At 69.9% G+C, this 56704-nt stretch carries 53 protein-coding genes, 1 tRNA gene and 2 pseudogenes (1 of these 56 cut by a window edge); 5 read left to right on the top strand and 51 right to left on the bottom strand.

Annotated elements, in window-relative coordinates:
- From LHJ74_RS21335 to LHJ74_RS21280, 12 genes are all read right to left on the bottom strand, one after another.
- Nucleotides 1–383, bottom strand: the 5' portion of a protein-coding gene (locus tag LHJ74_RS21335; RefSeq protein WP_260219729.1) for a hypothetical protein. It extends 208 nt beyond the left edge of the window; the window shows 383 of its 591 coding nt (coding positions 1–383); it begins with the start codon at nucleotides 381–383; its stop codon lies off the left edge, out of view.
- Between the two features lie 16 nt (nucleotides 384–399).
- Entirely contained in the window at nucleotides 400–912 is a 513-nt protein-coding gene (locus tag LHJ74_RS21330) for an Rv1363c family protein (protein ID WP_260219728.1), read from the bottom strand.
- Nucleotide 913: 1 nt separating this feature from the next.
- Nucleotides 914–2122: an MlaD family protein gene (locus LHJ74_RS21325; protein ID WP_260219727.1), complete on the bottom strand. Its 1209-nt coding sequence runs from the start codon at nucleotides 2120–2122 to the stop codon at nucleotides 914–916.
- Nucleotides 2122–3255, bottom strand: coding sequence for an MCE family protein (locus tag LHJ74_RS21320; RefSeq protein WP_260219951.1), 1134 nt, complete (start codon nucleotides 3253–3255; stop codon nucleotides 2122–2124). Before LHJ74_RS21320 ends, LHJ74_RS21325 begins: the two co-directional genes overlap by 1 nt.
- Before the next feature lie 20 nt (nucleotides 3256–3275).
- Nucleotides 3276–4415 (bottom strand): MCE family protein, encoded by a 1140-nt coding sequence (locus tag LHJ74_RS21315; RefSeq protein ID WP_260219726.1) that lies wholly within the window; start codon nucleotides 4413–4415, stop codon nucleotides 3276–3278.
- Entirely contained in the window at nucleotides 4415–5425 is a 1011-nt protein-coding gene (locus LHJ74_RS21310) for an MCE family protein (RefSeq protein WP_260219950.1), read from the bottom strand. Before LHJ74_RS21310 ends, LHJ74_RS21315 begins: the two co-directional genes overlap by 1 nt.
- An 86-nt stretch (nucleotides 5426–5511) precedes the next feature.
- Nucleotides 5512–6543 carry an MCE family protein gene (locus tag LHJ74_RS21305; protein WP_260219725.1) on the bottom strand — a complete coding sequence of 344 codons (1032 nt, stop codon included), beginning with the start codon at nucleotides 6541–6543 and terminating at the stop codon, nucleotides 5512–5514.
- Complete coding sequence (locus LHJ74_RS21300) at nucleotides 6540–7838, bottom strand: MCE family protein (protein ID WP_260219724.1); 1299 nt, start codon at nucleotides 7836–7838, stop codon at nucleotides 6540–6542. The genes LHJ74_RS21305 and LHJ74_RS21300 overlap by 4 nt, the downstream gene beginning before the upstream one ends.
- A complete protein-coding gene (locus tag LHJ74_RS21295) occupies nucleotides 7835–8719 on the bottom strand; it encodes an MlaE family ABC transporter permease (RefSeq protein WP_260219723.1) in 885 nt (294 codons plus the stop codon). Before LHJ74_RS21295 ends, LHJ74_RS21300 begins: the two co-directional genes overlap by 4 nt.
- Nucleotides 8720–8722: 3 nt before the next feature.
- Nucleotides 8723–9538: an MlaE family ABC transporter permease gene (locus LHJ74_RS21290; protein WP_375546792.1), complete on the bottom strand. Its 816-nt coding sequence runs from the start codon at nucleotides 9536–9538 to the stop codon at nucleotides 8723–8725.
- Nucleotides 9535–10512, bottom strand: coding sequence for an ABC transporter ATP-binding protein (locus LHJ74_RS21285; protein WP_260219722.1), 978 nt, complete (start codon nucleotides 10510–10512; stop codon nucleotides 9535–9537). Before LHJ74_RS21285 ends, LHJ74_RS21290 begins: the two co-directional genes overlap by 4 nt.
- A 185-nt stretch (nucleotides 10513–10697) precedes the next feature.
- On the bottom strand, nucleotides 10698–12200 hold the full coding sequence (locus LHJ74_RS21280; RefSeq protein WP_260219721.1) for a DUF6801 domain-containing protein: 1503 nt from the start codon (nucleotides 12198–12200) through the stop codon (nucleotides 10698–10700).
- Between the two features lie 613 nt (nucleotides 12201–12813).
- On the opposite strand from LHJ74_RS21280, the gene LHJ74_RS21275 reads away from it, so the two are divergent.
- Complete coding sequence (locus LHJ74_RS21275; RefSeq protein ID WP_260219720.1) at nucleotides 12814–14064, top strand: PucR family transcriptional regulator; 1251 nt, start codon at nucleotides 12814–12816, stop codon at nucleotides 14062–14064.
- 27 nt (nucleotides 14065–14091) lie between these two features.
- On the opposite strand, the gene LHJ74_RS21270 is transcribed toward LHJ74_RS21275, so the two are convergent.
- The 26 genes from LHJ74_RS21270 to LHJ74_RS21145 form a co-directional block, all read right to left on the bottom strand.
- A complete protein-coding gene (locus tag LHJ74_RS21270; protein WP_260219719.1) occupies nucleotides 14092–15456 on the bottom strand; it encodes a lytic transglycosylase domain-containing protein in 1365 nt (454 codons plus the stop codon).
- Nucleotides 15457–15655: 199 nt separating this feature from the next.
- Nucleotides 15656–17596, bottom strand: coding sequence for an AMP-dependent synthetase/ligase (locus LHJ74_RS21265; RefSeq protein ID WP_260219718.1), 1941 nt, complete (start codon nucleotides 17594–17596; stop codon nucleotides 15656–15658).
- Between the two features lie 124 nt (nucleotides 17597–17720).
- Nucleotides 17721–18173, bottom strand: a complete 453-nt coding sequence (locus LHJ74_RS21260) for a DUF2550 domain-containing protein (RefSeq protein ID WP_260219948.1) — start codon at nucleotides 18171–18173, stop codon at nucleotides 17721–17723.
- 130 nt (nucleotides 18174–18303) lie between these two features.
- Nucleotides 18304–18687, bottom strand: a complete 384-nt coding sequence (locus tag LHJ74_RS21255; protein ID WP_260219717.1) for a F0F1 ATP synthase subunit epsilon — start codon at nucleotides 18685–18687, stop codon at nucleotides 18304–18306.
- An 89-nt stretch (nucleotides 18688–18776) separates the two neighbouring features.
- Nucleotides 18777–20231 (bottom strand): F0F1 ATP synthase subunit beta, encoded by a 1455-nt coding sequence (gene atpD, locus LHJ74_RS21250; protein WP_260219716.1) that lies wholly within the window; start codon nucleotides 20229–20231, stop codon nucleotides 18777–18779.
- Nucleotide 20232: 1 nt separating this feature from the next.
- Entirely contained in the window at nucleotides 20233–21162 is a 930-nt protein-coding gene (locus tag LHJ74_RS21245; RefSeq protein WP_260219715.1) for a F0F1 ATP synthase subunit gamma, read from the bottom strand.
- Between the two features lie 2 nt (nucleotides 21163–21164).
- Nucleotides 21165–22736: a F0F1 ATP synthase subunit alpha gene (gene atpA, locus LHJ74_RS21240; RefSeq protein ID WP_260219714.1), complete on the bottom strand. Its 1572-nt coding sequence runs from the start codon at nucleotides 22734–22736 to the stop codon at nucleotides 21165–21167.
- A gap of 156 nt (nucleotides 22737–22892) precedes the next feature.
- Entirely contained in the window at nucleotides 22893–23708 is an 816-nt protein-coding gene (locus tag LHJ74_RS21235) for a F0F1 ATP synthase subunit delta (protein WP_260219713.1), read from the bottom strand.
- Nucleotides 23705–24244: a F0F1 ATP synthase subunit B gene (locus tag LHJ74_RS21230; protein WP_260219712.1), complete on the bottom strand. Its 540-nt coding sequence runs from the start codon at nucleotides 24242–24244 to the stop codon at nucleotides 23705–23707. Before LHJ74_RS21230 ends, LHJ74_RS21235 begins: the two co-directional genes overlap by 4 nt.
- Nucleotides 24245–24297: 53 nt before the next feature.
- Nucleotides 24298–24528, bottom strand: coding sequence for an ATP synthase F0 subunit C (gene atpE / locus LHJ74_RS21225; RefSeq protein WP_260219711.1), 231 nt, complete (start codon nucleotides 24526–24528; stop codon nucleotides 24298–24300).
- Nucleotides 24529–24601: 73 nt separating this feature from the next.
- Complete coding sequence (gene atpB / locus LHJ74_RS21220) at nucleotides 24602–25411, bottom strand: F0F1 ATP synthase subunit A (protein WP_260219710.1); 810 nt, start codon at nucleotides 25409–25411, stop codon at nucleotides 24602–24604.
- A 237-nt stretch (nucleotides 25412–25648) separates the two neighbouring features.
- Nucleotides 25649–26122 (bottom strand): Cg1360 family ATP-synthase-associated protein, encoded by a 474-nt coding sequence (locus tag LHJ74_RS21215; protein WP_260219709.1) that lies wholly within the window; start codon nucleotides 26120–26122, stop codon nucleotides 25649–25651.
- A 301-nt stretch (nucleotides 26123–26423) separates the two neighbouring features.
- Nucleotides 26424–27842 carry an MraY family glycosyltransferase gene (locus LHJ74_RS21210; RefSeq protein WP_260219708.1) on the bottom strand — a complete coding sequence of 473 codons (1419 nt, stop codon included), beginning with the start codon at nucleotides 27840–27842 and terminating at the stop codon, nucleotides 26424–26426.
- Nucleotides 27843–27923: 81 nt separating this feature from the next.
- Nucleotides 27924–28583: an arsenate reductase/protein-tyrosine-phosphatase family protein gene (locus tag LHJ74_RS21205; protein ID WP_260219707.1), complete on the bottom strand. Its 660-nt coding sequence runs from the start codon at nucleotides 28581–28583 to the stop codon at nucleotides 27924–27926.
- On the bottom strand, nucleotides 28580–29227 hold the full coding sequence (locus LHJ74_RS21200; RefSeq protein WP_260219706.1) for an L-threonylcarbamoyladenylate synthase: 648 nt from the start codon (nucleotides 29225–29227) through the stop codon (nucleotides 28580–28582). The genes LHJ74_RS21205 and LHJ74_RS21200 overlap by 4 nt, the downstream gene beginning before the upstream one ends.
- Nucleotides 29228–29393: 166 nt before the next feature.
- Nucleotides 29394–30233 carry a peptide chain release factor N(5)-glutamine methyltransferase gene (prmC, locus tag LHJ74_RS21195; protein WP_260219947.1) on the bottom strand — a complete coding sequence of 280 codons (840 nt, stop codon included), beginning with the start codon at nucleotides 30231–30233 and terminating at the stop codon, nucleotides 29394–29396.
- Between the two features lie 99 nt (nucleotides 30234–30332).
- A complete protein-coding gene (gene prfA, locus LHJ74_RS21190) occupies nucleotides 30333–31430 on the bottom strand; it encodes a peptide chain release factor 1 (protein ID WP_260219705.1) in 1098 nt (365 codons plus the stop codon).
- A gap of 159 nt (nucleotides 31431–31589) precedes the next feature.
- Nucleotides 31590–31814, bottom strand: a complete 225-nt coding sequence (rpmE, locus tag LHJ74_RS21185) for a 50S ribosomal protein L31 (RefSeq protein ID WP_260219704.1) — start codon at nucleotides 31812–31814, stop codon at nucleotides 31590–31592.
- 188 nt (nucleotides 31815–32002) lie between these two features.
- Entirely contained in the window at nucleotides 32003–33130 is a 1128-nt protein-coding gene (locus tag LHJ74_RS21180) for an LCP family protein (RefSeq protein ID WP_260219703.1), read from the bottom strand.
- Nucleotides 33131–33464: 334 nt separating this feature from the next.
- The gene (gene rho, locus LHJ74_RS21175) at nucleotides 33465–35552 is read right to left on the bottom strand and encodes a transcription termination factor Rho (RefSeq protein WP_260219702.1); all 2088 of its coding nucleotides are present in this window, start codon (nucleotides 35550–35552) and stop codon (nucleotides 33465–33467) included.
- 395 nt (nucleotides 35553–35947) lie between these two features.
- Nucleotides 35948–36907: a homoserine kinase gene (thrB, locus tag LHJ74_RS21170; RefSeq protein ID WP_260219701.1), complete on the bottom strand. Its 960-nt coding sequence runs from the start codon at nucleotides 36905–36907 to the stop codon at nucleotides 35948–35950.
- A gap of 347 nt (nucleotides 36908–37254) precedes the next feature.
- Nucleotides 37255–38409, bottom strand: coding sequence for a threonine synthase (gene thrC, locus LHJ74_RS21165; protein ID WP_260219700.1), 1155 nt, complete (start codon nucleotides 38407–38409; stop codon nucleotides 37255–37257).
- Nucleotides 38410–38426: 17 nt separating this feature from the next.
- A complete protein-coding gene (locus LHJ74_RS21160) occupies nucleotides 38427–39719 on the bottom strand; it encodes a homoserine dehydrogenase (protein ID WP_260219699.1) in 1293 nt (430 codons plus the stop codon).
- A 134-nt stretch (nucleotides 39720–39853) separates the two neighbouring features.
- Entirely contained in the window at nucleotides 39854–41245 is a 1392-nt protein-coding gene (gene lysA / locus LHJ74_RS21155; RefSeq protein ID WP_260219698.1) for a diaminopimelate decarboxylase, read from the bottom strand.
- 18 nt (nucleotides 41246–41263) lie between these two features.
- Nucleotides 41264–42157, bottom strand: a complete 894-nt coding sequence (locus tag LHJ74_RS21150; RefSeq protein ID WP_260219697.1) for a DALR anticodon-binding domain-containing protein — start codon at nucleotides 42155–42157, stop codon at nucleotides 41264–41266.
- A 63-nt stretch (nucleotides 42158–42220) separates the two neighbouring features.
- Nucleotides 42221–42733 (bottom strand): response regulator, encoded by a 513-nt coding sequence (locus LHJ74_RS21145; protein WP_375546791.1) that lies wholly within the window; start codon nucleotides 42731–42733, stop codon nucleotides 42221–42223.
- A gap of 240 nt (nucleotides 42734–42973) precedes the next feature.
- Here LHJ74_RS21145 and LHJ74_RS21140 point away from each other — a divergent pair.
- Nucleotides 42974–43045 (top strand) — tRNA-Arg (locus tag LHJ74_RS21140).
- Nucleotides 43046–43176: 131 nt separating this feature from the next.
- Here LHJ74_RS21140 and LHJ74_RS21135 read toward each other — a convergent pair.
- From LHJ74_RS21135 to LHJ74_RS21120, 4 genes are all read right to left on the bottom strand, one after another.
- A complete protein-coding gene (locus LHJ74_RS21135; protein WP_260219695.1) occupies nucleotides 43177–44439 on the bottom strand; it encodes a tyrosine-type recombinase/integrase in 1263 nt (420 codons plus the stop codon).
- Nucleotides 44440–44642: 203 nt separating this feature from the next.
- On the bottom strand, nucleotides 44643–44837 hold the full coding sequence (locus tag LHJ74_RS21130) for a helix-turn-helix transcriptional regulator (RefSeq protein WP_260219694.1): 195 nt from the start codon (nucleotides 44835–44837) through the stop codon (nucleotides 44643–44645).
- Nucleotides 44834–45154, bottom strand: a complete 321-nt coding sequence (locus LHJ74_RS21125) for a hypothetical protein (protein ID WP_260219693.1) — start codon at nucleotides 45152–45154, stop codon at nucleotides 44834–44836. Before LHJ74_RS21125 ends, LHJ74_RS21130 begins: the two co-directional genes overlap by 4 nt.
- Nucleotides 45151–45912 carry a hypothetical protein gene (locus LHJ74_RS21120; protein ID WP_260219692.1) on the bottom strand — a complete coding sequence of 254 codons (762 nt, stop codon included), beginning with the start codon at nucleotides 45910–45912 and terminating at the stop codon, nucleotides 45151–45153. Before LHJ74_RS21120 ends, LHJ74_RS21125 begins: the two co-directional genes overlap by 4 nt.
- Nucleotides 45913–46104: 192 nt before the next feature.
- On the opposite strand from LHJ74_RS21120, the gene LHJ74_RS21115 reads away from it, so the two are divergent.
- Entirely contained in the window at nucleotides 46105–46839 is a 735-nt protein-coding gene (locus LHJ74_RS21115; protein ID WP_260219691.1) for a GntR family transcriptional regulator, read from the top strand.
- A 1632-nt stretch (nucleotides 46840–48471) separates the two neighbouring features.
- On the opposite strand, the pseudogene LHJ74_RS21110 reads toward LHJ74_RS21115, so the two are convergent.
- Nucleotides 48472–48834 (bottom strand): annotated as a pseudogene (locus LHJ74_RS21110) (tyrosine-type recombinase/integrase); the annotation flags it as partial.
- Between the two features lie 20 nt (nucleotides 48835–48854).
- Here LHJ74_RS21110 and LHJ74_RS21105 point away from each other — a divergent pair.
- On the top strand, nucleotides 48855–49082 hold the full coding sequence (locus LHJ74_RS21105) for a hypothetical protein (protein ID WP_260219690.1): 228 nt from the start codon (nucleotides 48855–48857) through the stop codon (nucleotides 49080–49082).
- A gap of 112 nt (nucleotides 49083–49194) precedes the next feature.
- On the opposite strand, the gene LHJ74_RS21100 is transcribed toward LHJ74_RS21105, so the two are convergent.
- The 3 genes from LHJ74_RS21100 to LHJ74_RS21090 are packed head-to-tail and all read right to left on the bottom strand — an operon-like array spanning nucleotide 49195 to nucleotide 51628.
- Nucleotides 49195–49485, bottom strand: a complete 291-nt coding sequence (locus LHJ74_RS21100) for a hypothetical protein (protein WP_260219689.1) — start codon at nucleotides 49483–49485, stop codon at nucleotides 49195–49197.
- The gene (locus LHJ74_RS21095) at nucleotides 49482–50036 is read right to left on the bottom strand and encodes a sigma-70 family RNA polymerase sigma factor (protein ID WP_375546801.1); all 555 of its coding nucleotides are present in this window, start codon (nucleotides 50034–50036) and stop codon (nucleotides 49482–49484) included. Before LHJ74_RS21095 ends, LHJ74_RS21100 begins: the two co-directional genes overlap by 4 nt.
- A gap of 20 nt (nucleotides 50037–50056) precedes the next feature.
- Nucleotides 50057–51628 carry a sodium:solute symporter family protein gene (locus tag LHJ74_RS21090; RefSeq protein WP_260219687.1) on the bottom strand — a complete coding sequence of 524 codons (1572 nt, stop codon included), beginning with the start codon at nucleotides 51626–51628 and terminating at the stop codon, nucleotides 50057–50059.
- A gap of 167 nt (nucleotides 51629–51795) precedes the next feature.
- Between LHJ74_RS21090 and LHJ74_RS21085 the strand changes: the two genes are divergently transcribed.
- Nucleotides 51796–52014: a DUF3311 domain-containing protein gene (locus LHJ74_RS21085; RefSeq protein WP_260219686.1), complete on the top strand. Its 219-nt coding sequence runs from the start codon at nucleotides 51796–51798 to the stop codon at nucleotides 52012–52014.
- Between the two features lie 405 nt (nucleotides 52015–52419).
- Here the strand turns inward: LHJ74_RS21085 and LHJ74_RS21080 are convergent, their stop codons facing one another.
- The 5 genes and pseudogenes from LHJ74_RS21080 to LHJ74_RS21060 form a co-directional block, all read right to left on the bottom strand.
- Nucleotides 52420–53418, bottom strand: a complete 999-nt coding sequence (locus LHJ74_RS21080; protein WP_260219685.1) for an ArsA family ATPase — start codon at nucleotides 53416–53418, stop codon at nucleotides 52420–52422.
- Nucleotides 53409–53666 carry a cory-CC-star protein gene (locus tag LHJ74_RS21075; protein WP_260219684.1) on the bottom strand — a complete coding sequence of 86 codons (258 nt, stop codon included), beginning with the start codon at nucleotides 53664–53666 and terminating at the stop codon, nucleotides 53409–53411. The genes LHJ74_RS21080 and LHJ74_RS21075 overlap by 10 nt, the downstream gene beginning before the upstream one ends.
- The gene (locus LHJ74_RS21070) at nucleotides 53663–55363 is read right to left on the bottom strand and encodes a carbon starvation CstA family protein (protein ID WP_260219683.1); all 1701 of its coding nucleotides are present in this window, start codon (nucleotides 55361–55363) and stop codon (nucleotides 53663–53665) included. Before LHJ74_RS21070 ends, LHJ74_RS21075 begins: the two co-directional genes overlap by 4 nt.
- A 714-nt stretch (nucleotides 55364–56077) precedes the next feature.
- Complete coding sequence (locus tag LHJ74_RS21065; protein WP_260219682.1) at nucleotides 56078–56392, bottom strand: hypothetical protein; 315 nt, start codon at nucleotides 56390–56392, stop codon at nucleotides 56078–56080.
- Between the two features lie 107 nt (nucleotides 56393–56499).
- Nucleotides 56500–56704, bottom strand: a pseudogene (locus LHJ74_RS21060) (hypothetical protein); the annotation flags it as partial.

The following is a 56704-nucleotide window of genomic DNA, read 5'->3' as shown; positions in this document are numbered from 1 at the left end:
CGCTGCCGCACGCTCGCGAGCAGCGCGTCGTACTCCTTGGCCGCCTGTCCGCGCAACAGCGTCTTCGCGTCCCGTTCCGTGGCCGCCAGGCTGTCGGGCGAGTAGCTGAGGATCCTGCCCAGGGCGCTGCGGATCTCGCCGGTCACCCGGTCGGTGGCCGCCGTGTCGGTGAGGGCCTTGTTCCCGGCGGCCGGCGAGTCGTGCAGCCCCGCCGTGAGCACGGTGAGGAGGGTGCTCGCCAGCAGCAGCACGGCCGAGAGCAGCGAGGGAGCGAGCGTGGACCAGCGGCGCCACCGCCGGGCGGGTGCGGGGGCGGCCTCCGGCTCGGGCTCCCCTGGGTGCTGCTCGGGCAGCCGGGCTTCGGCCTCGTCCGTCACTGACATTCCCCTCCCCTTCCGGTCAGTTCGCCTTGGCAGGTACGGCCTGGAGCGAGGTGAGTCTCCAGCCGTCGGCCGTCCTGGCGAGTCCCGCCTCGAACCGCTTGCGGTCCGTGGTGGCCTCGCCGCGGCGCGGTTCCACCGCGACCCGCACCATCGCGATGACCTTCGCGGTGCCCGCCCGCTCGTCGAGCTGGGTGACCGCCGCATCGGTCACGGTGCCGCGCGTGGTGGTGCCCTCCTCCTTGAGCACCTCGGCGCTCTTGCCCCTCGTGCGTTCCAGCTCGTCCCGCAGTGGCCCGGTAGCGGACTCGCGCCACTTCCGGAGGCCCTCGGCGACATGTGTGCCGTCCATGCTGCTGAGCCGGGCGACGTGGGTGCGGGCGGCGCCGAGCGCGTCGTCGCGCGCCCGCGCGTACGAGAGGTCGCCGTCGCCGTCTGCCCGTACGTACGCCCAGAGGGAGAACGCGCAGAACAGCGTGGAGACCACCAGTACCAGGACAAGCCCTGGGGCCGAAGCGATCCGGGTGCGCATCTCAGTCCTCCACCCCGAGCAGGCCGCTCAGGTCTCTGGGGCCGTCGTCCACACCGGCGTTCCCGGTGTCCAGGGAGCCGGCCCGTGCCGGTTCGGGTACGCCGCCGCTCGGTGCGTTTCTGCTGCCCCGGACGTTCTGGCCGCTTGCCGGCGACGCGTCGCAGCGGGCGTCGGTGTTGACGGAAGGCGGGGGCGAGGTGTCGAGCCCGTTGCGGTAGGTGGTGCCGCCGTATCCCGAGGTGCAGGGCAGCGGCTCGAAGAAGGTGGTGACCATGCCGAAGCGGATGCCGTCCGGTGTGGTGGCGGTGGATCCGGCGGCGATGACCTGGGGCAGCCGCACCATCAGTTCCTCGGTGCCGCGCTGGCGGGTGACCAGCAGCTCGGAGGTGGTGGTGAGGTTCGCCAGCAGGACGCTGAACGCCGGGTCGTTCTCCCGGACCAGGGCCGTCACCTGGTCGGCGGCCTGCGGGGCCTGCGTGATCAGCCTGCGCAGGTCGGAGTCGGAGTCCTTCAGCTGCGCGGCCAGTTCCGCGGCCCCGGAGGCGAACGAACGGATCGCCTCCGCCTCCTCGTTCTGGGTGCGCAGCACCGTCTCGCCGTCCGTCAGCAGCAGGGTGGTGGCGGGCAGGGCCTCGTCGGCGGCGGCGATGAACTCGCTGCCGGTGTCGAGCAGCACCTGGAGGTTCTGCCCCTGTCCGTGGAACGCCTTGCCCATCTCGTCGACGGCGACGCGCAGTGAATCCAGCGGCACCGAGGCGGCCAGGTCGTTGACGCTGGTGAGCACGTCGGTGACGGGGGCCGGGGTGGCGGTGTCCTGCTGCTGGACGACGGAGCCGTCCTCCAGATACGGTCCCTCGTCGGTACGGGGTGCGAGGTCGAGATACTGCTCGCCGACCGCGGAGAGGCTGGCGACCTCGGCACTCAGATCGGCGGGGATGGGCGGCGCGGAGTCGTCGATCCGGATCTCTGCTTCGACCCCGCCGTCCGTCAGCTCGACGGAACCGACGCGGCCGATGTCGACCCCTCGGTAGGTGACGTTGGCGTTGCCGAACAGGCCGCCGGTCCGCGGCAGTTCCACCCGGACTGTGTAGTAGCCGCGCATGCCGATGTACCGCCCCAGGTCGGCGTACTGGACGGCGATGTAGGCGAGGACCACCGCACCGAGCACCAGGAAGGTGAGGTTGCGGATGTGGGTGCTGAGGGTGACCATCAGCTCTCGCCTCCTCGGGCGTCCCGGGTGCCGCCGACGGAGGGCAGCGGCAGCGGCGCGGCACCGGCTGCGGTGCCCTGCTTCGTGCCGTCGCGCTCGGTGGCGGGCGGGATGATCTCCGTCCCCGGCGCCGCGGCCACCTTGAGGTAGACGTTGAGGTAGTCGCCCTTCACCCCGGTGAGCACCTCGTCGGTGAACGGGTAGGTGAACATCACCTGGAGGGAGTCGGGCAGATCCTGTCCGGCGTCGGCCAGGTTGCGCAGGGTGGGTGCCAGGGCCCGCAGGTCGGCGACGAGGTCCTTCTTGCTCCTGTCGACCGTGCGGACGGCGACGCTCGACAGGGTGTCGAGGGAGCGCAGCATGGTCACCAGCGAGCCGCGCTGCTCCTCCAGTACGTCGAGCCCGGGGCCGAGGTCCTCCAGGACGGTGCCGATCTTCCGGTGCCGGGTGGAGAGGGTCGAGGACAGCTCGTTGACACCGTCGAGGGCGTCGGTGATGTCGCCCTTGTGCGTGTCGAGGTTCTTCGCCAGCGTGTTGACCCGTCTGAGCATCGAACGGGCCTCGGGCTCATTGCCGTTCAGCGCCTTGTTCAGCTCGGTGGTGATGGTGCGCAGCTGCTGCACGCCGCCGCCGTTGAGGAGCAGCGACAGCGCGCCGAAGACCTCCTCGACCTCCGAGTTGCGGTTGGTGCGGCTCAGCGGGATTTTCGCGCCGTCGCGCAGCCGCCCCTTGTCGGCGGCGGCGGCTTCGACGGCGGCTTCGGCAGGGGCTTCGGCAGGGGCGACGAGCTGGACGTACTTCTCGCCGAGCAGGCTGGACTGCTCGAGGTTGGCGTACGCGTCGGCGGGCACTTTCACCTTGCCGTGGACGCGCATGGTGACCTTCGCGGTCCAGTTCCTCTCGTTCAGCGAGATCTTGGTGACCCGGCCCACGGCCACGTCGTTGACCTTGACCGAAGCGTGCGGGAAGAGGCTGACCACATCGCGGAACTCCGCCGTGATCTCGTATGGATCGCTGCCCAGGTCGGCCCCGCCCGGCAGCGGCAGATCCTCGATGCCGCCGATCTCCGGCGCGCCGCATCCGCCCGGCAGGAGGGCCAGGCCCAGGGCGGTCACCCCGGCGCAGACGGTCATGCCCGCCTTCGCGGCCCGGCTCACCGGTCCTCCCCCGGCCCGTGCTCCGACCCGCCTGCCGGGCTGCCGTAGACGCTGCCGACCGGTGGCAGGGGCAGGGCGGGGAGCGACTGGGGGCGGGCGCCGCCGTCCGGCTGCTCGCCGCGCCCCATGCTCAGCTCGTTGAGGTCCGCGCGGCCGTCGATGGTGCGGGTGCCGGGGTTGTAGGCGTTGCCGAGGTTGGACGCCGCGAGCGGCAGGGCGTCGAGCCCTTCGGCGAGCGAGCCGCGCTGGTCGACCATGGACTGGGTGAGGTCGGCCAGCCGGTCCACATTGGTCTTGATCTTGCCGCGGTTGCTCTTCACGAAACCCTTGACCTTGCCGAGAGCGGTGCCGAGCTGTCTCAGTGCGGCGGCGAGTGCCTCCTTGTCCTGGGCGAGGAAGGTGCTGACGTCCGAGAGTTGGCGGCTGACGGTACGGACCTTCCCGTCGTTCTTCTTCAGCATCGTCGTGAACTTCTGCAACTGCTTGATGCTGGCGACGAGATCGGCGCTGCTGCCGTTCAGCACCCTGGAGGCGCCGCCGAGTTGCTGGATCGTGTTTCCGATCTCCCTCCCGTTGCCCTTGAGGTTCTCGGCGCCGGTGTCGACGAGTCCTTCGAGCGCTCCGTCCTTGTTGGCGCCGTCCGGACCGAGGGCCTCGGCCAGGTCGCTGATGCTCTTGAGGAGCTCGTCGACCTCCATGGGGGTGGCGGTGCGGGCCTGGGGGATGACGCCGCCGTCCCGCAACTGGGGGCCGCCTCCGTAGGCGGGGCTGAGCTGGATGAAGCGCCCGGAGACCACGCTCGGCGCGACCACGACGGCCTGCACCTTGTCGGGCACCCGCACCCCTTCGTCCAGGGAGAAGGTGACCTTCACGCGCTCGCCCTCGGGGTGGATGCCGTCGACGTTGCCGACGCGTATGCCCAGCACCCGCAGGTCCGAGCCCTCGTGCACGCTGATCGTCTTGTCGAAGTAGGCGGTGAGGCGGATGCCGTCCCCGCCGCCGAACACCGCCCGTGCCCCGGCCAGCGACCCGGTGACCACCAGGGCGAGGACGAGGCCCAGCAACAGGGCACGGCGCAGCCTCAGGCCGGCGGCCCGCCTGATCCGTCCGCCGCTCCGTTGCGGGTCGTCCGCCATCAGCTTCCTCCTTGCCGGGGCGGCATGCATCCGGTCACCGGAGGCGTGCCCTCGGGCAGATAGGTGTCGGGCACGAGGCCGCACAGATAGCTGTCCATCCAGCGGCCGTTGCCCAGGGTGTTGCCGACGAGCCGGTAGTAGGGGCCGACGGAGGCCAGCGCCTCGTTGAGGTTCCGGTGGTTCTTCTTCAGCACGCCGGTGACCCGCTCCAAGGCGGCGAGTGTGGGGGCGAGTTGCTTGTCGTTGTCGTCGACGAGGCCGCGCAGCTCGGTGCCGAGGTCGCGGGAGCCGGTGAAGAGCGTGTGGATCGCGTCGCGGCGCCTGCGTACCTCGGCCAGCAGCTTGCCGCCGTCGGTGAGCAGGTTCTCGAAGCGGCTGTTCTGCTTGCTGAGGGTCTTGGTGACCTTGTTGCTGCCCTTGAGGAGCTTGGCGAACTCGGTGTCCCGGGTGGAGATGGTCCGGGACAGGTCGGAGAGGCCCCGCACGGCGGTGCGTACGTCGGGGGCGGTGTTCTCGAAGGTGCCGGAGATCGCCTCGAAGCTTTCCGCGAGCTTGCCGCTGTCGATTTCGCCGGCCGTCTCGCCGAGCCCGTTCAGCGCGTCCACGACGTCGTACGGGGACATCGTCCGCTCCTGCGGGATGCGCTTGTCCGGGTCCTGTTCGCCGGTGCCGAGGGGGTCGAGGGCGAGGTACTTGGAGCCCAGCAGGGTCTTGATGCCGATCGCCACGGTGCTGTCGTCGCCGACCCAGGTGTCCTCGACGGTGAAGGCGACCTTCACCCTCGCTCCGTCCAGGGCGACTTCCTCGACCTCGCCGACCGTCACCCCCGCGACCCGCACCTCGTCGCCCTGGTTGAGGCCGGCGGACTCCTTGAAGTCGGCGGTGTAGGTGGTGCCGTTGGAGAGCAGCGGCAGCGATCCGGCGCTGTAGGCGAGCAGGCCGACCAGGGTGAGGGTGAGCAGTCCGACCAGCGCCACGGCGATCGGGTTGCGCTCCTGGACGGGCTTCAGGCGCCACCGCTTGCGGCCGGAGCGCCCAGGCCCCGAACGCCGGTCGCCGAAGTTCCGGTCGCCGGAGCGCCGCAGCGTGGGCCGCCTCACGGCTCGCACCTCGAATCCCTGATGGCGATCCCGGTCGGCGGCGGGCTGCCGTCCGAGGTGGTCACTCCGCTGACCCGGGCCTCGCACAGATAGAGGTTCAGCCAGGATCCGTAGGACGCGATCCGGGTGACGGCCCGCATCTTCTCGGGCGTCTTCTCCAGGAAGTTCTCCACCAACGGCGCGTTGTCGGCGAGGGTCTTGGACACCCGGCCCAGCGAACCGATGTCCTCCTTCAGCGGCTTGCGGCCGTCCCGGAGGAGCCCGGCGGTGCTGATGCTCAGCTGGGACATGCCCTGGATCGCCTGGCCGATGGGCTCGCGGTCGTCGGAGAAGCCGGAGACGACCTGCTCCAGGGTGCCCACCAGCTCGGTGAACTTCGTCTCCCGCGTGTTGACGGTGTCCAGCACGGTGTTGAGGTTGGTGACCACCTGCCCGATGACCTGGTCCTTCCTGGCCAGCGTGCTGGTCAGCGAGCCGACCGTACGGACGAGGCTCTCCACGGTGGCTCCCTCGCCCTGGAGCACCTGGATGACGGACCCGGCGAGCTTGTTGGTGTCGTCCGGTGAGAGCCCCTGGAAGAGCGGCTGGAAGCCGTTGAAGAGCTGGGTCAGATCGAGCGCCGGGCTGGTGCGCTTGAGGGGAATGGTGGCGCCCGGGTCGAGTGCGCGGCCCACCGGTCCGGTGCCGCGCTCCAGGTCGATGTAGCGCTGGCCGACCATGTTGAGGTACTTGATCGACGCATGGGTGGACACCGGAAGCGTGCGGCCCTTCTCGACGGAGAACTCCACCTGGGCGTAGCGGCGCTGCACCACCTCGATGGATTCCACCTTTCCGGTCTCCACGCCGCCGATGCGTACGGAGTCGCCCTCGATCAGCCCCGTGGCGTCGGTGAACCACGCCTTGTATCTCTCGCTCTCGCCGACGCCCGTGTTGGCGATGCTCAGAGCCAGCGCGGTCGTCGCGAGGGCGGTGACGATCAGGAAGACCAGAGATTTGACGACGGTCGCGGTGAGGCTGGTGCGGGTCATTTCAGGCTCACCTCCGCGCCGCGGTAGGCGGGTCCGGCGAACACGCTGGACCAGTCGGGCAGTTCCTGCGGCCGCTTCCGGTTCTCGGCGGCCAGCAGTTCGTTGACGAGGGTGTTCTCCTGGGGCGAGTTCGCCACCCCGAGGCCGTCCTCCAGGCTGGTCAGCGCCGTTGCCTCCGTGCCTTCTGTGGATTTCGCGGGGGTGTGCCGGAGGGGCCCGGTGTACGGCACGGGGTAGCAGCGTGGCCCGCCGCCGGAGCCGTACGCGGGGTCGTCCTTGCCCGGCAGGTACGCGCCGCGCTCCTTCACCACCTGGACGTCGACGTGCAGGCCGGGCCGGTCGGTGCCCTTGCCCAGGGCGCGGTCCATGGCGGGCACGAAGTCGGCGAGTGTGCTGAGGGTGCAGGGGAAGGAGGGCGAGTACCTGCCGAAGATCTCCAGGGTGGGGCGGCTTGCCGAGACCAGCCGGATGAGGTTCCGTTCGTTCTGGCGGAGCCAGGTGGTGAGGTCCTGGGAGGTGGTGGTGACCGAGGCGTAGAGGGCGGAGAGCCCCTGCTTGCGGTCGGCGAGGGTGCTGCTGGTCGTCGTGGCGTCCTCGAGCGCGTCGATGATGTCCGGCGCCGCCTCGGTGTAGGTGCGGCTGACCTCGACGAACTCCTTGATGTCCCGGTTGAGGACGGGCAGTTGGGGGTTGAGCTTCCTCAGATAGGCGTCCAGCTCGACAATGGTGCCGCCGAGCTTCGCACCCCTCCCCCGCAGCGCCTGGGACACGGCGGTGAGAGTGGCCGACAGCTTCTGCGGCTTGACCGCCGTCAGCAGCGGCAGCAGGTTGTCCAGCGACTCCTGGAGCTCGATGGCGTTGGCGCTGCGGTCCTGCGGGATGACGCTGCCCGCCGAGAGGGGCTGGGAGGACGGCTCCGCCGGGGGCACCAGGGCCACGAACCGCTGACCGAAGAGCGTGGTGGGCAGCATCTGCGCGGTCACGTCCGCCGGCACCCGGCCGAGCGCCTCCGGTTTCAGCGCCAGCGTCAGCCGGGCCCGCGCACCGTCCGTGTCGATCCCGGAGACCTCGCCGATGACCACCCCGCGCAGCTTGACTTCGGCATGCCGGTGCATCTCGCTGCCGACGGCCCCGGTCTCTACGACGATCGTGGCGGAGTCGGTGAACTCCTTGTTGTAGACGGCCACCGAAAGCCACACCAGCAGCGCGGGGACCAGCAGGTACACCACGCCCGCGAGTCTGCGGCGGCGCGCCAGGGTGCGCTCGTCGGGGCGGGTCTTCCGGCGCGCCTTCATCCGGCCACCTTCACCGTCGTCGTGGCGCCCCAGAGCGCCAGGCTGAGGAAGAAGTCGGTGACGCTGATCAGCACGATCGCGGTGCGCACGGAACGGCCGACGGCGACACCGACCCCGGCCGGGCCGCCGGACGCACGGAAGCCGTAGTAGCAGTGCGCCAGGATCACCATCACGCTGAAGATCAGCACCTTGAGGAACGACAGCAGCACGTCGGTGGGTGCGAGGAAGAGGCCGAAGTAGTGGTCATAGGTGCCGGTCGACTGGTCGTTGAAGAGCACGGTGACGGCGCGGGAGGCCAGATAGGAACCCAGCAGGCCGATCCCGTAGAGCGGGATGATCGCGATGGCGGCGGCGACGATGCGGGTGGAGACGAGGAAGGGCATGCTGCGTACGCCCATGCTCTCCAGCGCGTCGACCTCCTCGTTGATGCGCATGGCGCCCAGCTGGGCGGTGAATCCCGCCCCGACCGTCGTCGAGAGGGACAGCGCGGCGACGAGCGGTGCGATCTCACGGGTGTTGAAGTAGGCCGAGACGAAGCCGGTGAACGCGTCGGTGCCGATCTGGCTGAGCGCCGCATAGCCCTGGAGGCCGACGACGGTGCCGGTGAAGACGGTGATGCCGACCATCACGCCGACGGTGCCGCCGATGACGCCGAGACCGCCGCTGCCGAACGACACCTCGGCGAGGAGCCGTTGGATCTCCTTGGGGTAGCGGCGCAGCGCGCGCGGAATCCACAGCAGAGCGCGGAGGTAGAAGAGCAGTTCGTCTCCCGGCCGCTCCAGCCAGCCCAGGCCGCGGCCGCGGCGGGGTCGCGCCGGGGGCTTCGCCGGTGTTCCGGTGCCGTCGCCCTCGCCGCCGCCCGCCCGGTCGGTAATCGCCATCGCTCACATCCCCTTCGACGGGACGAGCTGGAGGTAGATCGCCGTCAGGACGGTGTTCACGAAGAAGAGGATGAGAAAGGTGAAGACGACCGACTGGTTGACCACATCCCCCACGCCCTTGGGACCGCCCTTCGGGTTGAGCCCCCGGTAGGCGGCGACGATCCCGGCGATGAAGCCGAAGATCCCCGCCTTGATCTCGCTGATGTAGAGATCGGGGAGCTGGGCGAGCGCGGAGAAGCTGGCGACGTACGCGCCCGGGGTGCCGTCCTGCATGTACACGGTGAAGAAATAGCCGCCGAGGGTGCCGACCACCGAGACCAGGCCGTTGAGCAGCAGCGCGACCAGCACCACCGCGAGCACCCGGGGCACCACGAGGCGCTGGACGGGTGAGACGCCCATCACCTTCATCGCGTCCAGCTCCTCGCGGATCGCGCGGGAGCCGAGGTCGGCGCAGATCGCCGAGCCCGCGACGCCGGAGATCAGCAGGGAGACGATGAGCGGGCTGGCCTGCTGGATCATGACCAGGACGCTGGCGCCGCCGGTGAGGGACTGGGCGCCGAACTGCTCTATGAGCGAGCCGACCTGAAGGGCCATCACCGCACCGAAGGGAATGGTCACCAGCATGGCCGGCAGTATCGACACGCTGGCGATGAACCAGAACTGCTCGATGAACTCCCGTACCTGGAAAGGGCGTCGGAAGGTCAGCTTGACGACGGTCACCGCGAGGGCGAAAAGGTGGCCGATCTCGCGCAGGACGCCCAGGCCGGGCAGCGGCTTGCGCGGCGGCCGCCTGGAGCCGGAGCGCGGGGGCGCCGTCACGGCTGCCCCTCGGCGGCGAAGCTGGCGGTGATCGCCCGCTGCGCCGCCGGGGGCAGCGTGCTCAGCATGCCGAGTACGCGCTCCCGGCGGCGCAGCGCTGCCTGGCGGACGGGCAGTCCGGGGGTCGGCTCCAGCTGCGGCACGATGCGGCGCTCGGTGGCCTCGCCCACCACGATGCCGTGCAGCGCCTCCCGGTCGATGGTTGCCTGGTCCTTCTCCTCGGACATGCCGATCGGCCCGGCCCGCCGCCCGTTGAGGAACTGCTCGACCACCGGCTCGTCACTGGTGAGCAGCACCTCGCGGGGGCCGAAGGTGACCAGGCTCCGGCGGAAGAGCATCCCCATGTTGTCCGGGACGGTGGCGGCGATGTCCAGGTTGTGGGTGACGATGAGCATGGTGGCGTCGATCTGCGCGTTGAGATCGATGAGCAGCTGGGAGACGTACGAGGTGCGGACGGGGTCGAGGCCGGAGTCCGGCTCGTCGCACAGGATGATCTTGGGGTCGAGGACCAGGGCGCGGGCGAGGCCCGCCCGCTTGCGCATGCCGCCGGATATCTCGCCGGGCAGTTTCCCCTCGGAGCCGAGCATCCCGACCATGTCGATGCGCTCCATCACGATGCGCCGGATCTCGGATTCCTTCTTGCGGGTGTGCTCGCGCAGCGGGAAGGCGATGTTGTCGAAGAGCGACATGGAGCCGAACAGCGCGCCGTCCTGGAACATCAGGCCGAACAGCTTTCGGGCCTCGTAGACGTCCTTCTCGCGGCTGTTGACCATGTCGACGCCGTCGATCAGCACGCTGCCCTCTTCCGGCCGGATGAGGCCGACGAGCGATTTGAGGAAGACGGTCTTTCCGGTGCCCGAGGGGCCCAGCATGACGCTGACCTCACCCGGTGGCAGGGTGAGCGTGAGGTCCTGCCAGATGTTCTGCCTGCCGAAGGTCTTGGTCAGGCCCTCGACGACGACTTCAATCCCCATCAGTCTCCTAGCGAGGGGACCACCGGCTTCAGTCGGTGGGGGAATCGCTTCCCTGGTTTCTGGTGGTTTGCGCACGTCCCGCATGGGATCGATTCGGGCTGGACCGCAGCCTTCCGGCTGGAAGCCCCCTCCTACGGGTGGGGGAGCGGGTTCACGACACCTCCCGTGGGTCCAGGTCGTAGGGCTCAACGCCGAGGCAGATCGGGTACGGTCGGCGCGGTCCCCGCGCCGAGCACCGGGCCCTGCTGGATCTCCAGTACGTTGCCGGGGCCGGAGACCGCCGCGGTGAAGAGCGGGTCCAGGTCCTCCCGCTCGCCGCCGCACCCCCGGAACGGCGGAATGTCGATCTCCCCCTTGAGCAGGCCGCCCTCCATGAACGGGTAAGCGCCGGTCAGTTCGGTGTCCATCGGATGGGCTGAGCGGCAGTTGTCGCCCACTTCCAGGGGCACCCCGTTGACCCGTACGTCGTAGAGGCGCAGCCGCTGGTAGTAGCCGACCGAGGTGGTGGCCCGGCCGGCTTTGACGAGGTTGACGACGGTCGCGGGCTCCGTCTCGAAGGCGATCCTGGCCGACACCGGCTGGAACCCGAAGGTCAGGAAGGCCGACGCGGAATCGGGAAAGTCGAGCAGGCCCAGGGAGTCGGATTCGAGGTAGTCGACTCCGCTGACGGTCCGCTGACCGAGATTGAGATGCATCATCCCCACCTCCGCGCGGCGCGGATCGTTGATGAGCACCGCCCCGTCCTGCTTCCGTACGGTCGCGTAGCCGACTGGCACGGCGCAGAGAGAGGCGCCGATCGTGCCTTCGCTCGACCCGGGCGGCGGCTCGGGGAAGCGCTCGGGGTCCAGTTCGCCGACCGGGGGCTCGGCCGGGCAGACGGCGGCCTCGCCGCGCTGCCCGGGAGCGACGGCGATGCCGGGGGCGTCCGCGTCGCCGTCGGCGGTGCCGCCGTCCTGCGCACCGTCCGCCGGGGCACGGTCCTCGGGACCGCCGCCGCCCTCCGCGCCGCGCGCGGCGTCCGCGGACCCGCTCGGCGGGGTGTCGGGCTCACCGGCCGCCCCCTCCGGTACGGACACGGACGCCAGCCGGGTGTCCTCGCCCTCGCGCGGGGCGCAGGTCAGCTGCACGAGCCGCTGGTCCGGGCCGGGCGGGGTGTCGTCTCCGGCCGTGGTGTCCGGCAGGGTGCCGGGGTCGCTCTGCTCGTTGCGGGCGGCGCTGCGCAGCGTCAGGTCGAGCCGGTCGGCGGTGAAGGTCAAATCGCCGGGTGAACGGACGGTTACCGGGGGCACGGTGCCCGTGTGGGCGAGCTCCAGTTCCCCCTCGTCCGGTACGGGCGCGCCGGCGGCCGACAGCCCGGTCCAGCGCGCCCGGGCCCGCTCGTCGTTCTGCGCGACCTCGGTGGTCAGCGCGGCGGAGCCCTCGACGGTGGCGGCGTCCTCGCCGAGGACCTCGCCGGCGGCGGCTTTCGTGAGACTCACCCGTACGGTGAGTGCGCCCGGTTGGATGGGTTCGCCCGGGGTGCCGGTTTCCGGGAAGGTGGCGGAGATGCCGACGTTCACCGCTGTGGCAGCCGTGGCGGATTCCCCGGCGGCCGAGGAAGGTTCGCAGAGGTAACCCGCGCTGACCCGCGCCGCCTGTTCCCGCGCGGTGGAACCCGTACTCGGGAGCAGGGCGGCGAGGAGTGCCACAGAGCCCACAGAAGCCACACGCGCAACACGGTGCCGGCTCTTGGCAGTTCTCATCGGCTTTTCTCCCTGCGGAGGGCGGGGTTATCCGAATGTGCGGTGTGGCCTGGCACGGTGATTCCGCGGGCCTCTGGAGAACCGGACGTTACGTAGTAGTAACCCCGTCACGCAATGGCTCCTGCGGGAAAATTCACCGGTGCCGCCGACCTCGTTCCCCGCATTGTCCCAACGGCAGTAATTCGCCCCCGGCATTCATCCGCTGATGAGTAATTCCGCTCCCACGGCTTGACGGTGCGTGCGCCGGACGGGCCCCTGCGGCACCGCCGCGGCTGCTGTCACCCGGGTGAGTGGTCCGGCGGCGGAACCCGCACCCCGGAGAGCACTCCGTGCAGCACTCTTGACGCCAACGCCCCAGGCAGGCGCACTGAAGACACAAGGCCAGTGTCCACTGGCACGGTTTTCTCACTGTCTGTGTCAGGAGGGCTGCGCTCCGGCCCCAGATGGCCTACGTTTCAGAAGCATCCGAAGCGCCACCACGCTGCCGTCGCGCGGAGCCCCACCGCATTCCCGTCCGATACGGCGGCTACCCACACCGACGGAGTGAGGGGAAGTTGCGATGTACACCACCACGCTGCGGGTCCCGGAGATGACGCATCCTCAGGGTCTGCTGCCACCCGAGTTCGCCACCATCATGCGGCCCGAACTGCCCAGCCTCATCCGCGAGGTGACCGCCGAGATAGGCCGTTCGGTGCCCGAATACGCGGAGGTCATGGCAGGCCCGTACGCCCGCGCCGTACAGCACCTCGTGGACCAGAGCCTGTCCACCTTCGTCGAGAAGGTGGGCGACCCGCGCTTCTCCACCTCCCAACGCGACAAGCTCATCCGCCGCTTCGGCCGGTTCGAGGCGTACGAGAACCGCAGCCTGGACACGATGCAGGCATCGCTCCGCATCGGGGCCAGACTCGCCCTGCACCGCGCGAAGACGGTCGGCAAGCGCTACAACCTCTCGCCCGCACTCCTGATGACCTTCGCCGACGCGCTGTTCGCCTACCTCGACGATCTCGTGCAGATCGCCCGTGAGGGATACCTGCAGGCGAGAGCCGAGATGGACCAGGGCCAGGACAGCCGGCGGCGTCTGCTGCTCCAGTTGATCCTCTCCGGCTCCGCCACCTCGTACAAGGCGCTCGCCGACGCCGCCGACCGCACGAACTGGCCACTTCCGGACGAGGTCACGCTGCTGGCCGTCAGCCCGGAGGCCAAGCCGGACCGGGGCGCGCTCAGCGCCGACATCCTCACCGACTTCGAGGACCCGCAGCCGCACCTGCTCATCCCCGGCCGCATCGACGACGAACGACGCCAAGTGATCGCCACAGCCCCCGGCCACCTGCGGGCGGCGGTCGGGCTCACGGTGCCGCTGGGGCAGGCCGCCGAATCACTGCGCTGGGCGCGCCGTGCTCTCGCCCTGGTGGAGAACGGCGTGATCGCGGAGGCACCGGTCACCTACTGCGAGGACCACCTCGTCACCCTCTGGCTCTTCGCCGACCCGGAACTCCTGGAGAAACTGGCGGAGAGACAGCTGGCACCCCTCGCGGAGTTCACGCCGAACCAGCGTGAACGGCTCATCGACACCCTGCGCGCCTGGATGGACACCCGGGGGAACGCGGTGCAGATGGCGGAAATCCTCCATCTGCATCCGCAGACGGTGCGCTACCGGCTGCGCAACCTCGACCGCGCCTTCGGCAGCCAGCTGACCGAACCGGACCCGCGATTCGCCCTCGAACTGGTCCTCCGGGCACTCCAGTTACGTGGGCAGACCGCCGCAGCGCCCCCGGACCGGCCCAGGGCCCAGGGACGCGGCCTGCTCTAGGGTGTGTTGCGCCCTGGCGGCCTGCGGTCAGCAGGTGGGGCTCGGGGTCGGACTCGGACTGGTGCTGGTGACTGGGCTGTTGCCCGGGTTGCCGGAGGGTGCGTCGGAATCCTCGGTCGGTGACGGTGAGGGGGACGCCGTGCCGGACGGGCACTCGGTGGGCGTGGGGTCCGGGCTCGCGCTGTCGCTCTCGGTGGGGGACGGGGAGGGCGAGTCCGAGCCATCGTCGCCGCCGCCGGTCGGCCCGGGGGTGGGCCGTGGGGAAATGCCGCCAGGGCCGTCCGAACCGCCGCCGCTGCCACCTCCGTTGCCGCCACTCTCCTTCCCACCGCTGCCGTTCCCGGCCCCGCCGCCGCCCGAACCCGTGTCGATGCCGCCGCCCGGCTTCTTCCCGCCCGGCGTACGCCCGGAGCCGTCTCCTTCGCCTCCGCCGCCGCCCTTGTGGCCACCGGGCTTGTCCGGCCCGCCCGCGCCCGGCGAGGTAGGCAACGTGCCCTCCCCGTCCGGCACGGAGTGCGTGCCCTCGCGGTAGAACTGCAGCCACGACAGGACCGTGCGCACATATGCCGACGAGTGGTTGTAGCTCAGGATCGCGGCCCGCAGATCGGCGGCCCGCGCCAGGTCGCGGTCCCCCGCGCACAGGTAGCGCCCCGCCGCGAGGGCCGCGTCGTAGACGTTGTTGGGATCGGCACGGCCGTCGCCGTTCCCGTCGCTTCCCCAGATGGCCCAGGTCGAGGGTATGAACTGCATCGGGCCGACCGCGCGGTCATGCGTGAGGTCGCCGTCCCACGCGCCGCCGTCCGTGTCGGTGATCCGGGCGAACCCGTTCCCGTTGAGCTGCGGGCCCAGGATGGGCGAGAGGGTGGTCCCCTCCTTGTCCACCGCACCCCCGCGGGCCTGCCCCGACTCCACCTTGCCGACTGCCGCGAGCAGTTCCCACGGCAGGCCGCAGCCGGGGTCGGACCCGGCGAGCCGCTGCTCCGCCCTGCGGTAGGCGGCCAGCACGGTCGCCGGGATGCCCGCCTCGGCCCCCCGCAGGGCGGGGAGCCCGCCCGGCCCGCCGGAACTGCCCGTGCCGCCGGGGGCACCGGGCGAACCGATGCCGGTCCTCGGCGAGTTCAGCGGCGGTAACTCGGTGTGGTACGAACCGTCCCCGGGGCTGCCGGTGCCTCCGGCGTTCCCGGGAAGCGCGGGCCCGCCCCGCTCCTCCCCGGCCGAGGCAGCGCCCGGCGCCTCGTCCGCCGGGCCGATGCCCGGTGCCTGGGAGGCGGTGATGGCGGCCATCGCCGCCGTCGCCAGGGCGGTGGCGCTGACTCCCCTGCGCAGCCTGCCGCCTCTTCTCCTGGGCTGCGTTTCAGGAGCCGCCGCGTGCCGGGCCCGGTACCGCGCCATGGACAACCGCCTTCCCCGGAGATGCCGTGGATTCTCAGCAGCACGAGATTAGGCACGGAAATTCGGGCACGCAATGCACAGCCGCGACTATTCGCCGGCACCCGCAATTCAGCTGGTTTCCTTGTGCGGGAGGCAGCAGTCGGCGGCAACGCCTCATACGGAAATGAGCATCGCCTGCGCGGTGCGGCGCCACGCGGCTTCAGCCCGCGTAGAGCGCTTCGATCTCGTCCGCGTACGCGGCGGCCACCGCCGCCCGCCTGACCTTGAGCGAGGGCGTGAGCATTCCGTTCTCCTCCGTGAACTCCCCCTCCACCAGCCGGAAGGCGCGAATGGACTCGGCCCGGGAGACGGCCTCGTTCGCGTAGTCGACAGCCCGCTGCACGTCGGCGAGCAGCTCCGGGTCGGTGCGGAGCGCCGCGAACGGCGTCTCCGGGGACCGCTTGTGTACGTCCAGCCAGTGGGCGACGGCCTCCGGCTCCAGGGTGATCAGGGCGGCGACACAGCGGCGCCCCTCCCCGACCACCATGCACTGGGCGACCGGCGGACGGCTGCGCAGCCGGTCCTCCAGCGGCGCGGGCGAAACGTTCTTGCCGCCGCTGGTGATGAGGAGGTCCTTTTTGCGCCCGACGATGGTCAGATAGCCGTCCTGGTCCAGCTCCCCCAGGTCACCGGTGGCGAACCAGCCGCCGTCCAGGGCCTCTTCGGTCGCCGAGGGGTTGTTCCAGTAGGAGCCGAAGACGATGCCGCCCTGGATGAGCACCTCCCCGTCGCCGGCGATACGTACGGCCGTGCCGGGCACCGGCCGGCCGACGGTGCCGGGGCGCGGGTCCAGCGGCGGGGTGAGGGTGGCGGCGGCGGTCGTCTCGGTGAGGCCGTATCCCTCGTAGATGACGACCCCGGCGGCGTAGAAGAAGAGGCTGAGGCGCCTGTCCAGCGGGGAGCCGCCGCTGATCGCGTAGCTGAGACGGCCGCCCAGTTCCTTGCGGATGCGCCGGTAGACGAGCCGGTCGTAGAGGCCCCAGGCGAGGGTGAGCCCGATGCCGGGGCCCGGCCCGGTGCCGAGGAGGTCCTGGAGCCGGCGCTCCCCGTACCGTACGGCGATGCGGTCGGCCCGCTCGAAGGAGGAGCCCCGGCCCATCTTCTCCGCCGTCGCGCGTCCGGTGTCATGGATCTTCTCGAACAGATAGGGCACCCCGACGATGAAGGTCGGCCCGAAGCTCTTCAGTTCCGGCCGCAGTTCGTCGGGCCTGATGCTGGGGCAGTGGCCGATCTCGATGCGCGCCCGCAGGCAGGCGATCTGGATGGTGCGGCCCAGTATGTGCGCCAGCGGAAGGAAGAGCAGGGTGGACGCGCGCCGGCCGGTGACCTCCGTGAAGACGGGGTGCAGCAGCTCGATCGTGTTGGCCGCCTCCGCCAGGAGGTTGGCGTGGGTGAGCACACAGCCCTTGGGGCGTCCGGTGGTTCCGGAGGTGTAGCAGAGGGTGGCGGTGGTGTCGGGAGTCAGCGCCGTACGCCGCTTGGTGATCTCCTCGTCCGGCACCTCGCGGCCCAGCTCGGCCAGCTCGGCGAGCGCGCCGCCGCTCAGGGCGGGCCCTGACCCGCCCTCGATCTGCCAGACACGCGGCGGCACGTCCAGACCGGCCGCGGCGGTCTGCGCCGTCCGGGCGTTCTCGGGCGTCTCCACCACGGCGAAGCGGGCACCGGAGTCGGAGAGGATCCAGGCGAGCTGTTCGGCGGAGGAGGTGGCGTAAACGGGGACCGTCTGGCCGCCCGCCGCCCAGACGGCGAAGTCCAGCACGCACCACTCGTACCGGGTGCGGGCCATCAGGGCGACCCGGCCGCCCGGCTCCAGGCCCGCGGCCACCAGGCCCTTGGCCGCGGCGGTGACGTCACGGGCGAAGTCCGCGGCGGTGACGCTGTGCCAGCGGCTGCCTGCCTTGCGGCGGATGACGACGGACGAGGGGGCTTCGGCGGCGTTGGTGAAGGGGATGTCGGCCGTGCTGCCGGTGGTGGGCGGCGTGACGAGCGGCGAGGCGCGGGCCTCGCGGACGGCGCCGTCCTCCCGTACCAGCTCCATCGGGACGCGGTCTGCCAGTCCGGAGCGCCGCCTGGCCCTCTTCAGATCCTTCCGCACTCCCATGGTTCTGCTCCTTCGCGGCTCGTTGCGGGGCCCAGTGCCCTACTGCCTTACTGGGCAGTAAACTTACTCGCGCGTAAGGAGAAATCAATGCCTCGCCCCGGATCGGGGCCCGGTAGTCAGCCGCTCAGGCCACGTTCACCCGCTGGCCGGGCGGCGCCGCCTCCAGCCAGGCGAGGAAGCCCGTCAGCGCGTCCTCGCTCATCGCCAGCTCCACCCGCGTGCCCCGCCAGGCGCACCCCAGCACCATCTGGTCGGAGAGCAGCGCCAGCTCCTCCTCGCCGCTCGGCAGCCGGCGGTCCAGCACCTCGATGCCGTTGCGCTCCATCGTCCGGCGCGGCCGGGGCGCGTAGGAGAAGATCCGGAACCAGTCGACACGGTCCCCGTTGTACCGCGCGACGCCGTAGATCCAGCCCTTGCCGCCCGGGTCCTTGCTCTCCTCCTCGGAGACGTCCCAGCGCAGCGAACAGTCGAAAGTGCCGCCGGAGCGCTGGATCAGCCTGCGCCGCAGCCCGAACACGAACAACCCCATCAGCACCAGCAGCAGGACCGCGCCGCACAGCAGCATCGCGAGGACCATCTTCACCGACCTCCTCGCCGTGTCTCATGCTGCGAAACCGTACCCCGCACCTGTATGGCTTCAGCCGCGGACCGCCCTGGAGGATTCCAGTGCGGTCCGCGGCTGAGGGTTGTCTCCTCGTGTCCCTGCGTCAGTGGGCACCCGTCACCGCGCGCAGCCGGACATCCGCGCGCCGTTCCGCCGCGGCGTCCGTGTCCGCCTTGGCCCTCTCCAGCGCACGCTCCGCGCGCTGGACGTCGATCTCGTCGGACAGCTCCGCGATCTCCGCGAGCAGTGAGAGCTTGTCGTCCGCGAAGGAGATGAAGCCGCCGTGCACGGCGGCGACAACGGTGCCCGTACCGCTCTCACCCGTCGTACGGATGGTGATCGAGCCCGACTCCAGCACACCGAGCAGAGGCTGGTGGCCGGGCATGACGCCGATATCACCCGAGGTGGTCCGCGCGACGACCAGGCTGGCCTCGCCCGACCAGACCTTGCGGTCTGCGGCGACCAACTCGACGTGCAGCTCAGCCACAGTGGCTCCTCAAGACTGGGGTGGTAAGAGAATAGGGGGTACGGGCGGGGGCGGGCGAAATGACCCGCCCCCACCCGTGGAAGCCCGGGTCAGGAGACGCCGAGTCCCTTTGCGTTGGCCTTGAGGTCTTCCAGGCCGCCGCACATGAAGAACGCCTGCTCAGGGAAGTGGTCGTAGTCGCCGTCCGCGATCGCGTTGAACGCGGCGATCGACTCGTCCAGCGGTACGTCCGACCCGTCGAGACCGGTGAACTGCTTCGCCGCGTGGGTGTTCTGCGACAGGAAGCGCTCGATACGGCGGGCGCGGTTGACGACCAGCTTGTCCTCTTCGCCGAGCTCGTCCATACCGAGAATGGCGATGATGTCCTGGAGGTCCTTGTACTTCTGCAGGATCCCCTTGACGCGCGAAGCGCAGTCGTAGTGGTCCTGCGAGATGTAGCGCGGGTCCAGAATCCGGGACGTCGAGTCCAGCGGGTCGACCGCCGGGTAGATGCCCTTCTCGGAGATCGGACGCGAAAGCACCGTCGTGGCGTCGAGGTGCGCGAAGGTGGTGGCCGGGGCCGGGTCGGTCAGGTCGTCCGCAGGCACGTAGATCGCCTGCATCGAGGTGATCGAGTGGCCACGGGTCGAGGTGATGCGCTCCTGGAGCACACCCATCTCGTCCGCCAGGTTCGGCTGGTAACCCACCGCGGAGGGCATCCGGCCGAGCAGGGTGGAGACCTCGGAACCGGCCTGGGTGAAGCGGAAGATGTTGTCGATGAAGAACAGCACGTCCTGCTTCTGCACATCGCGGAAGTACTCCGCCATGGTCAGACCGGCCAGCGCGACCCGCAGACGGGTGCCCGGCGGCTCATCCATCTGGCCGAAGACCAGCGCGGTCTGGGGGAGAACGCCGGACTCGGCCATCTCCTCGATCAGGTCGTTGCCCTCACGGGTGCGCTCACCGACACCGGCGAACACGGAAACGCCCTCGTGCAGCTTCGCCACACGCATGATCATTTCCTGGATGAGGACCGTCTTGCCGACGCCCGCACCGCCGAACAGGCCGATCTTGCCGCCCTTGACGTACGGGGTCAGCAGGTCGACGACCTTCAGGCCGGTCTCGAACATCTCGGTCTTGGACTCGAGCTGGTCGAAGGCCGGAGCCTTGCGGTGGATCGGCCAGCGCTCGGTGACCTCCGCCTCGGCCTCCGGCTCGTTCAGGATGCGGCCCAGGGTGTTGAACACCCGGCCCTTGGTGACATCGCCGACGGGCACCGTGATGCCCTTGCCGGTGTTCGTCACCACGGCCTGGCGCACCAGGCCGTCGCTCGGCTCCATGCCGATCGCCCGGACGACGCCCTCACCGAGGTGCTGGGCGACCTCCATGGTCAGGATCTTCTTCTTGCCGGCCTCGGTCGGGTCGGCAACCTCGACGGTCAGTGCGTTGTAGATCTCCGGCATGTCGTCGACGGGGAACTCCACGTCGACGACCGGGCCGATGACCCGCGCCACACGGCCCGTCGCTTTGACGACCTCTGGGGCCGTCTCAACAGAGGTGGTCATTTTATCGGTCACTCCCCGCAGAAGCGTCGGCCAGGGCGCTCGCGCCACCGACGATCTCGCTGATTTCCTGGGTGATGTCGGCCTGTCGGGCCGCGTTGGCAAGCCGCGTGAGCGTCTTGATGAGCTCGTCGGCGTTGTCGGTCGCCGACTTCATCGCACGCCGCGTGGCCGCGTGCTTGGAGGCGGCGGACTGGAGCAGTGCGTTGTAGACACGGCTCTCCACATAGCGCGGCAGCAGCGCGTCGAGCACGTCGTCGGCGGACGGTTCGAAGTCGAAGAGCGGAAGGATCTCCGGCTTGCCCTTCGAGCCCTCGGCCGGCTCCTCCGTCGACTTGTCGAAGGACAGCGGCAGAATCCGGTTGTCGACCGGCTGCTGCGTCATCATCGAGAGGAACTCGGTGTAGACGATGTACAGCTCGTCCACACCACCCTCGGCGGTGTCTGCCTTGACGGACTCGATCAGCGGCGCGGACACCGCCTTCGCGTCCCCGTACGACGGGCTGTCGGTGAACCCCGTCCAGAACTCCTGGACCGGGCGCTCCCGGAAGCCGTAGTACGCCACGCCCTTGCGGCCGACGACGTAGTGCAGGATCTCCTTGCCCTCACCGGCGAGCCGGTTGGTCAGCTGCTCCGACGCCTTGATGGCGTTGGAGTTGTAGCCGCCGGCCAGACCGCGGTCGCTGGTGATCAGCAGCACCGCGGCCCGCCGAGGCTGCTCCACCTCGGTGGTCAGCGAGTGCTTGGTGTTCGATCCCGTCGCCACCGCGGTGACCGCACGGGTGAGTTCGGTCGCATACGGCTCGGAGGCCGCCACCCTGCGCTGCGCCTTGACGATGCGCGAGGCGGCGATCATCTCCATCGCCTTGGTGATCTTCTTGGTCGCAGTGACGGACTTGATCCGCCGCTTGTAGACCCGGGTCTGGGCACCCATGCTCAGCCCTCGCCCAGGAGCTTGCCGTCCGCGGTCTCGAACTGCTTCTTGAAGGAGTCCACCGCGTCGGCGAGCGACTGCATCGTGTCGTCGGACATCTTGCCGCCCTCGACGATGCTGGTCAGCAGGGACTGGTGCTCACGGTGCAGGAAGTCCAGCATCTCCCGCTCGAAGCGCCGGATGTCCGCGACCGGGACATCGTCCATCTTGCCGGTGGTACCGGCCCAGATGGAGACGATCTCGTCCGCGGTGGCGTACGGGGCGTACTGGCTCTGCTTCAGCAGCTCGACCATCCGCTGCCCACGGGCCAGAGAGGCCTTCGAGGTGTCGTCCAGGTCCGAACCGAAGGCGGCGAACGCCTCCAGCTCACGGAACTGCGCGAGGTCCACGCGGAGCCGCCCGGAGACCTGGCGCATGGCCCGGTGCTGGGCCGAACCGCCGACACGGGAGACCGAGATACCGACGTTCAGCGCCGGGCGCTGGCCCGCGTTGAACAGGTCGGACTCCAGGAAGCACTGGCCGTCGGTGATGGAGATGACGTTCGTCGGAATGAACGCCGAGACGTCGTTGGCCTTCGTCTCCACGATCGGCAGGCCGGTCATCGAGCCCTTGCCCAGCTTGTCGGAGAGCTTCGCGCAGCGCTCCAGCAGCCGGGAGTGCAGGTAGAAGACGTCGCCCGGGTACGCCTCACGGCCCGGCGGGCGGCGCAGCAGCAGGGAGACCGCGCGGTAGGCGTCGGCCTGCTTGGAGAGGTCGTCAAAGATGATCAGTACGTGCTTGCCCTGGTACATCCAGTGCTGGCCGATGGCCGAGCCGGTGTAGGGCGCGAGGTACTTGAAGCCCGCCGGGTCGGACGCCGGAGCGGCGACGATCGTCGTGTACTCCAGGGCACCCGCCTCCTCCAGCGCACCGCGTACGGACGCGATGGTGGAGCCCTTCTGGCCGATGGCGACATAGATGCAGCGGACCTGCTTGTCCGGGTCGCCGGACTGCCAGTTGGCGCGCTGGTTGATGATCGTGTCGATACCGAGCGCGGTCTTGCCGGTCTGACGGTCACCGATGATCAGCTGACGCTGACCTCGGCCGATCGGGGTCATCGCGTCGACGGCCTTGTAGCCCGTCTCCATCGGCTCATGCACCGACTTGCGGTCCATGACCGTGGGTGCCTGCAACTCGAGGGCACGGGTGGCGTCGGACTCGATCTCGCCGAGCCCGTCGATCGGCTTGCCCAGCGGGTCCACGACGCGGCCGAGGTAGCCCTCGCCGACCGGGACCGACAGCACCTCACCGGTGCGCTGCACCGGCTGGCCCTCTTCGATACCGCTGAACTCCCCGAGGACCACCGCGCCGATCTCGCGCTCTTCGAGGTTGAGTGCGAGGCCGAGAGTGCCGTCCTCGAACTTCAGCAGTTCGTTCGCCATGGCCGAGGGAAGACCCTCGACCTTTGCGATGCCGTCGCCGGCAACGCTGACCGTCCCGACCTCTTCGCGCGAGGCCGCGTCCGGCGTGTACGACTGGACAAAGTTCTCCAGCGCGTCCCGGATCTCATCCGGCCGGATCGTGAGCTCCGCCATCTGGGTTCCCTGCTCTCCTTGTTGGGCCCGTAAGTTACTTCGGGTTCTGGGGTGTGCCCAGAAGGTCCCTTGATACGGCCCAACCCGGGCCGCCGATCATGCTTGTTGAGTTGGTCTTGTGCGGCCACGCCGCAGGCTCGCTGCTCGTCCTGTCCGTCAGCCGGCCATCCGTCGCTGTGCCTCTTCGAGGCGGTCGGCGATGGAGCCGTTGATGACCTCGTCGCCGATGCGCACCGCGATCCCGCCGAGGACCGAGGGGTCCACGTCGAGGTTCAGATGCACCTCGCGCCCGTACAGCGTGGCCAGTGCCGCGCCGAGGCGCCGCTTCTGCTGCTCGCTAAGCGGCACCGCGGAGGTGACGACCGCGACCGAACGGTCACGGCGGTCCGCCGCCAGTTTGGAGAGGGCTTCGAGCCCTCCCTCAAGGCTACGTCCTCGCGGCGCACTGACCAGACGGGTCAGCAGCCGCTCGGTGGCGGGCCGCGCCCGGCCGCCGAGCAGCGTGTGCAGCAGCTCCTTCTGGGCCGAGACCTTCGCCGTACGGCTGGTCAGCGCCGCGCGCAGGTCAGGCGAGGACGCCACTGTCCGGCCGAACCGGAACACCTCGTCCTCCACCTCACCGAGCGTGCCGTCGCGCTCGGCCGAGATGAGGTCCGCGGTGTCCGCCAGCTCCTCGATCGAGTCCACCAGGTCGCGGGACCGCGACCAGCGGGCCCGCACCATGCCGGACACCAGGTCGGTGACCTCGCCGCCGACCTGGCCGCCCAGCAGGCGGCCGATCAGCTCGGCCTTGGCCTCGCCCGGCTGCGCCGGGTCGGTGAGGACCCGGCGCAGGGACACCTCGCGGTCGAGCAGCGTGGTGACCGAGGCCAGCTCCTCGGCGAGGGCACCCGCGTCGACGGACGTCGCGTCCGTGAGCGCGTTCAGCCGCTCACGCGCGGCGGCCAGTGCCTCGCGGCTCGCGCCGTTCATCGGGCAGCCTCAGCCCTCGACGCGCCGTCCTCGAGTCCGTCGAGGAAGCGGTCGATCGTACGGCTCTGCCGCGCGTGGTCCTCAAGCGACTCACCCACGAGCTTGCCGGCCAGCTCGGTGGCAAGCGTGCCCACGTCCTGGCGCAGGACCTGGGTGGCCTGCTTGCGGTCGGCCTCGATCTGGGCGTGACCGGCAGCGATGATGTCCTCACGCTGCCGCTGACCCTCCGCGCGCATCTCGGCGATCAGCTCGGCACCGCGCTGCTCGGCCTCGCTGCGCATCCGCGCCGCCTCGTGCCGTGCCTCGGCGAGCTTCTCCTTGTACTGCTCAAGGGTCTGCTGGGCTTCGAGCTTGGCCGCGTCGGCCTGCTCGATGCCGCCCTCGATCGCCTCCCGGCGCTCGTCCAGAACCTTGTTGATGTTCGGGAGGAGCTTCTTCCAGAGGAAGAAGAAGACGATGCCGAAGGCGATCAGGCCGATGACGAGCTCGGGGATCGGCGGGACGAGCGGGTTCTGCTCTTCCTCTGCCAAATGCATCAGAGCGTTCACATCAGTGCCTTCCGTTGAAAAGGTCCGTCAACCGGCACTGATCACTTGCCGTACACGAACGGCAGGACGATGCCGATCAGAGCGAGGGCCTCACAGAAGGCGAAACCCAGGATCTGGTTCTGACGGATCAGGCCGGCCGCCTCGGGCTGACGGGCCAGGGCCTGCGTGCCGTTACCGAAGACGATGCCGACGCCGATACCGGGGCCGATGGCGGCGAGGCCGTAGCCAATGGAACCGAGCGAGCCGGAGACCTCGGCAGCGAGGTTCATCATGTCTGCATTCCTTTGCTGTGAACTGGCCGGTGGGGGTTGGCCACCGGACAACTGTGGGGCTGGACGAGGCCGCTCAGTGGTGCTCGGCGAGCGCGCCCTGGATGTAGGTACAGGTCAGGAGGACGAAGACGTACGCCTGGACCGCCTGGATGAAGAGCTCGAAGGCGGTCATCACGACGGCCATCAAGAACGAGACGCCCGCGTAGGCGATGCCCACACCATTGAGCAGGTACCAGCTGGCGATGGTGAACATCACGATCAGCAGGTGCCCGGCGAACATGTTGGCGAACAGCCGCACCGCGTGGGTGAAGGGCCGAACCAGCAGGTTCGAGAAGAACTCGATGGTCATGGCGAGCGGCAGCACCGGGCCGAGTGACTTGTCGTAGCCCGTGAAGTTCTTGAAGGCGCCGACGAAGCCGTGCCTCTTGAAGGTCAGCGAGACCCAGAGGACGTACACCATGATCGCGAGGCCGGCGGGGAAGGCGATGATGGAGGTGACCGGGAACTGTGCCAGCGGGATCACTGACCAGAGGTTCATGATCCAGACGAAGAAGAACAGCGAGACGATGAGCGGAACGTACTTCTCGCCCTCCTTCTTGCCGAGCGTCTCGTAGACAACACCGCGGCGGATGAAGTCGTAGCCTGCCTCGCCGACCATCTGTACCTTGCCGGGCACGACCTTCGGCTTGGCGAACGCCGCCCAGAAGAACCAGACGATGAGCACGGAGCCCAGCAGTGCCAGCAGCATCGCCTTGTTGAACTCGAAGCCGCCGACGGTGAACATCGGCTTGAAGACAAAGGAGTGGAGCCCTGGGGCCGGGAAGCCGCAACCGTCAAAGATGTGGCAATCGGTCTCGAAGGCAAGCGTCTGGTCAGCACTCACCGCGAGCTCCTTCTGCATGGCGCATGGATACGGCTACCTCGATGTGTCGGCGCGGCGCACGGCCGCGGAACGGCACTGGACTGGTCTGGCGAATGTGGTGACGGCGGCCGATCAGCGAGCGGAGCTGTCGGTCCCACACCGTGGAACACGGCGTGTCAGCCGTCTGCACCTGCTGCGCCGCAGTTGAAACCGGACGATAGCAGTTGGCCGGACCCGGCTCTCCCCCGGCCCCGCCGATCATGAATTGGCCCCCGTCGCAGCGGCCTTGACCTGCGCGTCGGACTTCTCGTCCGTGCCGGCGGCGGGGGTGGGGGAGGACTCGGGCTCCACGTAAAGGATCTTCGCCTTCATGTGAGCCCTGGCCTGTGCGGCGATCCATACGAGCGTGGCTCCCAGCAGGCTGAGGCCGAACGCCTGGGTGTTGAACAGCGTGGTGTCCTTGAACACGGCCAGGACGACTGCGAGCAACAGAATCTGGGTCGTATACAGCAACAGGCCCATTGCCTGGAAAAGGTGCGGAAAGGACTTCGCGACCTTCTGCAGCGCAAAGAGCCCCATACCCATGAAGAGGATCACGACAACTGAGCCCGCCGCAGCGCCGATCGCCCCCTTGCCACCCGCGAGGGCGGCGCTCACAGCGGCGCCGACGGCGCCCGCGAGAGCGGTCGGAACGGCGGAATAAAGCAGCATGCGAGCATCGTTCGGCTGCATGGGAACTCCGGGGAGTCGGGGGCGTCTTGTCGTCGCTGACGAGCGTATCCCCGGCATTGCGGACATTCTGCTGGAGAACGTCTCACCCGCCGAAGGACCGTCGCACTGCGCCCCTTCGACCTGATCACCGGGTCTCGTGAACGCTATCACAAACTATTTGATGAGGTCTTTACCAAGTTTATGTGCTGCCCGTCACACGGCTGAGCATGACGGGTGAGCCCAACTCACGAGGTTCGCTATGCCTGTTATGGGCGGCGGTGCCCCCACCCTGCCGGGTGGTGCGCCCCGCCGACCTCTCATACTACGAGCGCGTGTCGATCTTGCGGCGGCGGGTGAACCGCTGGCGGTCGCCGATCGCCGTGGAGCCGTGCAGCCCCGCGAGCGCGGGCTCCCGCTCCGGCTCGGCGGCGCCTGTCTTCCCGTCCGCCTGCACCGCGGCAGCTCCGGCCTCGCCCAGGGCGGCCTCCCCCTGCGCGGCGGCCACCGCGACGGGGACAGCCCCGCCTGCTCCGGTTCCGGCCTTCCCGGCGGCCTCGGCCGCCGCGTCCCGCGCGCCCAGCCGGTACCGGGGCGGCACCAGCGCGGACGCCCAGCCCGGCACCCGCGGCGTGAAACGCGGCAGCAACAGCACCACCAGGCCGATCGAGCTCAGCAGCACCACGGCCAGCACGATCACCAGGCTGGAGGACTCCACGGAGAAGGCGACCGCGCCGAACGCGAACAGCGCCGACCAGAAGTACATGATCAGCACCGCGCGGCTGTGCGAGTGCCCGATCTCCAGCAGACGGTGGTGCAGATGCCCGCGGTCCGCCGCGAACGGCGACTGGCCGTTCCAGGTCCGCCGCACGATCGCCAGCACCAGGTCCGCCACCGGCACGGCGATGATCGTCAACGGCAGCACCAGCGGCATGTACAGGGGCACCATCGTGTGCACCGCGGAGCGCTCGGATCCCGCGTGCTGCACCATCAGGTCCGGGTCCACCTGGCCGGTGATCGACACCGCTCCGGCGGCCAGCACCAGGCCGATCAGCATGGATCCGGAGTCGCCCATGAAGATCCGGGCGGGGTGCATGTTGTGCGGCAGGAAGCCCAGGCACATGCCCATCAGGATGGCCGCGAAGAGCGTCGCCGGAGCGGCGGCCTCGATGCCGTACCCGTACCAGATGCGGTAGGCGTACATGAAGAACGCCGCGGCGGCGATGCAGACCATGCCGGAGGCGAGGCCGTCCAGGCCGTCCACGAAATTGACCGCGTTGATGGTGATCACGACGAGCGCGACGGTGAGCAGCGTCCCCTGGAGCGGCGTCAGCGCGACATTGCCGACACCCGGCACCGGCAGCCACAGGATGGTCAGCCCCTGGAGCACCATCACGCCGGCGGCGATCATCTGGCCGCCGAGTTTGACGAGCGCGTCGACGCCCCACTTGTCGTCCAGGACGCCGAGCAGCCAGATCAGCCCGGCGCCGGAGAGCAGCGCGCGAGGTTCATCGGAAAGGATGAACACCTCGCCGATGTTGGTGAGTTGTGAGGCGGTGATCAGCCCCGCGCACAGGCCGCCGAACATCGCGATGCCGCCGAGCCTCGGCGTCGGTTCCCGGTGCACGTCGCGCGCGCGGATCTGGGGCATGGCACCCGCCGCGATGGCGAACTTCCGCACCGGCCCTGTCAGCAGATAAGTGACCGCCGCCGCGACGCACAGGGTCAGCAGATATTCACGCACGGGCTCCCCAGTGTTCTCGCCGGCTGCTCAGGACCACACACTAAGACACCCGCGCAGCCGATTCGGTTGTACATATGCCTCTTACATGCGCGCCGGTACACCGGTGAGGGCGGTCACCACCGGGTCCAGCGCCTCGCTGATCTCGTCTCCCACACTCCGGAAGTACGGGATCGGAGCACCATAGGGATCATAGATCTCATCGGCCTCCGGGTTCGGCGCGAGCAGCCAGCCGCGCAGCGCCGCCGCCGCCTGCACCAGCGCACCGGCGCGCTCGACCACGCTCACCGCCGTACGGGGGGCGGGCAGCGTCGCCGGGTCTATCGCCCGCACCAACCGGGTGAACTCCTTCAGCGTGAACGTGCGCAGCCCGGCGGAGTGGCCCATCGAGATGACCTGCGCCCGGTGGTCCCGGGTCGCGGTCAGCACCAGGTCGGCGCGGATCACATGCTCGTCCAGCAGCTCGCGGGCGAGAAAGCCGCCCGGGTCGGCGCCGTACTCGTGGAGCACCGCAGCCGCGTGTTCCTCCATGGGCGCACCCTCGTGACCCCAGGTGCCAGCGCTCTCCACCACGATGCCGCCGCTGCGCGTGTTTCCGAGCCGGTCCGCGAGGGCGTACCGGTTCAGCCGCTCGGTGAGCGGCGAGCGGCAGACGTTGCCGGTGGAGACGTGGAGGATCCGGAAGACGCCGGGTCCGTGCGGTGCGGCCGGTACCGGTATGCCACGCCCTTCGGGCGGGGTCAACTGCCCACCTCGAGGTCCGGTACGACCTTGCGCAGCTCCTCCGCGCTCAGCGCGCCGGCCCGCAGCAGCACCGGCACCTCTCCCGTCACATCGACGATCGAGGAGGGCGCGGTGTCCGGGGTCGGGCCGCCGTCCAGATACACCGAGACGGATTCGCCGAGCATCTCCTGGGCCGCGTCGCAGTCCTGCGGGGCGGGGTGACCGCTCAGGTTCGCGGACGAGACGGCCATCGGGCCGAACTCCGTGAGCAGCTCCAGGGCGACCGGGTGCAGCGGCATCCGTACGGCGACGGTGCCCCTGGTCTCCCCCAGGTCCCAGGTCAGTGAGGGCTGATGTTTCGCGACGATCGTGAGCGCACCGGGCCAGAAGGCGTCGACCAGCTCCCAGGCCCTCTCGGAGAAGTCGGTGACCAGCCCGTGCAGGGTGTTGGGCGAGCCGACGAGGACGGGCGAGGGCATACCGCGCCCGCGTCCCTTGGCCTCCAGCAGTTCGCCGACGGCCTCCACGCTGAAGGCGTCCGCGCCGATGCCGTAGACGGTGTCCGTCGGCATCACGACGAGCTCGCGGCGGCGCACGGCCGAGGCGGCCTCGCGCAGACCCGTCCTGCGGTCGGTCGCGTCGGTGCAGTCGTAACGGCGTGCCATCAGTTTCCTTTCCCCGAGCTGGCTGCGAAGTCTGCCGCAATCCCCGTACTGCCCGCTTCACAGCGGCGGTCAGGGCTTGACCGCTCTTCGGACGCCGGGCTGACGGCGTCGCCCCCGTGACGCCAGGAACCTCCGGGGCGTAGCACCAGGGCTGCGCGGCGTAGCACTAGGGCACCTCCCTGCGGGCTGAGCAGAAACGGGGACGGTTGTTCAGGTCTGCGTGATCCGCGGCGTCCGCCCAGCCACGGTCCTCGGTGAAGATCCACGGCACTTGCCCGCCCTGGGTGTCGGCGTGCTCGATGACCACGACACCGCCGGGCCGCAGCAGGCGCTGTGCCGCGCGCTCCAGGCCGCGGATGGTGTCGAGGCCGTCCTCGCCGGAGAACAGCGCGAGCTCGGGGTCGTGGTCGCGTGCCTCCGGTGCCACATACTCCCATTCCGTGAGCGGGATGTAGGGCGGGTTGGAGACGACGAGGTCGACCTGGCCGTCGAGTGTGGGAAGGGCGGTCAGCGCGTCGCCGCGGTGCAGGGTGACCCGGGAGCCCTCGACGTTGCGCAGTGCCCAGCCGTACGCCCCCTCGTCCAGCTCGACGGCGTGCACCCGGGAGCGCGGGACCTCCTGCGCCAGCGCGAGCGCGATGGCGCCCGAGCCGGTGCACAGGTCGACGATCAGGGGCTCCGCGACATCCATCGCGCGTACCGCGTCTATCGCCCAGCCGACAACCGACTCCGTCTCGGGCCGGGGCACGAAGACGCCGGGGCCCACCTGGAGTTCGAGATAGCGGAAGAAGGCCCGCCCGGTGATGTGCTGCAGCGGTTCGCGCGCCTCACGCCGGGCGACGGCCTCCCAGTAGCGCGCGTCGAAGTCCGCGTCGGCGACGCGGTGCAGTTCGCCGCGCTTGACGTCGTGCACGAACGCCGCCAGTTCCTCCGCGTCGAAGCGCGGTGACGGCACGCCGGCGTCAGCCAGCCGCTGGGTGGCCTGGGCCACCTCGGCAAGCAGCACCGTCTGGGAGTACGGCCCGCGGCGGAGCCGCTGAGGGTCGTTGTGCCCCCCGGGAGTTGGCTGCACTTGTGGGGTCCTCCACCCGTTCCTTGCGCACACTCACTGCGAAGCTGCGAGCTTCGCGGCCGAGTCCGCGTCGACACATGCCTGGATCACCGGATCCAGTTCACCGTCGAGCACCTGGTCCAAGTTGTACGCCTTGAAACCGACCCGGTGGTCGGAGATCCGATTCTCCGGAAAGTTGTACGTCCGGATCCGCTCCGACCGGTCCACCGTACGCACCTGGCTGCGGCGGGCGTCGGACGCCTCTTTCTCGGCCTCCTCCTGCGCTGCCGCGAGCATCCGGGCCCGCAGGATGCGCAGGGCCTGCTCCTTGTTCTGGAGCTGGCTCTTCTCGTTCTGGCAGGAGACGACGATACCGGTGGGCTCGTGGGTGATCCGCACGGCGGAGTCGGTGGTGTTGACCGACTGGCCGCCCGGCCCGGAGGAGCGGTAGACGTCGATCCGCAGGTCATTGGGGTTGACCTCGACGTCGACGTCCTCCGCCTCGGGCAGCACCAGGACACCGGCGGCCGAGGTGTGGATGCGGCCCTGCGACTCCGTCGCGGGCACCCGCTGGACGCGGTGCACCCCGCCCTCGTACTTGAGCCGGGCCCATACGCCCTGGCCGGGCTCGGCGCTGTCGCCTCCGGGACTCCTCCGCGCCTTGACGGCGATCTGGACGTCCTTGTAGCCGCCGAGGTCCGATTCGTTGGACTGGATCAGCTCGGTCTTCCATCCGATGCGCTCCGCGTACCGCAAATACATCCGCAGCAGGTCGCCCGCGAAGAGCGCGGACTCGTCGCCGCCCTCGCCTGCCTTGACCTCGAGGATGACGTCCTTGTCGTCGCTCGGATCGCGCGGGACCAGCAGCAGCCGGAGGCGCTCGGTGAGCTGCTCACGGCGTGCCTCCTGCTCCTTGACCTCGGCGGCGAACTCCGCGGCGTACTCCGGGTCGTCGGCGGCCAGTTCGCGGGCGGTGGCGATGTCGTCACCGGTCTGCTTCCAGGCCAGATAGGTGGAGACGATCGGCGTCAGCTCCGCGTAGCGCTTGTTGAGCCTGCGGGCGCCTGCCTGGTCGGCGTGGATCGCCGGGTCGGCGAGCTGCTTCTCGAGGTCGGCATGCTCGCCGATCAGTTCCTCGACCGCCTCGAACATCGTGTGTTTCCTTGTCTGGAAGGTGAGCCGTGCGGGTGCCCGCGAAGGTGCCGGTGAAGCTGCGGAGCGGCCCCAGAGGTGAGGCGGCTGGTCCGGGGCGACAAAAGCGCCGGTCCGGCCGCCCGTGAAGGCGGCAGCGGGACCGGCGCTGTCGGGTCGCTACTTCGAGCCGGAGGCGGCCTTCTTGCCGAAACGGGCCTCGAAGCGGGCCACGCGGCCTCCGGTGTCGAGGATCTTCTGCTTGCCCGTGTAGAACGGGTGGCACTCGGAGCAGACGTCGGCGCGGATCGCGCCTTCCGACACCGTGCTACGGGTGGTGAACGAGGCTCCGCAGGTGCAGCTGACCTGCGTCTCGTAGTACTGGGGGTGAATCTCGCGCTTCAAGGTGTCTCCTAGGTTCGGGAGGGCGCCGGGTCGCGAAGCGGATTGCCTCACGTGAACCGGGACCGACGGACCAGTCTGCCACTTCTGGCCGTACCCCCCAAAACCGGGGTCCGCGGTGCTTTATTCCAGCCACGCGGCTGGGGGCCTGTCGTCCGGATCTTGCCGGGTCTGCGACGCCGGGACAGCCCTCACTCGACGACGCGGCCGATGTCGCTCTCCTCGCCCGCCGTGTTCCGGGAGGCCGACTTCGGTATCGGCCGGTCCTTCTTGAGCGCCGCCCACACCTGGGCGCTCTGCCGCTCGACCGGGAGCACCCGGTTCGGGTTCTGCGGGTCGTAGCGCACCGGCATCGTCACCATGCGGATCTCGTCGGCCTTGATGCCCTTCATCGTCTTCACCATCTCGGTGAGGTCCCCGACGGAGTCCAGCTCGGAGTCGGTGGTCAGCGCGGAGGTCGCGGTGTCGGCGAGGTCGAAGAGCTTCTTCGGGCTGCCGAACAGTCCGATGCTGTCGACCTGCTCCATCAGCGCGCGGATGAACGCCTGCTGGAGCTGGATACGGCCCAGGTCGCTGCCGTCGCCGACGCTGTGGCGGGTCCGGACGAGCCCCAGTGACCGCTCCCCGTCGAGCCGGTGCGTGCCCGGCCTCAAATTCAGGTGGCTGTCCCGGTCCCTGATCGGTTTGTTGACGGTCACCTCCACGCCACCGAGGGTGTCGATGAGGCTCTTGAAGCCCGAGAAGTCAACCTCCAGGTAGTGGTCCATCCGTACGTCGGTCATCTTCTCGACGGTCTTCACGGCGCAGACAGGGCCGCCGACCTGGTACGACTCGTTGAACATCGACTCGCGGGCGGGCGGCGCTGTACCGCCGTCGTGCTTCTGGCAGCTGGGCCGCCGCACGATCGTGTCCCGCGGTATCGACACCACGCTCGCCCGCTCGTGCGCCTCGTCGACATGCACGATCATCGCGGTGTCGGAGCGGGCGGTGCCGTCGTCGCCGCCGTACTCGCCCCCTGCCCCGGCGCGGGAGTCGGAACCCATCAGCAGAATGTCCATCGATCCGTTCGCGGCGTCCTCGGGCCGGTCCGAGCCGAGCGCGCCGTTGATGTCGATGCCCGAGATGTTGCCGTTGAGCTTGTAGTAGACGAAGCCCAGCCCCGCACCGCCGAGCAGCACCACGCCCGTCAGCGTCCAGGCGGTGGCCAGCAAGGCCCGCCTGCGCCCGGAGCGCCGGCCGCGAGGGGGCTCCGTGGGGCGCACGCCCCAGGAGCTGCCCGCGGCCGCCTCCGGCCCGCCAGTGGTGTCCTCGTCCGCCATCGCCTCTGCTCTCCCCTTCCGGCTCGGGTCCCCGTGCTCCTGTCCTGCGGAACGGTCGCACAGCGCGTGAACGGGGTCCGGGGAACCGCGGGCCGCCGACGCGCCTGCGTTATTCCCCTTCTACCTGCGACGACGCCGTCGCGCGCGACGAGCACGGGTCCCCGGATGGCCGTACGGGGCGTGGCGGGGCACTCAGGCAAACGGGCGCATGGCGAGGGCCGCCCCACCGTGTGTGGTGGAGCGGCCCTCGCCATGCATCCATTCGGGTGACTTCACCCGGACGGCACGGTCCCGCACAGCTTCGGAACGCTGTGCGGACTCCGTCCGCCAGACGTCAGTCGCCGCCGTTGCCCGGTGTGGGGGTCGTCTTCTGGATCTGAAGCAGGAACTCCGCGTTCGACTTCGTCTGCTTCATCTTGTCCAGCAGCAGCTCGACCGCCTGCTGCTGGTCCAGCGCGTGCAGCACCCTGCGGAGCTTCCAGACGACGCCGAGCTCGTCAGCGCCCATCAGGATCTCCTCCTTACGGGTGCCGGACGCGTCGACGTCCACCGCCGGGAAGATCCGCTTGTCCGAGAGCTTCCGGTCGAGCTTGAGCTCCATGTTGCCGGTGCCCTTGAACTCCTCGAAGATCACCTCGTCCATGCGGGAGCCGGTCTCGACCATCGCGGTGGCGACGATCGTGAGCGAGCCGCCGTCCTCGATGTTGCGCGCGGCGCCGAAGAACTTCTTCGGCGGGTAGAGCGCGGTCGAGTCGACACCGCCGGAGAGGATCCGGCCCGACGCGGGAGCGGCGAGGTTGTACGCGCGCCCCAGCCGGGTGATCGAGTCCAGCAGCACGACCACGTCGTGGCCCAGCTCGACCAGCCGCTTCGCCCGCTCGATGGCCAGCTCCGCGACGGTCGTGTGGTCCTCGGCCGGGCGGTCGAAGGTCGAGGAGATGACCTCGCCCTTGACCGACCGGGTCATGTCGGTGACCTCTTCCGGACGCTCGTCGACGAGGACGACCATCAGGTGGCACTCGGGGTTGTTCGTGGTGATCGCGTTGGCGATCGCCTGCATGATCATGGTCTTGCCGGTCTTCGGCGGGGCCACGATCAGGCCGCGCTGCCCCTTGCCGATCGGCGACACCATGTCGATGATCCGGGTCGTCAGCTGACCCGGGTCCGTCTCCAGGCGCAGCCGCTCCTGCGGGTACAGAGGGGTGAGCTTGGTGAACTCGGGACGGGACTTGCCGCCGTCGGGCGTCACGCCGTTCGCCGAGTCCAGCCGGACGAGCGCGTTGAACTTCTCGCGCCGCTCGCCCTCACGCGGCTGGCGCACGGCGCCCGTGATGTGGTCGCCCTTGCGCAGGCCGTTCTTACGGACCTGGGCGAGCGAGACGTACACGTCGTTCGGGCCCGGCAGGTAGCCGGAGGTGCGCACGAAGGCGTAGTTGTCGAGGATGTCGAGGATGCCCGCGACGGGGATCAGCACATCGTCGTCCGCCACCTGCGGCTCGCTCGCGCCGGTGAACTCGTCACGGCCACGGCGGCCACGCCTGTCGCGGTAGCGCCCACGCCGGCCACGGCGGCCGCCGTCGAAGTCGTCGTCCTGCTGGCGGTTGTCGTCACGACGGCTCTCGTCGCGCCGGTTGCCGCCCCCGCCACCGCCGCCGGTCTGCTGTTGCTGCTGCTGACCGCCGCCGTCGGCGCTCTTGTTGCGGCCCCGGTCGCGATCGCGGTCACGGTCTCTGTCGCGCTGACGGTCCCGCTTGGACGGCCGGTCCTGCTGCTTGGCGTCACCGCGGCCTTCGCCTCGGCCGCCGTCACCGCGGGCACCGTCCGTCTTGGTGTCGGTGTCCTTCGACTCCTGGCGGGCCGTGTCCTGCTTGCCCTCAGCCGCGTCGGCGGCGGCCTCCGCCTTGGCGTCGTTCCTGGTGCGGCGCGTACGCCGCTCGTCCGCCGGCTGGCCGGGAATGTCGATCTGCTGCTGAGCCGTCGTGGCCTGCTCCGTCTCATCCGCGGCGGGCTCACCCGTACGGGACTTCGATGTCGTACGGCGCTTCGGCTTGGACTCGGCCGCACCGGCCGTGTCCGTCGCGTTCCCCGATTTCGCCGTGCTTGCTGTGCCGCTGCTGTTCGCTGTTTCCGCGGGGGCGGCCTTGGCCTTCTTGCCCTCGCCGGCGGGGGCGGAGCCCGCAGTCGAAGCTGCGCCTGCGCCCGCCTGCTTCTCCTTGATGACCTCGATCAGCTGGCTCTTGCGCATCCGCGCGGTGCCCTTGATTCCGAGGCCGGAGGCAACCTGCTGGAGCTCGGCCAGGACCATGGCCTCGAGGCCGGTGCCCGAGCGCCGACGCTTGGGGGCAGCAGGAGCATCCGTGGCGGACGCTTCGGCAGCAGCGCTGTCGGGGTTCACGCCCATCAGATCGGTGGTGTCGCTCACGAAGGGTCCTTCCCTGGAGCGGGCGTCGGCCTGTCTGGCTCGGCGACCGGTCGTGCTGTCCGGCTGCGGTCCCTCTGCTGTGGACCGGGCCGGGGCGGTGGTCCCGCCTCTGCGTATGTGCGTATGGCGGAGAAATCAGATACGTCATCGTGCTGTTCGGCGTGATTCAGTGACATGTGTCCATCACACCGATTCCGGAGCGTGCACGGCACTGCTCGGCGGGCTGCTCAGGCAGTGTGGGAGGCTCCCGGAAGAAGGGGTGGTCCCTGACAGGGACACCAAGCACAGCACTCTACGGGCCTTAGGTACGACCCAGGGGACTGCGAGTGCAGACTTGAGGTTAACACTACCGGATACGGTACACATTCCCCCTCTCGAAGACCGGCAATCAGCTGTCACGGAGACGCGCCGCCCGCGTCGCCCGGATCGTCCGCGTCCCCCCGGGTGAGGGGTAGTACGCAGGCCCCCGGGCCGTCGAGCGTCAGTCGGTTGGCTGTCCAGTGCTCCCCCGCCAATCGTGCGATCTTGTCCGCCGCGTCGCCCTCGGCCAGCGCGAGAACAGTCGGCCCCGCCCCCGAGATGACCGCAGGGACGCCGTCCGAGCGCAGCCGGTTGACCAGCGCCACGCTCTCCTCCATTGCGGGGGCCCGGTACTCCTGGTGCAGCCGGTCCTCCGTAGCGGGCAGCAGCAGCTCGGGACGCCTGGTGAGCGCCTCCACGAGCAGGGCGGCACGCCCCGCGTTCGCCGCCGCGTCCACATGGGGAACAGTACGCGGCAGTAGGCCCCTTGCCGTCTCCGTGAGCAGCGGTTTCGCCGGAACGAAGACCACCGGGACGATGGATTCGGCCGGTGTCATACGAATCGCCCGGGCCGCCCCGCCCTCCATCCAGGCCAGCGTGAATCCGCCGAGCAGACACGCCGCCACGTTGTCCGGATGGCCCTCGATCTCGGTCGCGAGTTCGAGCAGTGCCGCGTCGTCCAGCCGGGCCTCGCCGCCCGTGGTCACCGCGCGGGCGGCCATGATGCCCGCGCAGATCGCGGCCGAGGAGGAGCCGAGGCCCCGGCCGTGCGGGATGCGGTTCGCGCAGACCACCTCGAGGCCGCGCGGCTGGCCGCCGAGCAGGTCGAACGCCGTACGGAGCGACCGTACGAGCAGGTGGTCCTCGTCGCGCGGGAGGGTGTCGGCGCCCTCGCCCGCGAGGTCGATATGCAGACCGGACTCGGCGACCCGGACGACCACATCGTCATAGAGCCCCAGCGCCAGACCCAGGGCGTCGAAACCTGGGCCCAGATTCGCACTGGTGGCGGGGACGCGCACCCTGACAGCGGCTGCGCGGAACGCGGGACCGGCCATCTTGCGATGACTCTCCTCATCGGACTACGGATTGCTTGCAGAGACTCCCCAGCGGACCGCGGTAGCCATACCGGACCGGTCGCTGACCCGACGCAGTGTCGTACGTGCGTAGGACCGGGGTGAATACAAGCCTATCCAAGGAAGGTTGCCTGGCGACACAGGGCGCACGGGAGGCGCATGATGCGTTTTGCAGCAAGTCCGTGCGCTCAGCTTGCTACGGGGCGGGCGGACCCGGTCGTCACGCCCTGCCGGGCCGTTGCGCCGGGCGGTTGTGCCTGGCTGTGGTGCCGGGCGGTTGCCGGGCGGTTGCGCCGGGCCGGAGGTGTGTCACGCCCCCGGGCGGGGCGTCAGGCCAGGCCGAGCCGCTCCGCCGCGGCGTCCGCGTCGACCGGCACGGTCACCGGCTGCGGTGCGCCCGCGACTGCCCAGTCCGGGTCCTTGAGGCCGTTTCCCGTCACCGTGCAGACGATGCGCTGGCCCGGATCGACCTTGCCCTGCTCGACTGCCTGCAGCAGCCCGGCCACGGACGCGGCGGAGGCGGGCTCCGCGAAGACACCCTCCTCTGCGGCCAACAGGCGGTAGGCCCGCAGAATCTGACGGTCGGTCACCGAGTCGATGAAACCCTCCGACTCGTCGCGTGCCTGCTCGGCCAGCGACCAGGACGCAGGGTTGCCGATGCGAATCGCGGTCGCGATCGTGCTCGGGTCCCGCACGGGCGCACCGTGCACGAGGGGCGCTGCGCCGGACGCCTGGAAACCCCACATCCGAGGGGTCCGGGTGGCCCGTGCGGAGGCGCCGTCGGCGTATTCGCCGTAGCCCTTCCAGTAGGCGGTGATGTTGCCCGCGTTGCCGACCGGGAGGACGTGGATGTCGGGTGCGTCGCCCAGCATGTCCACGATCTCGAAGGCAGCTGTCTTCTGCCCCTCGATACGGGCCGGGTTCACCGAATTCACCAGTGCGACCGGGTACTTCTCAGACAGGCCGCGCGCCAGCGTCAGGCAGTCGTCGAAGTTGCCCTCCACCTGGAGGATCTTCGCGCCGTGCACCAGGGCCTGGCCCATCTTGCCGAGCGCGATCTTGCCCTGCGGCACCAGAACGGCGCACACCATGCCCGCCCGGACGGCGTACGCGGCAGCCGAGGCGCTCGTGTTGCCCGTGGAGGCGCAGATGACCGCCTGAGCACCGGCGGCCTTGGCCTCGGTGATCGCCATGGTCATGCCGCGGTCCTTGAACGAACCGGTGGGGTTCGCCCCCTCGACCTTCAGATGCACGTCGCAGCCGGTGCGCTCGGAGAGCACCCGGGCGGGCACCAGCGGGGTGCCGCCCTCACGGAGGCTGACCACCTCGATGTCCGGCTTCACGAAGAGGCGGTCCCGGTACTCCTCGATGATCCCGCGCCACTGCCGGGAGGTGCCGGAGCGCGCGTCGCCGCCCGGGCCTCCCGCAGCCCCACCAGGCTCGACAGACCCGCCCTGCTCCGGATTCGTGGACATTCGTTCCATGATGCTCATCGTTTCCCTTACTCCCCTTCGACCCGCATGATGCTCGCGACGCCGCGTACGGTATCCAGCTTGCGCAACGCCTCGACGGTCGCGGTCAGCGCCGCGTCCGGAGCACGGTGGGTGACGACCACCAGCCAGGCGTCGCCGTCCTTGCCCTGCTGGCGGACGGTGTCGATGGAGACGCCGTGCTCGGCGAAGATCGTGGCGACCTGTGCCAGCACACCGGGCTTGTCGGCGACATCCAGACTGATGTGGTAGCGGGTGACCACCTCTCCCATCGGCGAAACCGCCAGTTGGGCGTACGCCGACTCGCCTGGCCCCCGGGCCCCGTTCACCTTGTTGCGGCAGGCCGCGACGAGGTCGCCCAGGACGGCGGAGGCGGTGGGCGCACCGCCCGCGCCGGGGCCGTAGAACATCAACTGCCCGGCCGCCTCCGCCTCCACGAAGACCGCGTTGTATGCCTCGTGCACCGAGGCGAGCGGGTGGCTCAGCGGGATCATCGCCGGGTGGACGCGCGCCGTGACGGAGCGCCCGTCCGCCGACCGCTCGCAGATGGCCAGCAGTTTGACCGTACAGCCCATCCGCCTGGCGGACGCGATGTCGGCGGCGCTGACATCCGTCAGACCCTCGCGGTGCACGTCGTCCAGCCGCACGCGGGTGTGGAAGGCGATCCCGGCCAGGATCGCGGCCTTGGCGGCGGCGTCGAAGCCCTCGACGTCGGCGGTGGGGTCGGCCTCGGCGTAACCGAGGGCGGTGGCCTCCTCCAGCGCCTCGTTGTAGCCGGCGCCGCTGGTGGTCATCCGGTCGAGGATGAAGTTGGTGGTGCCGTTGACGATGCCCAGCACCCGGTTGACCTTGTCCCCCGCCAGCGATTCGCGCAGCGGGCGCACCAGCGGGATCGCGGCGGCGACGGCGGCCTCGAAGTAGAGGTCGGCGCCGTGTTTCTCGGCCGTCTCATGGAGCGTGGAGCCGTCCTCCGCGAGGAGCGCCTTGTTCGCCGTCACGACGCTGGCGCCGTGCTCGAAGGCGGTCGTGATCAGCGTGCGGGCGGGTTCGATGCCCCCGATCACCTCCACCACGACGTCGATGTCGTCACGCTGGACGAGGCCGACGGCGTCGGTGGTCACCAAGGCCGGATCGATCCCCTCCCGGACCCGGCCGGGGCGGCGCACTGCCACCCCGGCCAGTTCGAGCGGGGCACCGATGCGGGCGGCGAGGTCGTCCGCGTGCGTCGACATGATGCGTACCACCTCTGAGCCGACGACCCCACAGCCCAGCAGCGCCACCTTCAGCGGACGCGTACGCATCATTCGACCTCACTCACTTGTCAATCGTGTGGACTCAGTCTCACGCACCAACCGGGAGATTCCACGTCCGGTTCAGTATGTGGGACACATATCTCGCTGGGCGACATCCGTCTCCCAGGCCCGCCCGGCTCACCCGGCTACCCCACGTCGAGACTCATCAGGTCCGCCTCCGTCTCGCGCCGTACGATCACCCGCGCCTCGCCGTCCCGGACCGCCACCACCGGCGGGCGCAGCGCGTGGTTGTAGTTGCTGGCCATCGAGCGGCAGTAGGCGCCGGTGGCGGGCACCGCGATCAGGTCGCCGGGCGCCAGGTCGGCGGGCATGAAGGCGTCCCGCACGACGATGTCGCCGCTCTCGCAGTGCTTGCCGACCACGCGCGTGAGCATCGGCCCGGCGTCGGAGGCACGGGAGACCAGCGAGACGGTGTACTGGGCGTCGTAGAGCGCGGTGCGGATGTTGTCGGACATGCCGCCGTCCACGCTGACGTACGTACGCAGCCCCTCGAGCGGCTTGACGGTGCCCACCTCGTACAGCGTGAACGCGGTCGGCCCCGCGATGGCCCGGCCCGGCTCGACGGACAGGCGGGGCACCGCCAGCCCGGCACCCTCGCACTCGCGCGTGACGATGGCGCCCAGAGCCTTGGCGATCTCCTGCGGCTCACGCGGATCGTCCTCCGGCGTGTACGCGATGCCCAGCCCGCCACCGAGGTCGATCTCCGGCAGCTCCACGCCGTGCTCGTCCCGTACCTGCCGGAGCAGCTCGACGACGCGGTGCGCGGCGACCTCGAAGCCGGAGGTGTCGAAGATCTGCGAACCGATGTGCGAGTGGATGCCGACCAGCTCCAGGCTCTCCAGCTGGAGCACCCGGCGCACGGCCTCGGCGGCCTGTCCGTCGGCGAGCGCGATGCCGAACTTCTGGTCCTCGTGCGCGGTGGCGATGAACTCGTGGGTGTGCGCCTCGACACCGACGGTCACCCGGATCTGGACGGGCTGCCGCCTGCCGAGCCGGTCCGCGATGTGAGCGACACGGACGATCTCCTGGAAGGAGTCCAGCACGATCCGCCCGACGCCCGCCTCGATCGCCCGCCGGATCTCCTCCGTCGACTTGTTGTTCCCGTGCAGCGCGATGCGCTCGGCGGGCATCCCGGCGGCGAGCGCGGTGGTCAGCTCGCCCTGCGAGCAGACGTCGAGATTCAGCCCCTCCTCGTACAGCCAGCGCACGACGGCACGGGAGAGGAACGCCTTCCCGGCGTAGAACACGTCCGCCTCGTCACCGAACGCGTCCCGCCAGGCCCGGCAGCGGGCCCGGAAATCGCTCTCGTCGAGGAAATAGGCGGGCGTGCCGAACTCCTCGGCCAGCTGCCGCACGTCGAGACCGCCGACGGTGACGGCGCCCTGCGGCGTACGGCTGACGGTGCGGGCCCAGACGCGGGAATCGAGGGCATTGAGATCGGAGGGCGGCGCGGAGTAGTGCCCCTCGGGCATTACATCGGCGTGACGGGGGCCGGCGGGGTGTGCGGAACGGCTCATGGTTCTTCTCTGATCCCCTCAGAGGTGTGCGGGTGCGGTAACGCCGAGCTGGGTGAGGCCACCGGCAAGCACCGTCCCGACGGCCTCGGCGAGGGCCAGTCGGCAGCGGTGGGCGGCCTTGGGTTTCCGGTCCCCCTGGGGGAGGGGCGGACAGGCGTCGTGGACGTCGAAGAAGGCGTCGGCGACGGCTGTCAGATGGCGTGCGTGGGCGCCGGGGGGCACCGCCGTGGCGCGGGCGACCCGGTCATGGTCGGCGAGCAGTGCGAGCAGCGCGCGCTCCGCCGGATGGTCGTAGGCGTAGCCGCCGTGGGGCCCGCCGTGGGGGCCACTGCCCCTCTGATGCACCGGCTCCACGCCCAGCGCGGCACCGTTGCGCAGCAGGGCGCGGGCGCGGGCATGGGCGTACTGCACCCGGAACAAAGGATTGGCGTGCGTCCGTACCAGCAGGTCAGCCGGGGTGGTTGCGGTGGCCGTGGTGGCCGTGGTTGCGGCAGCCCAGCGGGCGGCATCCTCCGCCGGACTGTCGTCCTCATCCTCCACCGGACTGGCGTCATCGCGAGCTTCCGCCTCCGGACTGCCGATGCCCTTCCGGGCCCGCGCCCCCTCCCGCACGAGCGCCGTCACCAGCTCCGCTCGGCCGACGCCGTTCAGCGTCACGTTGACGAACCCCGGCCCGGTGATCTCCACCCGGCCGATGCCACGCTCCCGCCCCAGCCGCACGGCCAGCGGTCCGGCGAAGCCGCGCCCCCGCCGCCCCAGCCGCAGCAGGACACCCGTCGCGTAATCCCCACTCCCCCGGCGCGGCGGCGATTCGACAACCACCCGCTCGGGAAGATCCACAGGCCACCCGGCGTCGTCGGCGACACCGTGCAGCGAAAGCAGCACGGTGCGGGAGAGCTGGGCGGGCGTCACAGTGCAAGGGTATGGGAGAAGGGGAGGGGTGGCGCGAACGGGTTTCCACCCGCACCGAAGCGGTCAGCCCAGCGGCCGTACGGCGGACCCCGAACCGCCGCCCTGCCTGCCGTCCCCCGGCAGCCCGTCACCCGCCATGCCGCCGCCCGCCATGCCGTCCTCCGACAGGCCTGGCAACTCTGACAGCTCGGGCACCCCCGCCAGGGAGGGCGCACCCCTCTGCGCACCGCGCGCCAGCCGCCGCACCATCCGCACCAGCGCCGCGGGCTCGAACGGCTTCGCCAGCACGGCGTCCACCCCCGACGACCGCTCCACCCCGATCTCCGCCCGCGTGCACGCGCTCACGATCGCGACCCTGATGTGCCGCGTACGGGGGTCGGCACGCAGCCGCTCAGCCGTACGCAGACCGTCGAGGCGGGGCATCACCACATCCAGCGTGATCACGTCGGGCCGGATCCGGTGCACGATCTCCAGGCACTCGGCACCATCGTCCGCGGTCACGACCTCGAAGCCCTCCAGCTCGAGATTGACCTTGATCAGCTGCCGGATGACCTTGTTGTCATCGACAACAAGCACCCGTCCGTACCCACCCTGCACACCACGAAGCCTAGGCGCGCACCGCCGCCCGCGTCCGGGATTTCCCCATTTCCGCCCCGCCCGGCGCACCGCCCCGACCGGTCGACGCAACACCCACGGAACCGCCCCGGAACCGTCCACTCCATCGACCGATCCACAACCCGCCCCCACCGGAAACCCGTTCCGGCGTACCCCGTCCGAGCTGGTAGGGTTCTACCCGTCGCCCACAGAACGCGACACGCCCCCGTAGCTCAGGGGATAGAGCAACGGCCTCCGGAGCCGTGTGCGCAGGTTCGAATCCTGCCGGGGGCACTCGCCGTTCATCAGCACAGATCATGCGCTGACCAGGGCGGATGCCGACAGAAAGAGCGGGAGTCAGTCTCACTGACTCCCGCTCTTTCTCACTGTCGCTCACTGTTCGCGACCCATACGCGACCCACCTCCTACGCGGTGTCGCCCTCTTCCTCCAGGGACTTCGCGATCTTCGCGTTGGCCGCTTCCTCGTGGCCGTCGACGCATCCGTGGTAGCGCCGGTGGATCACCTCCGGGGAGTTGCCGACGCGCCGCGCTACCTCAGCGATGGGCACCCCCGCGTTCAGCCACCGTGTGATGCAGGTGTGGCGCAGGTCGTACGGCCGACCGGCGAGCGGAGACTTCACCCGATCCGGTGGCAGGGCCAGCAACCGAGCTTCCTCCCAGACGCGCCAGTACGTCGACGTGCCGACCAGGTCGCCGCGCTCGTTGGTGAACAGCCGTCCGTCATCGGCCGTGCCGTGCAGGCGGATGTGCTCCCGCAGGATCGCCACGAGTACGGGCGGAATCGGGACCGGCCGGTCTACGGTCGCTTCCCGCGCCTTGAGGCCACGGCGGTCGTGACGCTCACCGGAGTCCGTCCACTGCTTCCCGGAGACCGGCCGTGTCTCCCGCAGCGTGAGCGTGCCCCAACGGGGCACCTGGCCATCTTCCGGGGGCGCGGGTAGGTCGCAGTCCGACAGTCGAAGTCCGACCGCCTCAGCGGGCCTCAACGCGGCGTAGTACATGACCGCGTAGAACGCCGTCAGACGGCGCCCGCGCTTCCGGTGCCACGATCCGACGTACGCCACGGCGGTGAGCAACTGGCGCCCCTGTACGGCGTTCACGAGGACGCGCGGGTCTACGGTGCCGCTGGAGGCCAGCCGCTTCATGCGGGCGCGCTGAAGCGGGTTCTCGGTGAGGACTCCGGTGTCCACCGCGTGTTCCAGCGCGGTGTTCAGCGCCCGGCGGCGGCGCCGGAAGGTATCGCCCGCGGCTGGTACTCCGTCCAGCCGGAAGCTCAGCCGGTACTGCACGTCTCGGAAGACCTCCGGCTTGTGGAGGTCGGTCACCGGACGGTCTGACGTGCTGAGCCAGTCATACGCCGTCTTGAGTTCGGCCGGCGGATCGGCCCCCTTGTTCGCGGGCACGACCGCCCACCGCAGCGCGAGCCGTAGTTCCTCATCCGTGGGCATGTCGTCCGCGCGCGTCACCATGGCCAGCGCGACGGCCGCGAGACTGTCCGCCATGCCCTCACGCGACTTCGCCGCGCTGGTCTGCCACCGTCCGGCCACGTAGTCCCGGCAGAACTCGAACCACCGGACCGGCGCTTTGGCCGCCGCCGCTTCCTCCGCCGCGCGCACCTCGGATTCCGGCTGGCCGCTGTCGACACGGAAGGCTTCGCCGCGCCTCATCGCCTGCCACAGTTCCGACCGGCGACTCTCGGCAAGCGCCGAAGTCGCGAACGGGGCACTGTGCACGCGGCCACCGACCACCCAACGCAGCCGATACGGACTGGCCTTCCTGTCCCTCCGGGTCACCTTCCACAACTTGACATCCAAGGAGTACCCAGCACGGGCCGACCCCCGCGCACGGGAGTCGACCCCCTCCGTGCCGCTCACGCGCACTCCTCCAACTCTGCGAGCCACCGATCGAATTCGGACCGGCGGATGCGCACGGCACCGTTCGGCAGCTTGATCGAGCGCGGCCCCTTGCCCGTCTGGCGCCAGCGGTAGAACGTCGACTGCGGGACACCCAGCAGCGCGCGCACCTGCGCGACGGACAGCAGATCGTCTGTGGTCGGTGCTTTCATGAGGTCTCCCCCGAGTCGTCAACGAACTCCGGCTCACTCGCGTACGGACCCCAGTGGTCGACCCGTCCGGGGTTCGGGACGGGGCACAGCGGGGTGCCGTCGGTGTGGGACCAGTCGGGCCGGGGAGTGAGGACTGCCCGCCACACCTTCGGGGGCCGGGGAGCGGCCCGGTCGTGGCACTCTCGGCACACGGGAACGGTCGACCGCTCGCGGTCGGCGCCGCGCGAACCGGTCGGCATGCCGGGTGCGCGTTGGGCCTGCTCAGACCCCGACCGGTTGGCCAACCAGTCGGCCGACCGGCGGGTGTACGCGCTCACGCGGCACCGCCTCGGTTCAGGCGCTCGTGGGCCACCGCGTGCGGGTCCTCGGGCGGGGTGATGCCCACCGCGTGCTCACCCGAGAAGAGGCAGACCAGCAGCGGGAGCGACCCCCTGGCCGCCGAGCGGTTCACGGCCACGCGGTAGCACCAGCGGCGCCGCTTGCGATCCGGCATCGCCGCCAGGTAGTCGGCCGACTGCTTCGCGCCCGGCACCGGACGGCAACCGAACTCGTCATACGCCGACTCCCCCAGCTCGACCATCCGGTTGGCACCCAGACGGGACACCCCTTCGGCCAGGTGGCTGTTCACCTCAGCGGCGCCGCGTACGGAGCTGAAGCCGGGGCGCACCTCGATGTCGGAGGCGTACAGCGCCGCCGCCACCTGCTCCTGGCGCAGCGGCACCGACGCGGCCCCTTCGTACCAGTACGCCCTGCACAGCCGGTACGCCCACGACCACGCACGCTGAGCCCGCTGGTCCTCCATCGGCAGGGCGGTCAGCCTGGCCAGCCGCGCCTCCAGACCGGCCGCGTCACAGCGGTGCAGACCCCAGCGCACCGCGTCCATCAAGTCCTCGTATCCGGGCATCTCCGGCACCCGCTCAAGCTCCGCGCACAGCACGGCGGCCACCTGCTCCCGAGTCAGCTCCACCGAACCGACCGGCACGCGAGGAAACTCCTCACCCGCACGCCGCCGCTCCACCAACGGCACACTCGTGACCTGCGGCTCTGTCCGTTCCACGACAGTTCCAGGCATCATGAAGACACCCCTTCTGTGGGTATGGGGAGCGGCGGACTTCTTGGCGGGAGACGCCGCTCCCTGCTGCGTTAGGCACAGGTGTGCCCTTGGCGACCGTTGCTGGTTGTTGCTTTGCAACGACAGCTCTAGAGTGTTCTAGAGCGGATATGGTCGTCAAGTACCGTGCTGAAGCGCTTTAGAGCGGAGTGGAAAATGCCTGGTGAAACGGCGTTGCCGCCTTACCGGCGGATCGCAGCAAGGATCAAGAGCCAGATTGAACGCGGCGAGCTGAGGCCCGGAGATCGCATCCCGTCGGTTCGGGAGATCGAGCGCACGGAGAACGTCTCAACAGCGACGGCGACCCGCGTGGCAGCGGTCCTTCGCCAAGAGGGATACGCGGACTCGATTCCCGGCGTGGGAACGATCGTCTCCCACCCGAAACCGCAGACCACGGGCCCCGACCGTCTCACCATGCTTCGTGCAGGCGGAGACGGCTTCCAGGCTGGTGAGAGCGTCGAGGTGTTGATGTCCGAGTTGGTCCCGGCTCCCGACTCGGTGGCCTTGGCGCTGGACATCGAGGTAGGGGCCGACGTGGTGCAGCGTCAGCGCGTCTACCGGGATGGCCGGGGCGTAGTGACGGTCTCTACCTCGTGGCTGCCCGGTGAATTCGCCGAATCGGCGCCGGAGCTCTTGAGCACGGGGCCGTTGCCGAAGATGACTTTCGGCCTGGTCGAAGAACGTACGGGACGGCGTGCCTCGAAGCGTCGCGATGTGGTTGCCATGCGGCCCATCCCTGATGACCTGGCCGAACTGCTCCAGGTTCCCGCTGCATCCCTCGGGCTGACCATGACGAACACGTACTGGGACCAGCACGGCAGGGTGACTGAGCATGCCGTCGACTTCCTTGGGTCGGGGCGAGAGCTCTCCGCTGAGTACGTGCTCGACTGAACAGCCAAACAGCAAGAAGGACCGCCCTTCGGGCGGACGATTCTCGGGCGCCCAGGGCGGGGAGCTCCCGCACGGCTGGTCGGCGGGTGCGGGCCGCTCCCCCCACTAAGAGCGCTTTTCAGGCGGGGAGGTTACGGGGTGTGCCCGTCTCCCCCCCCTCCCTCCAAGTCCGCTACATCCGCTACACCGCTACGCCGCAGGTCATAGGTGCAGTTTCTGTAGCGGATGGCTGTGGTGTAGCGGCTAGGTCCGCTACACCAGACTCCTCGCTCACGGAACGCGACCGACACAGCCTCTTAAGAGGGCTGGTGCGGCGTAGCGGTCGCTGGTGGGTGTGTTGGTGATGCCTTCCAAGGGGGGGCAGGGCGGGCGGTCATGCCGTCTCCCGAGGCCGAGCTTCGCGGATAGAGCGGATCGCATCGCGGCACTTGGCAGAGCCCCCCTTGGAAGGCAGCTTCCTGGGGAGCGAGCCAGGTTCAACCCGCGCAGATGATGACCGTGTGTACCCAGGGAGGCGGGAGGGGGGTCCGCACGAGAGGCCGATTCCGGCTTCTGACGCTGATCCACAAGCCGCCTCCCTGGCCTCCCTACCTCCCTGACGTGCGTGTTTCCGCAGATCAGGGAGGGTGTGGGGCATCAGGGAGGCGGTTAGGGAGAACTCCCTGCCTCCCCCGGCGCCTCCCTGCACTCTGTGTGGCTGTCGCGCTAGCATCCTGCCCGGTGTCAGCCGACGGCTCGCAGGCCCCTGATCTCCTCCTCTTAAGAGGCTGTGTCGGTCGCGTTCCGTGAGCGAGGAGTCTGGTGTAGCGGACCTAGCCGCTACACCACAGCCATCCGCTACAGAAACTGCACCTATGACCTGCGGCGTAGCGGTGTAGCGGATGTAGCGGACTTGGAGGGAGGGGGGGGAGACGGGCACACCCCGTAACCTCCCCGCCTGAAAAGCGCTCTTAGTGGGGGGGAGCGGCCCGCACCCGCCGACCAGCCGTGCGGGAGCTCCCCGCCCTGGGCGCCCGAGAATCGTCCGCCCGAAGGGCGGTCCTTCTTGCTGTTCACCCTGACCCGCACACAACACCCGGCGCCGCACCGCCCCCCTTACCCCCGCTACCCCGCTGCTCAGGCCCTTTACCTCCCCCCTCTACCCCGGTAGAGGCCCCCCGCTACCCGGCGGCCACGGGTCGCCCCGCACCGACCAACCGGGCGGAGTGCGGGAGGTAGAGGGGAGGGGGCTCTACCTCCCGCACTCCGGGCCCGCGAGCGACGCCATCCGGGCTCTCCCGACCCACCCGCGACCCACTGACGGCCCGGTCTCCCCTGTCGACTCCTTCCGGTGCAGGTCAGGAGCCGTGCGAGGGGTGAACGTTGAATTCACTCCGGAGCCGTGTGCGCAGGTTCGAATCCTGCCGGGGGCACCTCGCAGTAGGTGCCGAAACGCCCCGCCACCAGGGAAACCCTGGAACGCGGGGCGTTTGTGCGTGCGCAGCCGGAGGCAGCGCGAAGCGGCTGTTTGTCGGTGGTCGCGGCGTATTTGTGGCGGGGATCTTGTCCCCGTTTCCGCAGGTCAGAACCGGCAGCAGCAAGGCCCCGGCAGAGTGATCCACCGAGGCCCGAACCTACCTGCTGTCGTGTTCGTCAGCCGCCGCCGAGCAGCTTCTCAATCCGTCGGTTGGCGATCCCCTGTCTGCCGTCGAGGCATTTCGCGTAGCGAGCCAACAGGACCTCGACGGTGTTGCCCGCGCGCTCGGCAACCTCCGTGGGGTCGACTCCGGCGTTGAGCCACGTCGACAGGGCGCGGAGTGCCGCAGGTCGTAGGGGTGATCTGCGAGCGGGCCATTGACAAGCTCTGGAGGGAGCCCGCAACTCGCGAGCCTCTGCCCACACCCGGGAGTAGGTGGTTGAACCCACCAGTCCGCCGCGCTCGTTGAAGAAGATCCTTCCGTCATCGGCCACGCCGAACGTGTCGAGGCTGTAAAGCAGCAGCGACACGAGGGTCGGTGAGTTTGTGAGGAGGGATGATGACGACAGGGACAGCGCCGAAGGACGAGTTGGACGCCGCGGCTGCGGCCGGGGTGAACGGACCGGAGGGCGACTTCTTCACGGCGTCGAAGGACGGTGACCTGGCGGGAGTCGGGAACCTGCAGAAGATGATGCTCCTGAGTCTCAGCAGCACGCTGGTCAGCTGCGCCGGAGGTGCAGCGGCTGCTGGCGGCGTGCAACGACTCCCTGGCGCGCGACGGCTATGAGCTCGCGCAGGCCGCCACCATCAGCGGCTGTCCGGTGTGTGCAGGAGAGCCGCGTCGGCGTGCCATCAGGGAGCTGTCGCCCCCAGCGCCGAGAACAATCAGCCGAGAACAATCAGGGGTGCTGCTGGAAGAGTGATGCCTGACTGAGCGGGCTGTCGGTGCCGGAGAAGATCACGCCTGGGGCGGACGGGGCCTGGTTGAGGACCCACAGGCCGATCAGCGTGGCCGCGGCGAAGACGATGGCGATCAGCACCGCGAGGACGAGCCGCCGCCGGCGTTCGCGGCGCAGCCACTCGCCGCGTGCCGTGCGATAGGCGTCGGGTGCGGCCTGGACGCCGTCGGCCAGCGCCTGCAGGGCCTCGCGCAGCTCTCGCTCCGTGCGGGCCGGACTGGTGTTGTTCATCGCCGGGCCTCCATCGCCTGGGTCAGCGCGGTGGTGCCGCGTGACGTGTGTGTCTTTACCGAACCGCAGGAGATGCCCATCGCGGCGGCGATCTCACTCTCCTTCAGTCCGAGCCAGTGCCGCAGCACGAGCGCCTCGCGCTGGCGTGGTGGCAGTTGCTGGAGCGCGCCGATCAGGACCCGCTGGTCCTCGCGCAGCAGCGCGGTGCTCTCGGCTGACGCGACGGTCTCGTCCGGCGGGGTCTCCACGTGCTTGCGGGCGACCTGGAGGTGACGTATCCGCATACGGGTCAGGTTGCACACGGTGGAGCGAAGATATGCCTCAGCGGCCTCGACGTCCCGCAGGCGCCGCCACCTGCGGTAGATCTGGTAGTACGCCTCGGCCACCACGTTCTCCGGGTCGTCCGCGCCGAGCAGGACGGCGAGGCGCAGCATCGAGGAGTAGTGCAGCTCGAAGAGCCGGGCGAGGCCGGCCTCGCGTTCCAGGTCGTCCGGATCTGTCGGCGCGGGCACGAGGGGCTCGGCCGACTGTGCGGCGGACGGTTTCCGCAGGGGAGTTGTGTGTTTGCGTATCACGGGCGGTCTCCCCCTGTCTCCGGGCGCCACCTGACGGTCAGGCGTGACGGCAGGTCGGTCAGATCGGCGCCGCGTGTGACGCCGAGGCGTTCGAGGGCCACGGTCCCGGCCACAGCGACGGTCAGGTTGAGCAGCAGGGCGGCAAGCCCCGCGTAGATCTCCAGCGATCCGGAGCCCAGCGGTACGAAGCCCAGCGGTACGAGGGGGGAGAACCCTTCGCGCACGACCATGAAAGTCCCGGCGACCATGCCCACGCCCCACCCGGCGAGCAGTGCCCGCGGATGCAGCCGCCCGGTGAACAGTCCCACGGCCACCGCCGGGAAGATCTGCAGAATCCAGACCCCGCCGAGGAGCTGGAGATTGATGGCGTCCTGGTCGCGCAGGCCGAACACGAAGGCCACCGCGCCCACTTTGGCGGTGAGCGACACAGCCTTGGCGGTGCGCACCTGCCGCTTGGGCGTGGCGGTGGGGTGGACGTACTCGACGTACACGTTGCGTACGAAGCTGGTGGCGGCCGCGATCGACATCACGGCTGCCGGGACGAGCGCCCCCACGGTGATCGCGCCGAACACCAGCCCGGCCAGCGGCCCCGGCATCAGCTGGTCGACCAGCATCGGCACGGCGGACTCGGCGCCTCCCCGGGGCGCCTGCACGCCTGCCGCGAGAGCGGCGATACCGAGGAAGCCGAACAGCGCAAGGAGTCCCGTCCAGGCAGGCAGCGCCACGCATGCCTTGCGCAGGGTGCGCGGGCTGTCGGCGGCGAAGGCGGCGGTGAGCACGTGCGGGTACATCAGCAGGGCCAGCGCGGAGCCGAGGGCGAGCGTGGCGTACGCGGGCTGCTGCTGGGGGGACAGGAGCAGGGGAGAGTGGGCCACGTCCGTGCCGCCGAGCCGCCGTGCCGCGCCCTCGAACACGGCGCCGGGCCCGCCGAGCCGCTCCAGGACCAGCCAGCACACGGCGGTCAGGGAGACGAAGACCGCCACCGCTTTGAGCGCGGAGATGACGGTGGGTGCGCGCAGCCCGTGCCGGTAGGTGGCCACCGCGAGCCCCGCGAACAGCGCCACCACCACCAAGTCCCCGGCCACGCCCCGCGGGTAGACGCCGCCGGCGGTCAGCACCGCGCGTATGCCGAGCAGCTGCAGCGCCAGATACGGCATGGTCGCCAGGATGCCGGTCAGCGCGACCACCAGGGCCAGCGGCGGCGACCCGTAGCGTCCGCGCACGAAGTCGGCGACGGTGACGTAGCCGTGCCGGCGGGCCACGGTCCACAGGCGGCTCAGCAGGACGAAGGCGATCGGGCAGACGATCACCGTGTACGGCACCGCGAAGAAGGCGACGGCGCCGTTGCCGTAAGCCAGTCCCGGTACGGCGGCGAAGGTGTAGGCGGTGAAGATCGTGCCGCCGAGCAGCAGCCAGGTCCAGACGGGGCCAAGGCTGCGGTCGGCCAGCGCCCAGCCCTCCAGCGAGGGCAGCTTGTCGCTGGGGTGCAGGCGGCGCGCGGTCATGGCGAGCAGCGACGCTCCGCCTATTACGGCGAGGAACGTCGCGATCATGGCGCCGTCGGCCATCGGTCACCGTCCTTGGTGTGCCTGTGCCCCCGCAGAAGAGTTGCGCTGGGGCCTGTCCGGAGGACAAAACACCCGGGGGAAATCTCGTGGACATTCGCTGTCAACCGGTTCAGGCGTGTGGGCAACTCTTGCACAGACCGACATTGAGCGGGAGAGGAGCGCAGGTCATGGGACGGAGGGGTCATCACCGGCTACGGCGCGTCGCGATCGCCGTGCTGCTTCTCATGCCCGCCGCCGGCCTGCTGTGGGTCCCCTGGTACGCCGGTGCGAGCCCGATGCTCGCCGGAACGCCGTTCTTCTACTGGTACCAGCTCGCCTGGGTGCCGGGGTGCGGCCTCTGCCTGCTCGCCGCGTATGCGCTGACGGACCGGGATCGTCGCCGCTGATCCCTTACTGGTCCACGTTCACTTCTTGTCACACCGCCCCCGGTGAGGAGTCGCCGTCCCTGCGTCAGTCATGCCCGAGTCCGCTCCGCCGAGCCCAGAAGGGCCGCCGTCGCCGCGGTCCGGCCTGGGGTCGTGGCAGCCCTCGGCTCGTACGCGATCGCCTACCGATTCTCGCCCTCGACGTCGGCGCCCTTGGCCGCGTGTGCAGCCAACTCCGCGCGCCTCACGAAGCCGTCCAAGAACACCTTCGAGGTCAGAAAACGGGACCAGGATCTGGTCGAGATCACGGCAGGGGGCGCGATCGCCCTGACGCGGCCTGGCTACTCCCAAGAGAACCGCAGCCGAAGAGATCGCCAGCTCGGCGCCCGTCACGGGCCAGCAGGTAGTGCTGAATCATCCGGAAACTCAGGAAGAGGAGGGTCCGAGCTGGTCGGCCAGCGCGGCAAGCGCCTCCGTGCCTACGAGATCCCCCGGCAGCAGCGGCACGTCGAGCAGCGGTACGTCCGGGATCTGCTGCCGCAGCCGGACGAGGTGCTCGTCCTCCTGCCCCCGGCGCCGGGCGAGCAGCTCACCGGCGTCCGCCGGGGAACGGCGGTTGGCGACGAGTGCGGCCACGTCGACGCCAAGGCCGGTGAGCTTCTCGTACACCTCCATGGTCTCGGCGATCGGGAGCAGCTCGGCGGTCAGCACGACCACGAACCTGGTCTGCGCCGGGTCCGCCACCACCTCGCGCAGCCGGGAGAAGCGGTTGCGCCGGCGTACGAGGATCCGGCGCAGCTCGGCGTCGCGGTCGGTCTCCTCGTCACCGCCGAGACCGCGCAACGCGGCGCCGAACCGCTCGGACCGGTCACGGTTGGCGAGCAGGGTCTCGGTCCAGGCGGTGAGCTGCTCGGGCAGCGCAAGCAGCCGCAGTGTGTGGCCGGACGGGGCGGTGTCGAAGACGACCAGGTCGTACGCCTCCTCTCCGAGCTCCACCGCCTCGGCGATCCGCTCCAGCACCGCCGACTCGTGGGTGCCGGGCGCCTGCCGGGCCAGCTCCAGGTGCCGGGTGGCCGGTGCGTGCATCCGCTCGGGGAGCAGCCGCCGCATCGTCCCGGCGACCACGGACAGGTGCTGCTCGACCGTGCGCTCCGGGTCGATCTCCAGTCCGTCGACGTAACCCGCCGTCCCGGCCCCCGCCCCGGGGGCTAGGTCCCCGGGGCCGGCGAGGCGCACGGGCTCGTCGCCCACGGCGCGGTCCCAGAGGTGGCCGAGGTTGTGGGCGGGATCGGTGGAAACCAGCAGCACGCGGGCGCCCGCCCTGGCACGGCCGAGGGCGAGCGCCGCGGCGATGGACGTCTTGCCGACCCCGCCCTTGCCGCCGACGAAGACGACCCTGCGCGAGGTGATGAGGTCTAGCAGCATCCGACATGCTCCAGTGGCGAGTGGTCCATGCCCATCCGTAGGTGCCAGGCGTGGAAGTCCTCGTAGAGGGCGGGCATCAGCTCGACGGTGTAGTACGCCGCCGGGTCGGGCACGCCCAGTGCCTCCGCGAGGACGACCATCCGGAAGAGGTCGTCCTCCTCACGCCGGGCGCGGGCGAAGGTACGCCGGTAGGGGCCGGCGTAGAACTCCTCCAGCCCGGCCCGGAGCGAGGCCCAGCGGGATGTCACCCCTTCAGCTCGGCTTTCTCCGTCACGTCGGCGTCAAGGGCCTCCGGCGGCTCCTGGGACGCCCGCCGCATCGCGACGACCGCCTCGAAGGCGACCCACACGGCGGCGATGATGATGACGACGTCGATGGCCAGCAGCAGCCAGTCCCGGGCGTCGTAGAGGTCGCCGAGCTGCGCGAGCGCGGCCCAGAACGCCATCACGAACACGAACACGAGCGGCACCAGCACAGGCGCCGGGTTGCGCCGCTTGCGGATCAGCATGACCGCGACGATGGACAGGGTCAGGGCGGCCAGCAGCTGGTTGCTGGTGCCGAACAGCGGCCAGATGCGGAGGCCGCCGGCGCCGTCGGCGCCCTGGCTGAAGGTGAGCGCCATACCGGCGGCGACCGCAATGAGGGTGCCGACACCATTGTTGATCTTCACCTTTGCGGCCTCACCGGCCTCCTGCACGACGAAGCGCAGCAGGCGCACGCCGGTGTCCATGGTGGTAGCGGCGAACAGGACCGCCATGGTGGCCAGGACCGTCGAGCTCAGCGAGGGCGACAGGCCCAGGCCGCTGTTGATGATCTCGCCACCGCCCGCGACGAACGCCCCGACACCGCCCTCGCCGAAGGCGCTGTAGACGGCCTCCCAGTCGGCCAGGGTGCGGAAGCCCGCGACGGCGGCGATGATCGCGCCGAGCGCGAGCATGCCCTCGCCGACCGCGCCGAAGTAGCCGACGAAGCGGGCGTCGGTCTCCTTGTCCAGCTGCTTCGAGGTGGTGCCCGAGGAGACCATGCCGTGGAAGCCGGAGATCGCGCCGCACGCGATGGTGACGAAGAGCAGAGGCACGAGGTCCGGGGTGCCCGCGGGCACGGCGTCGTTGATGGCCGGGGCGACGATCTTCGGGGCGCTCAGCAGCACCGAGACGAACAGGATGCCGAGCCCGACGAAGAGCTGGACGCCGTTGATGTAGTCACGCGGCTGGAGCAGCACCCACACGGGCACCAGGGAGGCTATACCGGCGTAGACGAAGAGGGCGATGATCCAGAAGGTCGCCGGGGGCATGCCCAGGATCGGGTCGGGCAGCTCCACCGGGACGGCGTCACCGAGGAGGATCAGGCCGTAGAGCGCCGCGACGCCGACCACCGTGACCAGGCCGAGGCTCATCTTGTAGCGGTAGACCGCCTGGCCTACCAGCAGCGCCACCACGACCGCGCCCCAGGCGGGGATGACCGCCGAGGGGGTGGAGATCAGCAGGTTCTTGATGACCACCGCGAAGGCCGCGATCACCATCAGGAGCAGCAGGAAGATCACGACGAGGAAAAGGTTCGCGCCCCGGCGGCCGATGTAGCGGCCGGAGAGCGTGCCCATCGAGCGGCCCTTGTTGCGCACCGAGGCCCACAGGGCGCCCAGGTCGTGCATGCCCGCGAAGAGGACCGTGCCGAGCGTGACCCACAGGAACGCGGGCAGCCAGCCCCAGATCACGGCGACTGCGGGGCCGACGATCGGCGCTGCGCCCGCGACCGAAGTGAAGTGGTGACCCCACAGCACGAACTTGTTGGTCGGGACGTGGTCCACGCCGTCCTGCAGCTCGTGCGCGGGCGTCTCGAAGGACGCGTCAAGCTTGAAGACCCGGTTGCCCAGGAATTTCGAGTAAAGGACATATCCGCCCGCGAACATCGCAAGGCCGATCAATAGCAGCGGAATAGCATTCATACGACATGCCCTCTGGGTTCTGAGAGATGGAGCCGCTGCCCTGCACGAGGTGTGCACCTGGCAGGCAGACAGGGGGACGGTGGAGCGTGGACCTCCTCGACCGAGGGAGGCCGATGTCCGGTCGGGGAACCGGGCACTTACGCCCCTTTTGCATTACTTGGCGGCGTACCCGGACACGGTGTGCTGCGCCTGGGCGGCGACTGTGCCGCGACAGCGGCGGAGCTTTCCCGCCACGGCCACACGCACGTGGTCGAAGCCGTCGGTTAACGTCTGGCTCGGTGTGAGTCCGTACCCGCTGTCTGCCACTGTGCCCCCTACCTCCTGCGCGGATGCCGCGAGCCTGCCCGCCCGGCGGTTAATCAAGAGTTGCCGAGGGTCCCGATTCGGTTGACAGGAGATTGCGTCGAAGTTTCGGGCGGCGGGCCATGACTTCTCCACACCGATCGAGGTACGGCCGTGGTGAGCCGTGCGCGCAGGTTCGAATCCTGCCGGGGGGCGCAGATCAGGTGCCAAAAAGACCCTCTGATCAGGCAAGCGCCGGATCAGGGGGTCTGCTGCCCTGTGCAGCCGAGTGCCACCGAAAGCAGCCCCAGGACAGCCGCCGCGGGACATACGCGGGATCGGACATCCGTATACCAACTGGGTAGTTCATCGCTGGCTGGCCACAACGTGACGCCAGTGTCGGCCTGCAGGACACCCAGCCGCTCTGCCCGTTCAGCAGCGGCGTCCAGCGCGGCCTCCGGCCTGTCCCCGTCTGCCCCCAGTGGCGCCAGGCCGGGCGAAGGACTCTCCCGCACGCGTGTCGTCGATCCGCAGCTCGGCGGCGTCCTCGCCGGTGCCCGATCCGGCGTCCGGGCTGCGGCCCGTCACCGGCCGCAGGACGTCCTCCTGCAGATCAGCCAGGTAGATCAGCGCATTGCCGAGGCCCGCGCGGGCTGCCTGTTCACGCACCAGGCTCGGCAGCTGTTCCAGGGACAGGCCATGGCCGGCATCGAGCAACCCGGTGAACATGCGATCGGTGTCAGTCACGGCCCTCACCGGTCATCTCTGCTCTTCCTTCCCCGCGGCACGTACGTGCGCCGGTGGGGTGGTGTGGTGCCGGGCGCCGCAGGCCCGAGAAGACCGCCCGGACAGGGCTAGGCGGAGGCGGCGGCCACGAGGAACGGAATGGCGAGGAGGAAGCGGTCGGCCTCGGCGCGTCGGCGCTGCTCGGCGAGCCACTCGTCGGCCTGGTCACGGCTGACGGCGCCGCTCGTGCAGGCCGGCTCGGCGAGCCTGGTGAGCAGCGGCAGCATCGCGGGGTCGGTGAACACGCTGGTGTGCGCCTCGACGGTGACGTCG

The organism is Streptomyces gossypii, from assembly GCF_025165795.1.
Classification (GTDB): domain Bacteria; phylum Actinomycetota; class Actinomycetes; order Streptomycetales; family Streptomycetaceae; genus Streptomyces; species Streptomyces gossypii.
The sequence above is the reverse complement of the archived record's forward strand: the minus strand, read 5'-3'. Positions and strand labels throughout refer to the sequence as shown.

Coding starts and splice junctions, on each gene's coding strand:
- LHJ74_RS21330 (WP_260219728.1), bottom strand. CDS start 912: ATGCGCACCCGGATCGCTTCGGCCCCAGGGCTTGTCCTGGTACTGGTG.
- LHJ74_RS21325 (WP_260219727.1), bottom strand. CDS start 2,122: ATGGTCACCCTCAGCACCCACATCCGCAACCTCACCTTCCTGGTGCTC.
- LHJ74_RS21320 (WP_260219951.1), bottom strand. CDS start 3,255: ATGACCGTCTGCGCCGGGGTGACCGCCCTGGGCCTGGCCCTCCTGCCG.
- LHJ74_RS21315 (WP_260219726.1), bottom strand. CDS start 4,415: ATGGCGGACGACCCGCAACGGAGCGGCGGACGGATCAGGCGGGCCGCC.
- LHJ74_RS21305 (WP_260219725.1), bottom strand. CDS start 6,543: ATGACCCGCACCAGCCTCACCGCGACCGTCGTCAAATCTCTGGTCTTC.
- LHJ74_RS21300 (WP_260219724.1), bottom strand. CDS start 7,838: ATGAAGGCGCGCCGGAAGACCCGCCCCGACGAGCGCACCCTGGCGCGC.
- LHJ74_RS21295 (WP_260219723.1), bottom strand. CDS start 8,719: ATGGCGATTACCGACCGGGCGGGCGGCGGCGAGGGCGACGGCACCGGA.
- LHJ74_RS21285 (WP_260219722.1), bottom strand. CDS start 10,512: ATGGGGATTGAAGTCGTCGTCGAGGGCCTGACCAAGACCTTCGGCAGG.
- LHJ74_RS21275 (WP_260219720.1), top strand. CDS start 12,814: ATGTACACCACCACGCTGCGGGTCCCGGAGATGACGCATCCTCAGGGT.
- LHJ74_RS21270 (WP_260219719.1), bottom strand. CDS start 15,456: ATGGCGCGGTACCGGGCCCGGCACGCGGCGGCTCCTGAAACGCAGCCC.
- LHJ74_RS21265 (WP_260219718.1), bottom strand. CDS start 17,596: ATGGGAGTGCGGAAGGATCTGAAGAGGGCCAGGCGGCGCTCCGGACTG.
- LHJ74_RS21260 (WP_260219948.1), bottom strand. CDS start 18,173: ATGGTCCTCGCGATGCTGCTGTGCGGCGCGGTCCTGCTGCTGGTGCTG.
- atpD (WP_260219716.1), bottom strand. CDS start 20,231: ATGACCACCTCTGTTGAGACGGCCCCAGAGGTCGTCAAAGCGACGGGC.
- LHJ74_RS21245 (WP_260219715.1), bottom strand. CDS start 21,162: ATGGGTGCCCAGACCCGGGTCTACAAGCGGCGGATCAAGTCCGTCACT.
- atpA (WP_260219714.1), bottom strand. CDS start 22,736: ATGGCGGAGCTCACGATCCGGCCGGATGAGATCCGGGACGCGCTGGAG.
- LHJ74_RS21235 (WP_260219713.1), bottom strand. CDS start 23,708: ATGAACGGCGCGAGCCGCGAGGCACTGGCCGCCGCGCGTGAGCGGCTG.
- LHJ74_RS21230 (WP_260219712.1), bottom strand. CDS start 24,244: ATGCATTTGGCAGAGGAAGAGCAGAACCCGCTCGTCCCGCCGATCCCC.
- atpE (WP_260219711.1), bottom strand. CDS start 24,528: ATGATGAACCTCGCTGCCGAGGTCTCCGGCTCGCTCGGTTCCATTGGC.
- LHJ74_RS21215 (WP_260219709.1), bottom strand. CDS start 26,122: ATGCAGCCGAACGATGCTCGCATGCTGCTTTATTCCGCCGTTCCGACC.
- LHJ74_RS21200 (WP_260219706.1), bottom strand. CDS start 29,227: ATGGCACGCCGTTACGACTGCACCGACGCGACCGACCGCAGGACGGGT.
- prfA (WP_260219705.1), bottom strand. CDS start 31,430: ATGTTCGAGGCGGTCGAGGAACTGATCGGCGAGCATGCCGACCTCGAG.
- LHJ74_RS21180 (WP_260219703.1), bottom strand. CDS start 33,130: ATGGCGGACGAGGACACCACTGGCGGGCCGGAGGCGGCCGCGGGCAGC.
- thrB (WP_260219701.1), bottom strand. CDS start 36,907: ATGGCCGGTCCCGCGTTCCGCGCAGCCGCTGTCAGGGTGCGCGTCCCC.
- thrC (WP_260219700.1), bottom strand. CDS start 38,409: ATGGAACGAATGTCCACGAATCCGGAGCAGGGCGGGTCTGTCGAGCCT.
- LHJ74_RS21160 (WP_260219699.1), bottom strand. CDS start 39,719: ATGATGCGTACGCGTCCGCTGAAGGTGGCGCTGCTGGGCTGTGGGGTC.
- lysA (WP_260219698.1), bottom strand. CDS start 41,245: ATGAGCCGTTCCGCACACCCCGCCGGCCCCCGTCACGCCGATGTAATG.
- LHJ74_RS21135 (WP_260219695.1), bottom strand. CDS start 44,439: ATGAGGCGCGGCGAAGCCTTCCGTGTCGACAGCGGCCAGCCGGAATCC.
- LHJ74_RS21130 (WP_260219694.1), bottom strand. CDS start 44,837: ATGAAAGCACCGACCACAGACGATCTGCTGTCCGTCGCGCAGGTGCGC.
- LHJ74_RS21120 (WP_260219692.1), bottom strand. CDS start 45,912: ATGATGCCTGGAACTGTCGTGGAACGGACAGAGCCGCAGGTCACGAGT.
- LHJ74_RS21115 (WP_260219691.1), top strand. CDS start 46,105: ATGCCTGGTGAAACGGCGTTGCCGCCTTACCGGCGGATCGCAGCAAGG.
- LHJ74_RS21105 (WP_260219690.1), top strand. CDS start 48,855: ATGACGACAGGGACAGCGCCGAAGGACGAGTTGGACGCCGCGGCTGCG.
- LHJ74_RS21100 (WP_260219689.1), bottom strand. CDS start 49,485: ATGAACAACACCAGTCCGGCCCGCACGGAGCGAGAGCTGCGCGAGGCC.
- LHJ74_RS21090 (WP_260219687.1), bottom strand. CDS start 51,628: ATGGCCGACGGCGCCATGATCGCGACGTTCCTCGCCGTAATAGGCGGA.
- LHJ74_RS21085 (WP_260219686.1), top strand. CDS start 51,796: ATGGGACGGAGGGGTCATCACCGGCTACGGCGCGTCGCGATCGCCGTG.
- LHJ74_RS21080 (WP_260219685.1), bottom strand. CDS start 53,418: ATGCTGCTAGACCTCATCACCTCGCGCAGGGTCGTCTTCGTCGGCGGC.
- LHJ74_RS21070 (WP_260219683.1), bottom strand. CDS start 55,363: ATGAATGCTATTCCGCTGCTATTGATCGGCCTTGCGATGTTCGCGGGC.